44 protein-coding genes, 1 other RNA gene and 2 pseudogenes (2 of these 47 running past the window's edge) are annotated in these 57,671 nt (G+C 60.3%); 16 read left to right on the top strand and 31 right to left on the bottom strand.

Annotated features, from left to right (window positions below; all coding sequences use genetic code 11):
* Positions 1-2,889, top strand: the 3' portion of a protein-coding gene (locus EO141_RS03775; protein WP_196768837.1) for a hypothetical protein. It extends 1,158 nt beyond the left edge of the window; only the last 2,889 of its 4,047 coding nucleotides appear in the window; its start codon lies off the left edge, out of view; it ends in the stop codon at positions 2,887-2,889.
* 251 nt (positions 2,890-3,140) lie between these two features.
* On the opposite strand, the gene EO141_RS03780 is transcribed toward EO141_RS03775, so the two are convergent.
* From EO141_RS03780 to EO141_RS21825, 9 genes are all read right to left on the bottom strand, one after another.
* The gene (locus tag EO141_RS03780; RefSeq protein WP_081280518.1) at positions 3,141-3,860 is read right to left on the bottom strand and encodes a DUF4238 domain-containing protein; all 720 of its coding nucleotides are present in this window, start codon (positions 3,858-3,860) and stop codon (positions 3,141-3,143) included.
* Positions 3,861-4,290: 430 nt separating this feature from the next.
* A complete protein-coding gene (locus tag EO141_RS03785) occupies positions 4,291-6,246 on the bottom strand; it encodes a DUF3732 domain-containing protein (protein ID WP_065031345.1) in 1,956 nt (651 codons plus the stop codon).
* Positions 6,243-6,668: a three component ABC system middle component gene (locus tag EO141_RS03790; RefSeq protein WP_231110578.1), complete on the bottom strand. Its 426-nt coding sequence runs from the start codon at positions 6,666-6,668 to the stop codon at positions 6,243-6,245. The genes EO141_RS03785 and EO141_RS03790 overlap by 4 nt, the downstream gene beginning before the upstream one ends.
* A gap of 59 nt (positions 6,669-6,727) precedes the next feature.
* Complete coding sequence (locus EO141_RS03795) at positions 6,728-7,951, bottom strand: ABC-three component system protein (protein WP_065031347.1); 1,224 nt, start codon at positions 7,949-7,951, stop codon at positions 6,728-6,730.
* A 167-nt stretch (positions 7,952-8,118) separates the two neighbouring features.
* Positions 8,119-8,194: non-coding RNA, sX9 sRNA (locus EO141_RS03800), on the bottom strand.
* Positions 8,195-8,274: 80 nt separating this feature from the next.
* Positions 8,275-8,871: a restriction endonuclease gene (locus EO141_RS03805; RefSeq protein WP_081280519.1), complete on the bottom strand. Its 597-nt coding sequence runs from the start codon at positions 8,869-8,871 to the stop codon at positions 8,275-8,277.
* Between the two features lie 320 nt (positions 8,872-9,191).
* A complete protein-coding gene (locus tag EO141_RS03810; protein WP_065031349.1) occupies positions 9,192-9,599 on the bottom strand; it encodes a hypothetical protein in 408 nt (135 codons plus the stop codon).
* Between the two features lie 57 nt (positions 9,600-9,656).
* Positions 9,657-9,950 (bottom strand): H-NS family nucleoid-associated regulatory protein, encoded by a 294-nt coding sequence (locus EO141_RS21645; protein WP_231110579.1) that lies wholly within the window; start codon positions 9,948-9,950, stop codon positions 9,657-9,659.
* 27 nt (positions 9,951-9,977) lie between these two features.
* The gene (locus EO141_RS21825; RefSeq protein ID WP_256359909.1) at positions 9,978-10,103 is read right to left on the bottom strand and encodes a hypothetical protein; all 126 of its coding nucleotides are present in this window, start codon (positions 10,101-10,103) and stop codon (positions 9,978-9,980) included.
* Between the two features lie 585 nt (positions 10,104-10,688).
* On the opposite strand from EO141_RS21825, the pseudogene EO141_RS03820 reads away from it, so the two are divergent.
* Positions 10,689-11,243, top strand: a pseudogene (locus EO141_RS03820) (site-specific integrase); the annotation flags it as partial.
* Positions 11,244-11,257: 14 nt separating this feature from the next.
* Here the strand turns inward: EO141_RS03820 and EO141_RS03825 are convergent.
* Positions 11,258-11,605 carry a helix-turn-helix transcriptional regulator gene (locus EO141_RS03825; protein WP_065031351.1) on the bottom strand — a complete coding sequence of 116 codons (348 nt, stop codon included), beginning with the start codon at positions 11,603-11,605 and terminating at the stop codon, positions 11,258-11,260.
* 272 nt (positions 11,606-11,877) lie between these two features.
* On the opposite strand from EO141_RS03825, the gene EO141_RS03830 reads away from it, so the two are divergent.
* Positions 11,878-12,507, top strand: a complete 630-nt coding sequence (locus EO141_RS03830) for a hypothetical protein (protein WP_231110580.1) — start codon at positions 11,878-11,880, stop codon at positions 12,505-12,507.
* 156 nt (positions 12,508-12,663) lie between these two features.
* Here EO141_RS03830 and EO141_RS03835 read toward each other — a convergent pair whose 3' ends face one another.
* The gene (locus EO141_RS03835; protein WP_065031352.1) at positions 12,664-13,761 is read right to left on the bottom strand and encodes a hypothetical protein; all 1,098 of its coding nucleotides are present in this window, start codon (positions 13,759-13,761) and stop codon (positions 12,664-12,666) included.
* A gap of 884 nt (positions 13,762-14,645) precedes the next feature.
* Between EO141_RS03835 and EO141_RS03840 the strand changes: the two genes are divergently transcribed.
* The 4 genes from EO141_RS03840 (at position 14,646) to EO141_RS21650 (ending at position 19,965) form a co-directional block, all read left to right on the top strand.
* Positions 14,646-15,395 carry a hypothetical protein gene (locus EO141_RS03840; RefSeq protein WP_126944114.1) on the top strand — a complete coding sequence of 250 codons (750 nt, stop codon included), beginning with the start codon at positions 14,646-14,648 and terminating at the stop codon, positions 15,393-15,395.
* Positions 15,392-17,251, top strand: a complete 1,860-nt coding sequence (locus EO141_RS03845; protein WP_065031354.1) for a hypothetical protein — start codon at positions 15,392-15,394, stop codon at positions 17,249-17,251. The genes EO141_RS03840 and EO141_RS03845 overlap by 4 nt, the downstream gene beginning before the upstream one ends.
* Positions 17,252-17,476: 225 nt before the next feature.
* Positions 17,477-18,466, top strand: coding sequence for a hypothetical protein (locus EO141_RS03850; RefSeq protein WP_065031355.1), 990 nt, complete (start codon positions 17,477-17,479; stop codon positions 18,464-18,466).
* A 560-nt stretch (positions 18,467-19,026) separates the two neighbouring features.
* A complete protein-coding gene (locus tag EO141_RS21650) occupies positions 19,027-19,965 on the top strand; it encodes a hypothetical protein (protein ID WP_065031356.1) in 939 nt (312 codons plus the stop codon).
* Between the two features lie 226 nt (positions 19,966-20,191).
* On the opposite strand, the gene EO141_RS03860 is transcribed toward EO141_RS21650, so the two are convergent.
* On the bottom strand, positions 20,192-20,434 hold the full coding sequence (locus EO141_RS03860) for a hypothetical protein (protein ID WP_127168554.1): 243 nt from the start codon (positions 20,432-20,434) through the stop codon (positions 20,192-20,194).
* Positions 20,435-20,658: 224 nt separating this feature from the next.
* Between EO141_RS03860 and EO141_RS21320 the strand changes: the two genes are divergently transcribed.
* Entirely contained in the window at positions 20,659-20,799 is a 141-nt protein-coding gene (locus EO141_RS21320) for a hypothetical protein (protein WP_164739049.1), read from the top strand.
* Positions 20,800-21,373: 574 nt separating this feature from the next.
* Positions 21,374-21,679, top strand: coding sequence for a hypothetical protein (locus EO141_RS03865; protein ID WP_127168555.1), 306 nt, complete (start codon positions 21,374-21,376; stop codon positions 21,677-21,679).
* A gap of 1,512 nt (positions 21,680-23,191) precedes the next feature.
* Here the strand turns inward: EO141_RS03865 and EO141_RS03870 are convergent.
* From EO141_RS03870 to EO141_RS03910, 9 genes and pseudogenes are all read right to left on the bottom strand, one after another.
* Positions 23,192-25,177, bottom strand: coding sequence for a hypothetical protein (locus tag EO141_RS03870; protein ID WP_127168556.1), 1,986 nt, complete (start codon positions 25,175-25,177; stop codon positions 23,192-23,194).
* A gap of 3 nt (positions 25,178-25,180) precedes the next feature.
* Positions 25,181-27,556, bottom strand: coding sequence for a sensor histidine kinase (locus tag EO141_RS03875; RefSeq protein WP_127168557.1), 2,376 nt, complete (start codon positions 27,554-27,556; stop codon positions 25,181-25,183).
* Positions 27,557-27,591: 35 nt separating this feature from the next.
* Complete coding sequence (locus EO141_RS03880; RefSeq protein ID WP_127168558.1) at positions 27,592-28,392, bottom strand: phosphoadenosine phosphosulfate reductase family protein; 801 nt, start codon at positions 28,390-28,392, stop codon at positions 27,592-27,594.
* The gene (locus EO141_RS03885) at positions 28,389-31,871 is read right to left on the bottom strand and encodes a hypothetical protein (RefSeq protein ID WP_127168559.1); all 3,483 of its coding nucleotides are present in this window, start codon (positions 31,869-31,871) and stop codon (positions 28,389-28,391) included. The genes EO141_RS03880 and EO141_RS03885 overlap by 4 nt, the downstream gene beginning before the upstream one ends.
* Positions 31,868-32,797, bottom strand: coding sequence for a DUF4007 family protein (locus EO141_RS03890; RefSeq protein ID WP_127168560.1), 930 nt, complete (start codon positions 32,795-32,797; stop codon positions 31,868-31,870). Before EO141_RS03890 ends, EO141_RS03885 begins: the two co-directional genes overlap by 4 nt.
* 107 nt (positions 32,798-32,904) lie before the next feature.
* Positions 32,905-34,041 (bottom strand): aminotransferase class V-fold PLP-dependent enzyme, encoded by a 1,137-nt coding sequence (locus EO141_RS03895; RefSeq protein ID WP_127168561.1) that lies wholly within the window; start codon positions 34,039-34,041, stop codon positions 32,905-32,907.
* Positions 34,041-35,198 carry a hypothetical protein gene (locus tag EO141_RS03900; protein ID WP_127168562.1) on the bottom strand — a complete coding sequence of 386 codons (1,158 nt, stop codon included), beginning with the start codon at positions 35,196-35,198 and terminating at the stop codon, positions 34,041-34,043. Before EO141_RS03900 ends, EO141_RS03895 begins: the two co-directional genes overlap by 1 nt.
* A gap of 272 nt (positions 35,199-35,470) precedes the next feature.
* Positions 35,471-36,601: pseudogene (locus EO141_RS03905) on the bottom strand (IS3 family transposase).
* 249 nt (positions 36,602-36,850) lie between these two features.
* Entirely contained in the window at positions 36,851-37,627 is a 777-nt protein-coding gene (locus tag EO141_RS03910; RefSeq protein ID WP_164739050.1) for a hypothetical protein, read from the bottom strand.
* Between the two features lie 949 nt (positions 37,628-38,576).
* On the opposite strand from EO141_RS03910, the gene EO141_RS03915 reads away from it, so the two are divergent.
* A complete protein-coding gene (locus EO141_RS03915) occupies positions 38,577-39,539 on the top strand; it encodes an RDD family protein (protein WP_127168564.1) in 963 nt (320 codons plus the stop codon).
* Between the two features lie 325 nt (positions 39,540-39,864).
* Here the strand turns inward: EO141_RS03915 and EO141_RS03920 are convergent, their stop codons facing one another.
* The 5 genes from EO141_RS03920 to EO141_RS03940 all read right to left on the bottom strand — a co-directional run bounded on the left by EO141_RS03920 (position 39,865) and on the right by EO141_RS03940 (position 45,953).
* Positions 39,865-40,668: an SDR family oxidoreductase gene (locus EO141_RS03920; RefSeq protein WP_119131954.1), complete on the bottom strand. Its 804-nt coding sequence runs from the start codon at positions 40,666-40,668 to the stop codon at positions 39,865-39,867.
* Between the two features lie 43 nt (positions 40,669-40,711).
* Entirely contained in the window at positions 40,712-42,232 is a 1,521-nt protein-coding gene (locus EO141_RS03925; RefSeq protein ID WP_127168565.1) for a GMC family oxidoreductase, read from the bottom strand.
* Entirely contained in the window at positions 42,229-43,587 is a 1,359-nt protein-coding gene (locus EO141_RS03930) for an alpha/beta fold hydrolase (protein WP_127168566.1), read from the bottom strand. The genes EO141_RS03925 and EO141_RS03930 overlap by 4 nt, the downstream gene beginning before the upstream one ends.
* A 289-nt stretch (positions 43,588-43,876) precedes the next feature.
* A complete protein-coding gene (locus tag EO141_RS03935) occupies positions 43,877-44,521 on the bottom strand; it encodes a response regulator transcription factor (protein WP_104582609.1) in 645 nt (214 codons plus the stop codon).
* Positions 44,514-45,953, bottom strand: a complete 1,440-nt coding sequence (locus EO141_RS03940; RefSeq protein ID WP_104582610.1) for a PAS domain-containing sensor histidine kinase — start codon at positions 45,951-45,953, stop codon at positions 44,514-44,516. Before EO141_RS03940 ends, EO141_RS03935 begins: the two co-directional genes overlap by 8 nt.
* Positions 45,954-46,170: 217 nt before the next feature.
* On the opposite strand from EO141_RS03940, the gene EO141_RS03945 reads away from it, so the two are divergent.
* Positions 46,171-47,079, top strand: coding sequence for a bestrophin family ion channel (locus tag EO141_RS03945; protein WP_126945656.1), 909 nt, complete (start codon positions 46,171-46,173; stop codon positions 47,077-47,079).
* 14 nt (positions 47,080-47,093) lie between these two features.
* Positions 47,094-48,008: a universal stress protein gene (locus tag EO141_RS03950; protein ID WP_126945659.1), complete on the top strand. Its 915-nt coding sequence runs from the start codon at positions 47,094-47,096 to the stop codon at positions 48,006-48,008.
* A 43-nt stretch (positions 48,009-48,051) separates the two neighbouring features.
* Here EO141_RS03950 and EO141_RS03955 read toward each other — a convergent pair whose 3' ends face one another.
* Positions 48,052-48,927 (bottom strand): LysR family transcriptional regulator, encoded by an 876-nt coding sequence (locus tag EO141_RS03955; RefSeq protein ID WP_127168567.1) that lies wholly within the window; start codon positions 48,925-48,927, stop codon positions 48,052-48,054.
* Between the two features lie 143 nt (positions 48,928-49,070).
* On the opposite strand from EO141_RS03955, the gene EO141_RS03960 reads away from it, so the two are divergent.
* The gene (locus EO141_RS03960; protein ID WP_127168621.1) at positions 49,071-49,940 is read left to right on the top strand and encodes an NmrA/HSCARG family protein; all 870 of its coding nucleotides are present in this window, start codon (positions 49,071-49,073) and stop codon (positions 49,938-49,940) included.
* 424 nt (positions 49,941-50,364) lie between these two features.
* Positions 50,365-50,811, top strand: coding sequence for a GNAT family N-acetyltransferase (locus EO141_RS03965; protein WP_126945883.1), 447 nt, complete (start codon positions 50,365-50,367; stop codon positions 50,809-50,811).
* Between the two features lie 161 nt (positions 50,812-50,972).
* Here EO141_RS03965 and EO141_RS03970 read toward each other — a convergent pair whose 3' ends face one another.
* The gene (locus tag EO141_RS03970; protein ID WP_127168568.1) at positions 50,973-51,281 is read right to left on the bottom strand and encodes a hypothetical protein; all 309 of its coding nucleotides are present in this window, start codon (positions 51,279-51,281) and stop codon (positions 50,973-50,975) included.
* 418 nt (positions 51,282-51,699) lie between these two features.
* Between EO141_RS03970 and EO141_RS03975 the strand changes: the two genes are divergently transcribed.
* Positions 51,700-53,961, top strand: coding sequence for a methyl-accepting chemotaxis protein (locus EO141_RS03975; protein WP_127168569.1), 2,262 nt, complete (start codon positions 51,700-51,702; stop codon positions 53,959-53,961).
* Positions 53,962-54,084: 123 nt separating this feature from the next.
* Here the strand turns inward: EO141_RS03975 and EO141_RS03980 are convergent, their stop codons facing one another.
* The 3 genes from EO141_RS03980 to EO141_RS03990 all read right to left on the bottom strand — a co-directional run bounded on the left by EO141_RS03980 (position 54,085) and on the right by EO141_RS03990 (position 57,439).
* Positions 54,085-55,113, bottom strand: coding sequence for a Gfo/Idh/MocA family oxidoreductase (locus EO141_RS03980; protein WP_164739051.1), 1,029 nt, complete (start codon positions 55,111-55,113; stop codon positions 54,085-54,087).
* A gap of 110 nt (positions 55,114-55,223) precedes the next feature.
* A complete protein-coding gene (locus EO141_RS03985) occupies positions 55,224-56,918 on the bottom strand; it encodes an FAD-dependent monooxygenase (RefSeq protein WP_127168570.1) in 1,695 nt (564 codons plus the stop codon).
* Complete coding sequence (locus EO141_RS03990; protein WP_241236618.1) at positions 56,915-57,439, bottom strand: helix-turn-helix domain-containing protein; 525 nt, start codon at positions 57,437-57,439, stop codon at positions 56,915-56,917. Before EO141_RS03990 ends, EO141_RS03985 begins: the two co-directional genes overlap by 4 nt.
* A gap of 42 nt (positions 57,440-57,481) precedes the next feature.
* Here EO141_RS03990 and EO141_RS03995 point away from each other — a divergent pair, with 42 nt between their 5' ends.
* Positions 57,482-57,671: the 5' portion of a hypothetical protein gene (locus tag EO141_RS03995; RefSeq protein ID WP_127168571.1), read on the top strand. 164 nt of this gene lie beyond the right edge of the window; only the first 190 of its 354 coding nucleotides appear in the window; its start codon is at positions 57,482-57,484; its stop codon lies off the right edge, out of view.

Raw genomic sequence — 57,671 nt, forward strand, 5'->3', positions numbered from 1 at the left:
AAAGTCGGCGACAGCCTCAACGCATGGTCGGTCGAGTTGGATGCGGGCCAGTACCGGGACGGTCAACTCCGCGAAATTCATGACAACCGCATGGACCAGCTAACGGCCGCCCTGCAGACCAAAGCGTATGCGTTTCGCAGTGAGGTGCTCAAGAGGCTTAGCACGCCGCTTGAGATCGAGTTGTACTTTGCGCACATGCAAACCGGCCACGATGTCGGCGAGGAAAACCACATCTTCTTTCGCCGGTTGCTCGAGTTGGCGCAGCGCGATGCGGTGGAAGGCGTTGTCCTCAGAGCGCTATCGTCGATCGACACATGCGGCACTTCAGCTATTGTTTGGGCGCTGCTGGCGGCAAGAGGTCAGTTCGACCGCAGCCGACTCCACCCTCTTCAACGCGCGCTACGCGGGCTGGATCGTGCACTCGGCGACGGCTTGGATCGACTTACAGACCGCATGATCGCGGCCCGCCATTTGCGTCAGCCGGCCCGCACCATCGCCTTTGCTCATCCTAGCGTCCGACAAGGTTTTGAAGCCTTCGCCAAGGAGAACTGGGGACAGAGCGAGGCTGCGATCAAGGCTCTGATCGCAGCGCTCGCTCAGTTGCCGTCAGCGCATCGCGATTGGGGCTTGGAAACCGCCGCCCGAATTTTTGAAGTGACGCGCTCGTTTGCTCGCCGAGAGGACGTTGATCAGACCTTCGACATTGACTCCGGCAGCAAGGAAGCGATCGATGCTTGGCTGGACGAAAGCCTTATGGATCCGGCTTCCAAGTTCGCGCCCTTGCTGGAGTTGGCGTCGGAGGTGGGCAGCGATGAGTCCATACCGAGCCGCGTCGCGAGGTGGCTGTTGAAAGGCACGCAGCGGGGAGCTTCTTTCTTCGTTCGTGACTGGCAACCGACGATCTTTGACGATGCCTGGTACGACGCCGTCGCAGCGAGCCCGTTCGCGGCCAAAGTCGCAGAGCGATTTATTCGTGAGCAGCTTGGCTTCGACCGAGGGAATTACGGAGCGGGATTCGCAAAACGGCTCGATCGCTTCGCACCCAACTTGACCTCCGCCTATCACGACGCCGCGCGCCAGATGGTCGGCAACGGCTTCGAGCTCAACGCCGACGCCGTCGCGGCCGGCGCCGTGCGCGACCTAGATGGATTTGAGATCGTTTTGCAGGCCGCGCTGGACGACCTCGCGAGCATCCACCGCGAGTATCTTCAGAGCGGCCGGGAGGCGTGGCGTGCGATCGAGGATGGCGAACGGAATCATGCCGTCGAAGAGGCCACCCAATCTAGCCATGAAGGCGACGGTTACACATCCGGCGTCTTCATCGACGCCTATGTCCAGCAGCTTCGCGCAGAGGGTCGCTGGTTGGTCCTTGCCAACCATCGGCGCGTCGCTGATTTGGTTCCCGCTTGGTCGAAAGCGCTCGTGATGTCTTCCCACCTAGTGGATAGAGATGAGCTTTTGGCTATTGTCGCAGCAAGCAAGGATATGGATAACGAGCTAACTGTTTGGGCTGCGGTGCGGAAGCACTGGGTTGCAGAACTGGAGCCTGGGCTCATTGCGCATGTCGCATCTGTTCCCTCTTCGGTCGATTTGCGTAACGAGCTTGTGCTTACAGCGCTGGAAGTCGCGCCGAATGCGCTGATTACGGCGTTCCAAATGAATTGCACGCAACTTGATCGGCAAATCAAGCTGCTCACTTCCATGCAGAAATCTCGTCGGCGGCTGGGGGAAAGCAGTCACGCCAAGCTAAGCCCCGTCGTTGGCGCACTTCCAGATCAACTCAAGGAAGTATTCGATGCCTTTCCCACCAAGAAGCGGAAGGCCCGCGCGGTCAATGGTCTAGCGCTCATACTCCTGACAGGCTGCGTACCACAGCTCGATGCGGAGGCGCTTGATCTGGTTGTACCCGTCATCCTTGCAAGCAAAGGCGACGCATCGGATGCGATCGCTCAATGGCTGAAAATTGCCAGCTGCCAGAAGCATGCCGTGAGTGCGACCGAGGCTGCGATTGCAATTGGCAATATCACTCTCGTTCAAGCAGCGCTACGACATCAGCGCGCCGACGCGCGCCGTGCGGCGCTGCTTCATCTATCACAGGCATCCACCAATCCTTTGCCACCGGAAATCCTCGAAATGGCATCCGACCCCGGTAGCCGAGTACGCGGCGCATTAGCCGATCTACTCGCGAAACGGCCGCACCCGGATCACCTAAACACACTGCTCACTTTAATACATGACACTTGGTCGAGCGCCGCAGCATATTACGACGATCCCCCGAGCTTTGATATCGCGAGAGCCGCCGTTGTTGCCCTTGCCGATTACACCCCCCTATCCGATGCAATTGGCGATTCGCTTATCGATCTTGCGAATACTACGACAGACAGAGCGCTTAGCAAGTACGCCCTTATCGTCGCCGCGAATTGCGGCAGCTCTGAAATCCAACAGCAAATCTGGAGTCTCATCAACATTCCGGAAGCGCGCTGGATTCGGCTTGATGCCATTGATGCCCTGGCCGACGCTGATTCCTTAAGCTTGAGTGTCGTCGGATACCTAACTCCTGATTTTCTACTGCATTCGCCAGCTATCGTTGCGGCATCGGCGGCGCACCTCGTTGGGGCTCATGCTACGGCGAACGATGCTCTGAAAATCTTTGAACGGATCGCCAACTCGAATAAGCGACGCGCTCTGCTGCTCGTCGGGGCCAACGCAATGGCCGGGCGTGACCGCGTGACTGCTGACCGGATCCTTGATTTGCTGGAGCCCGGCCATCCTGGGCGTCAACTACTGGCGGCGACCGAACCTCTCTCTGGATCCATTCTGGATGATCTTTGCGAGGTTCGGCTGCGAGAGGCTGTCCGAACGCGACTTGGTGACCGCATTGCCTCTTGACGAGCTTCGGTACCAACTTCCCGAAGTGGTTTCGCTAGATATGCCGCTCCGTAATGCCATCCACTCTAGCTTCAGGGCAGATACCGCCGCCTACCCCTGATAAATCTCCCTAATCTCTACCCTGCTCCGCCCCAGAGTCACCTCCCCCTGAGCGGGGTGCGGATTCTTTTGAGTCTGCGCGCGATTTGCACTAGAGAATCAGGAAACGCCGTGCGTTGGCTCGAACTAGCTGCAAGGTCAGCTCGTAAAGATCAGGTGTCAACTGAATGGCCTTGAGCCGGTGGACAGCAGATTCCATGGAGAGCATGACTAGCAGATTTGGCCCTATCGGCATAAGAGCGTGCGTTCCTGGATCGTTGCCGATGGCCCAGCCGAAGTTGCCCGATGACAACTGCGCTGACTGCAATGGAAAGCAGGCTCGATCGCAGGTGATAGAGACGGGTTTTTGAGAAAAAATAGGTTGGAACTAGGCCTTGAAAGCGCTTGAGCAAGGTTGAATCAAAAGCTAATTTGGCCATGTCATGCGGTGTCTGCGACGCAAGCGCCGCTGCTTGAGCCGCATCCGACTGATCATGCTTAAGTTCATTCTGCAAAGCCTCGAGTGCAGCCGGCGTCCGGAAATAGGCTACTGCCGCGAGGCCCTTAATGGCAGTGTCGAGGCTTGCATCCGCACCTGCAGTAGCCAAATCGGCCGTGACTTGCGCAATGTTGGACCCACTAGCCGCAATCGCGTTCAAGGTCGCCGCATGCGGATCATAATTACTCTCGTAAGGCTGGAACATCTTCTCGATCGCGTTATCTGGGCGCGTGGCGTCGGCTTCGTAATAGAAGCGCTCGACACACACGTTTTCAGGCGATGATGAGAAATCCCTCTCCGACACTCGATCTTCGACGCGAACTTGGCCACGAGCGTCCGCCCAAGCCTTCAAGTAGGTGCGCGGTACATAGTGTTGCCGGACAGTACTGAGCATGGACGCGGCTCCTTAGAAGTCAGCTCATTGTGCGGCATCTTGCGAAAATCCCCAGCGCGGCTCATTTGGGTTTGAAGCGTCCCGGACGAAGGTCGAGCGTTGGCACCGGTCTTCGGTAGTACTTCACCGTCGGTGCAGAAGGTTTGCGAGCGCTCGTAGAAGAAAGCCGCCTGCGGAGCTCTTCATTGGCCGATCGGGCAGCGTTATTGACCGAAAGCAAACAGCCGCTACCCTCGATAAACCTCCCTAATCCTAGAAATCGGATAGCACCTCCCTGCTTAGCCCTGTGTGCCAAGGTCCGCTTTCGGCCAGGAGCGGACCTTAGTGAAGGACCGCTTTCTTCTGGATCCACCCAACGAACAGAGTGGAGGCCCACGTTACACCACCCCGCCAGCCCCCCATACCGGCCGTTGCATATCGGCTCGATGGATCAGTTCGCCGCTCCTGGCGGCCATTCCTCCGGAACCAGCGCGGGCGGCTTGGTCCACGGTTTCTCGACCAGCGCGTCTTGGAACCACTGATCGCGCAGGTTCGCATGCTCAGTGACGATCAGTTGGAAGCCTGGAACATCGTCCTGTGTGAACTTCAGCAACAACTCGAACAGCCGGCGCACCGCATCAAGGTCGGCGTCGGATTCCGTCTTCTGCACGGAACCGTCGGCATCCCTGTAGACCTGCTCGGAGGGGAAGTAGACCTGGGTTGGTTGGTCGATCAACAGGAAGCGCGGAATAGGACGGTTGTTCTGCGCCGCGAACAGGTGCAGGGCGAGCAGTGCTGACAGATGGTAGGCCAGATGGTTCTCGCCGCCGCCGGTCCTTCCCATCGGCACAGGACGCTCGGGTCGATCGAAGATTATTGTCAACTGCGGCAGGTTGAGCCGCGCAGGGTAAGGACCGAACTCGGCGTTGAACTTCTGGATGTATCGCGACACCTGTGCGGAGATGTTGTTGAGGATCGAGGTCAGGCGTTCGCTGCTGTCGTCGGCACCGATCTGCTCCTCAAGCTGCTTAACTTTGTTGATGAGACGGCGATTCTCTGCTTCCAGTTTGGCAAGATCCTCATTCGGGAGGAGCGTTTCCAGGAACAGGCTGATACGGCCGACCACGCGCGCGGCTGCGTTGTTGCGGGTGCCCATCTGGGCGATGACTTCGTTGGCCGAAATCGCCGCGGATAGCTCCGCTTCCTTCTGCTTGATATCGCCCGCGATCCCATCCGCTTTGCCGGTCAGTTCGGCGAGGTAGGCTTCGAGCTTGGGGCGCTGGCCGGTGGCGATGCGCAACTCTTTGTCGAGCGATTCCAATTCGTTGAGCAGGACGATGGCGACCGGGGATTCCAGCGCCAAGTTTTGCTCGCTGAACGGCCATTGCCATTCGCCACTGTCGGGGTTCTTCGGCAGTGCCTTGATTGAGGCCAGCCGGTCTATCTGTTCGGCGGCCTCGTTTTCGTAGCCACCCGCCCGCTTGGCGAACTGTCGTGCCGCGTCGATCCGGTTCTGAGTATCACGGCGATCCTGACGCAACTGGACTAACTCATCCTCCAGAAACGAAACCCGGCTGCCGTCGTCGTCTGGCACCCTCTCAGGCTTCCACGACAGCGCCGACCTCAGTGCGTCAATGATCCCGTCCGCATTCGGGTTCTCATCGGTGTTGCCAATGACCCCCACTGTCTTTGCTTCCGAGTAGAGGCCGATGGCTTGTTCATGCGATGTGTCGACGGCGTCGCGCGCTTGCTCTAGCTTCTTGTTGCTGACCCTCAGATCGCGCTGCGCTACGCGTAGCTTGGATTCCAGCTCGTAGCGATCGTGGGAGGAGACGCCAAGCAAGATTGGCAACGTGTCGCGGATCGCCTGCGGTTGGAACTGCTCGTTCTGGCGATAGAAAAGTTGATCCTTGTTGGCGACCAGTCCCTGCTTCTGGAACAGGTAGTAGAACGTGTGCTTGACGTTCGCGTCGTAACTATCTCGGCTGTGCTCAAGCGCGACTTCGGTGCGGTTCTCGGGAATTCCAAGCAAGCGCGACAGCAGTTCGACAATGCTGTCATCGTCAGTGTTGACCGCCAGATCCTTGAACTCGGGCACCTGCAATTGGGTACCCCTTCGCAACATTGCCGTGCTGCAACTGGCGCCACTGCCGGGCGGGGTCGGCTTGGCAATAAGCACTTGTTCTTTCTCGAACTGGTAGATCACCGCAAACCAAGACACTTTGTCCCGGATGATGCCTTCCGGGACGTTGAACGAGGAGCGTCCCATGCAGTATTCGATAATATCGGAGAGCGCAGACTTGCCGGTGGAGGAGCGACCGGTGATGACATTGAGTCCGTCTACCTTAAACCGGAGGTCTCGGCGCTGGCCGTCATGGCTGTAGATGTGGATGGATCTGATCTTCATGGACGAATCCCGAAAGTCGTATAAACGGTCGCCCGGTCGGCTATGCGTGCAAATTCCTTTCCGACGATCCGCGCCACTTTCTGGCAGGCGACGGTTTCGGCGGTGCCATCTACGCTCTTGCGGACCTTCCTGGGCACGGTCTGGATGCGACCGTCGTCCGTGACGGCGATGCAGCCTCTTTCCATTAGCAAACCGAACCCCTCGAAGGCATACGGCAACATCTGCGTGACCCGGTCCGCGAAGCCCACCATGATTTGCTGGTTCTTCTCCGCGGTCTTGAGCAGGTAGCTGCGTGGACTGCTGGCGATCACTTCGCGTGAATCCTTGTGCAGGCACAGGGGTAGTACAAGCAGCGACAGTGAGAAGGGCATGCCGCGGGCATCTTCTTCTTCGTAGCCATGCAGGGCGCGGAACAGGACCAAGCCACAGAATGCAGGGTTGAACAGGTTCCGAATCTCGAAGGGGCGCTGATCCCATCGCTTCACGATGCCACCCCCAGCACCTGGCCAAGGCGGTCGAGGAATCTGGGATGCCAGTAGACCTTGGGTTCGGGCGTGGCATCTGCCAGGATGTGGAAGCTGCCGCGAAGGACATAGGGCTCCGTCACCCGTGCGCGAATGCGTAGGGATTCGATCTTCCCAGTCTCAAATTCCGCCCAGTTGTAGAGCGCCGCGCCGGCTTCGCGCAGTGCTTCTTCCGCGCTGTCGTCCTTCAGCTTCTCGAAAGCGACATCCTTGTAGCGACCCCACTCATCGGTGAGGCGATCTTCGTACTCCTCGACCTCTCCCAACACAAGCAGGTTCTCGCGCGCCCAGGCCGATCGTTGTTCGAACGCCCGGTAATAATCCAGAATCGCGCTCCTGATCCGATTTGAGGAAATGCCGATCTCGCGCAGTTGGGCCACGAACAGGCGTGGGTCGGCATCAGTGTCGATCTCGTCTGCGGGCGCCTTTCCACGGAAGGTGATAGGTAAGTTGTCCGCCTTGTATTCCTCGGCGAAGTTCGAGAGCTTGTCCGAGACTTCGTAGCCGAAGATCCCTTCCGACTTGGCGCCAGTCAACTGCTTGATCATCGCATCGGTCCACCAACCCTCCAGCCGCTCGAAGACGAACTCTCGGTGCTCGCGCCGGATGCTTCGCATGTGCTTGTCCCTTATGAGCGCCGGGATGTCGCCGATGCGTGGGCTGCCATCGAGGATCAGGATGCGTTCGAGAAAATCCTGCTTTTCGGGATCTCTCAGTTCATTGAACGCCTTGGCGATCGGTGCGATGAGTTTTGATGTCGATTCGGCAAGCGCGGCATCGGCCAATTCGGTAAGCGTTGCCGCATCACGGGAGGCGACAGGCTGATCGGGGAGAAGATGGGCAAGGAACGAGCCGGTGGACACCGTGCCAGTGGTGAACAGGAAGAACCGCAGGTTCGACGCAGCGCGGCCATCTCTCTTGTACCGCACCAGCCAGATGTTGACGGACTTCCAGAAATCGGTTGATAGGTCGGTGAGCCTATCGCCGATCGCTTTGTGCTTCAACGAGGCCAAGGACTTGCCACCGTCGCCGTCTATGAAATCGAGGTCATCGTCCTTTTCGAGGAAGATGGAAGTATCTTCCGGCAATTGAAGCACTTGTAGCAGCGCGAGACGTGCCTGGTAGATATATCCCAGACCCTGCTCGCCGGCTGAAAACTTATCGGTGGGCGCATCGACCATGCAAAGTCCTTGTGCTGTTCTTGGAGGTCGGGGACGACGATAAGCTAGGGCCACATAGCGCATCTTCCGATGCGTTATGTCTTTACTCTCTTTTCCCCCGACTATGGCCGAAAATCCGCCCCCCCTGCCTGTCCATTCCTGGCAATAGTAACAAATCGTTTTAGAGCGGCTAACAAAACGTAGCGAGCAGCCGTCAGGTGGGCGCGGACGGCGCGCAGGAACGACAGTGTACGAGTGGTACATGAGGATTCTGAGCACCGGCCGCGCCCGCCTGGCGGCCGCGCAGTAGTTTTGTTAGCTGCTCTTAGCCGGGGGGATCAATTTTATATTTCGCTGCTGGGGCGGCGCATGGGCACCTCCACGACCTTGAGCCTGACTCGATTCTGGAGATTGTTGTGCTCTTCGAAGTAGCGTGCAGTCGAATGCTTCTTGACAGTACCATTGAGCCGTAGCTTGACCGACGAGAAGCACCGATTTGAATCAGGAACCACCAGATGGAAATGTAGTCGGCGACCTTGGTATTGTCTCGCAAGGTAAGCATCGGCCTTGTGCAGAATCCAACGAACTTCATTGGCGCTGATGCGCTTTCCGAATGTATATTTGCACTGGACGTAAATGGTCTCGTCATCGCGTTCAAGAACCAGATCCACGCCGCCGTCCACGAAGCCGAATTGAAGTCCTCGGTACGTCACCGCATAGCCTTGAGCCTCGAACTGCAAACCGACATGTCGTTCGTACACATAGCCCCAGTGAGAGGGTGAAAGCGAAGCGTAGGGGAAACAGTGAACTGACTTTCCGTCCTGGACCACGTGCAGCACTTTGTTCATGCTATCGAAAACTAGATGGCCGGATCTCAATGCTCGTCCGAGCCGCAGTCGTTCCTTCGTAGTGCTGCCTTCTCTTGTGGTTTCAGTCGTCATGATCTCTGCTGTTCGGCGTCGATGATCCTTCTCTCCGTTGACAACGATAGCCCAACTGGGCGTCTCCCGGCCTTGCCGGGCCGCGCTGTCGTGCTGCGCATAGATCCGAAGACGCCAACGCGACGTGGACCTAGCAGCACCGCCAAAACCAACTGGCCGGCTTGCCGGTGCAACAAAGCCCCCTTGCGGGGGCCTCGTTCGTCGGCGCTTGGGTGGGGATTCTCGTCCCCGCCCCCAACGCCGGGTGAGATGGCTTGGACGGCGCACCCATGGTAGCGAAAGCTCTTTGGGCCACCATCAGGGGCCATGTCGACCGGCTGTCAGACTTCTTCCAGGAACGTGTCGGATTTCTCAGCCAGCCACTGCTCCACGGCTTTTCCTTTGAGTTCCTGAGCCAAGTAGCTGGAGCAAAGCGAGGTGCCGTCCGAACGCAGGTTGGCCACCGTATGTGCGGCCAAGACTGCAGCCCCCAGAAGGTGTACCTGAGTGCGCCCGCTTTCCTCCCAACCCTTGGGGAGGGATTCAATGGCGGCCAAGGCCTCTTGCCCTGAAAGGTATTGGATGCAAGTGAGGTAGGACCACTGGAGGCCCACTTCCTCGCGCAAGCGCTTGCCGGCGGCCTTCTCGTCCAACCGGCCTTCAACACTGTCCAGCAACACTTGGGCGGCCGCGATGGCCTTGCCTTGGGGAGAGAGCCGGCTCTTCTTCTTGGGGAACGTTCCGCGCACGATCAGGCCTTCTTGGTTGCTTTCTTCGCAGGCTTCTTGACGGCCTTCCGGGCGGCTTTACTCACCGGCTCGCTTGCCTTCTTGACCACCATGGCGAGTGCCTTCTTCACTCTGCCATCGGCTGACGGGAACTTCACCGGGATAGACCTTAGCCCATGCCTTGCCCTCGGCGGACTTGGCCCATGCCTTAAAGGCCTTGGGGGCCAAGCCGCGGCCTGCCCAGGTTTCCCCGCTGGGAAGGAGGTACTTCGGAGCCACCTTGCCGAGCTTGCGGCACTTGCGGGACCGCGCGGCGTCCTTGGGTGCGCGCAACGGCTTGGCGTCGATCGTTTCCCCGATGAGCTTGGCCACCTGCTGCCGCTGGGCGGGGCTGAGGATCTACGCATACTTCTGGAGGACCACTAGGGCTTTCGGCACCTCGCCGTCGCGCTTCTCCACCAGTTCCTTCTGGGCTTCGAGCTGTTTGATCTCGGCATTGAGGGATTTCAGCGTGATCAGGGGCAAGGGAGGGCTTCGTTTGGGAATTCAACGGTTATAGCCCACCGCTGGGGCATGACCACCCGACACTGCCTAGGACTACCAGGAGAACCAAGTTTCCTTCAATTTTCCACTGGGTCACTTCGGGAACGGTTCTGGATCTTCTTTACATCTGGCTCAAGCTTCTTGTTCTGGTCCAGAAACTTGGGTCACCTCACAGCCGGGCGATGGCCGTGAGGTGATCCATCCCGGCCAGAGCGAACGTGCGCCGAGCCTGCCTCAGGTGGCAGTAGCCGATCAAACAGAGTGGCGATGAGGGGGGGCTGGCGCACATAACAGGCAATCGCTGAGGCGTAACGGTGCGCCATTGCGGTGCCTGGTGAATCGCCCAGAGCGCTGTAGACAGGCACCACCCTCACTGGATGTCCGCTATTGGCCAGAGGCGGACCTCTGCCCTACCCCCGATAACGCTCCCTAATCCTCTGCCCCGCCCTGCGCAGTGTCCGCTCTCGGCCGTACGCGGACATTCGTGCGGGTCAAGCGTGTCATGTTCATACTGGGATCACTCCTCGGCAGCGGTCCGACATATCGGCGCCGGTCTCAAGCAGAAAGCTGCTTTCCGCCTGTGACGACTCATTGGAGGGACTTCGAGATAAGGCACTGCTGCTGTTTGGTTTTGCCAGTGGCGGGCGCCGACGCAGTGAGATCGCGGCAGCTGACTGGCAGGACCTGCGCCGCATCGGCGAAGACGCTTTCATCTATCGGCTGGAGCACAGCAAAACCCAGCAGGCTGGTCCGAGCGCAACTGCCACACCCGACAAACCGGTGCTGGGCCGCGCAGGACTCGCCCTGGCTGAATGGCTGAGCGCGGCCGACATCACAGATGGGTCCCCTCTTCCGTCGCCTGTGGGTGAATGCGTCGGTCCTGCCCTGGCGCCGAAGGCGGTTGCAGCGATTGTGCAGCGGCGGGCATTGCAGGCGGGGTTGAACGGGGACTTTGCCGGCCACAGCCTGCGCTCGGGCTTTATCACCGAGGGCGGCCGCCAGGGCATCGCCCTGCCCGCCTTAATGGCGCTGACTGAGCATCGCTCCGTCGCGCAGGCGATCGGCTACTTTCAGGCCGGGGACGCGTCAAGCAACCCAGCGGCTCGACTGCTTGATCTCTAGCGCGGGCCAATGCGTCATCGGCCCTTGCGCGGCTCCCGCTTCGCAGGAGTTTTCTCAAGGCTTTTGAGCAGATCCTTCTTCTGGCGAACGGATAGGTCATTCCACTGCAGAAGCAGTTGGGCCAACAGCTCGTCTTCGGTGTAGAGAAACGCCGCGGGTATGCCAAGTACCTCAGCCAACTGTTTGGCTGTCTTGATCTGGGGTTCGTGCTTGCCGCGTTCGTACTGGTTGATACGTGGAGAGGCCACGGCGGGATCCAAGCCGGCAAGGATGCCGAGCTGCTTCTGAGATAGCCCGGCTCGTTCGCGCGCCTGTGCTAGCCGCAGCGCAAAAACCGGATGTTCTGCCGTCCGCCTGTTCACTTTTGCCCCCTCAAGGAGGGCTAAGGATGGCGGAAGTGACCGGCGCTTGGATACTAAGATATTCTTAGATGCCATGGCAACGGTCAGCACGCAGTCCGCGGTCCTGGATCGACTGCTCCTGGTCCTTCGTCGAACCGATGAACAACTCAAAAACGCAGTCTCGGGATCTAGTGCGTCCTGACGCCCCAACTATTAGCGACGTCCGTCATCTAGGCGGTCGTGGCGCCCTCTATCTTCTGGCTTTGGTACAAGCTCGCCACGCGCGAACACGCGTGGCGCCCACGGTGGAGGGCACTCACAGTGTTCTTTCGGTATTGGATGCGCTGGGGGTTGTCCGAGTCGAGCCGGAGGCCGGCCCGGATAGCCATACGATCGACGGTGACAAGATTGCCTGGTCCTACACTTGGCCACACGTCCTCTTCGAAGAACTGGAGGTGCGGCTCAAGGACTACCTGCAAAGTGAGGCTCAAGAGCCCCCTTATGCAGAGATGTGGTTAAGGGTCTGGCAGGAGCTGGTTCCGCAGGACGTGACAGCCTATCTTCGGCATCAATTGCGCATACATCAGTTTCCCGACTTTTTTCTTGTGGAGCTGGCCCGGCTACTCATGCTTTACGACTCGCTATACAGCCTGGGCCACTGGCGTTATGCATGCTGGGCAGCGGTGCGCAGCATGGCGTCGATATCCTTGCAATACCCTGGCAACGTCGAGATGTTGAAGTCCACGCTAAGCAGCGAATTGCCGCGGCGGCTCAGGCTCACTCAGGGCAGCTTGGAAGGAAAGCTTTGCTTTTCTCCGTCCTACTCTCTTCCGGACTGTGCGCTTACGTCGGTGTTCTCCACCGTCGCCACGCGACTGGGCGATCGGTACTGGATGTCGCCCCCAGCCCTCGAGCTGATCTAGCACCTACGGCTCTTTGCTTGCTCAACGTAGAAGCGATGCTCTTCATGGCGACGGGCCTCCTTGGGCCTGATTGTCGCAGAAATTTTAGTGCTGGCTGATCTAAATTACAGGGAGTAGGTCAACCTTCTAAGGCACGTACTGCGTGCCAATATAGGGCTAGGGGTTGGGGTTGAAGAACTCATCCAAGATGCCTGCGAGCCCGCGGAGAGCCCGGAATCTTGAGATATAGCGCAGCATCTCAACAGCGTCCTCATCAGAAGTGTTGAGGTTACCCAGGAAAATATCGTCAATCAGATCCTGCCGCTGCTGACGAATTGCTCTCGCAGTCTCCATCCACTCCTGATCCGCGTCGCCTTCAGAAAGTCGTTCTAGGATCTGGTCGCGAAGCACTTGATAGTTCTCTTGGAAGTCATCGAAAAATAGCTCCATGTCGCCGTCCCTTAGCACAATGGGCGATGTGTAGGAAGCCTCACATCTTTGCAGCATGTGGTGCGAGGTATACACCGACACAACAGGCAGCTCGGTGTGGCACCGATCCCGCCGCGTTCTGAAGCCCAGCACCTCAGGCGACACTGGGCCACTGGGCCGACGCAGCAGACGGACTTCAATCAGCGTCGCCAGCGCCTGGCCAACCAGGTGATGCGCATCCCATCGGGTCAGGATGCGGCGAACTGACCAGCGAAGCGCGTCCAGGTAGACGTCGGCCTCTTTGAGCGATAAGGCGTCCAACGCGAGCCGGAAGGAACATGCCAGCAAGGCAATGGCATCCACAGAAGCAAACTCGCCAATGTTGTAGGCGTTTTCCGCGATGGTGCGTAGGTCTCGATTGTCACTTGCTACATTCTTGAAACCGCTGCTTATAGCCACCACCCGCTGTGTAGGGGTCAGCCGAACCAATCCCAGCCTTCTCAATAGGTCAGCGTGGATCGCCCGAATCTGGTCTCCTGGCAGAACTTCGGGCCCTGTGAGTTGCCAGAACGGGGAGTTGTAAAGCGCCGCCGCTGCACTTTGGTGGTAGTCAGCGTGTACGGCCTCCACGAGCTTCAGGCCATTGATGCCCCGCAGCTTTCCCGGGTCGTTTCCGATGTGGAAGTAACGCTGAAACACTTTCCGGAGCGGACGTTGGGTGGACGTTCCACCATCAATCTTCTCCAGCCAGTGCTCATCAAGAGCATGCCAGGAGTCAACCTCCGGCGTGCACACCAGGACGATCCAGGCCCACAGGCGATGTCGCGTTAGCAGCGCGATGTCCATCGGGGCCGGACCAGGCCGCTTCGGGTGGTTCTTTGGAGTGTCAGTTCCCATGGGAAATGGCATGCCACCGGCACTCCGCAAACTGTGCAACAGTCTGGGGGAATACGCCACTCGTCGCCAAATCTAGCCATGAAAGTCTCTCTCATGCACGTAGGTTCCAAAGACGCACCCAGCCAACCCCTCGCGGATCTACTCGCAGAGCACGGTGAATTGGTGAGTGGCGGTGACCTCCAACGCTGCTTGGGTTTCAAGAGCGCCCGATCGTTTCAGCGTGCTCAAAAGGAGGGGCGACTGCCCGTCACCACCTTCTCGCTGCCCGGTCGACGAGGCGTGTTCGCGCGCACGCGCGACATCGCGGCTTGGCTTGGCTCCTTGGGGGCCGCCGGCTAGCGCTCATGGAGGGCGCGCCTTGCATCAGGGCCACGACAGAGTGGCCATCCACAAGAAGAGAGGTGCTGATCGCCTAGATTTGACGACCACAATGCAAAAAGCCCCTGCGAACAGGGGCTCGGGATGCAAACTTAGTTAGCGGCTAAGTGCGTCCAGGGGACCACGGTTCGCAGGCTCTGTCAATGCTTTCGCCCTCTTGGACGTAAAGGCACGGGCGGCATTTGCCTGGAGAACCTCATGCACATCTAAGGTCCACGCCCGCACTTAGCACGTGCCGGTCGACCCCATCGCCTTCCCGTCCTCCGCCACTAAGCACAGCGGCGCCGCCATTTCTGTGGAACTAGCGGCGGACCCTGGACCGACGGCCGTCGACGCACGCCATCGATTGTGGTGCACACGCCCTACCCCAACCGCAGTAAATCGCACTGCGGCGGTTACGGCTGTGCGCCTACCCATCAATCGAGGACGCGACGTACCACTTCCCTGGAGCACCCATGTCATTCATCTCACAAATGTCCCCGGGCAGCCCGGCTGCCTTGCCCCGAGCGATTGACCCGTCCGGATCGCTACACCAACCCGGGCCCCGCCCCTTCGAACCGCGAATCTACGGCAGACGCGAATTCGAAAAGCGCGACGTCTACGGTTTCCTTTCCATCAAGGAGGCGCGACCGGTGGAGGTCGACGGACTGCCGGCCATAGCGGTGGCACTGGCGCTCGAGTGCGATCCGCATATCGCGTGCTACACGGAGCGTCCCCGCACCCTACCCTTGGGCGACAAGAACACCGAGCTGCACTTTTGGGTGCGGCATGCCTCGGGTTTCGAGCAGTTCCTGCTGCTTGTGCCTGATGCCGACTGCGTACAAACCGTAGGTGGAATTCCGCGGCCGCGGGAAACTGAGCGTTGGCAGGCTATGGCACGTGATGCCGGCCTGCAGCTCCGCTTCGTGACCGAGCATGATGTACGTGTTGCCGGCGCGACGATTGCACAGCACAACCGACTACTGGCCTTTGCTCAGGTAGCGCAGTCACTGGGCAATCGTCTGGCATTGCGCGCACGAATCCTCGCCAACGTCGAGCAACAGTCGCGTGCGCGGATCGACCAGCTTGAGGCAGCGCTCGCACCGTTCGATTCGGCAGATGTCCAAGCGGTGACTTGCGAGCTGATCTGCCTCGGAGCCCTTGACTTTGATCGCGAGCAAGAACTCACCCGGCGTTCGGTTGTTGCGCGGAGGAATCGCACATGAAGCCGCGCTTCACCATCACCGAGGCCGACGCGCTTCTAGCCTTGCCGCGGCCGGACACAAAAGCGATGACGGACCGGACTGAGGAGGAAAAGCAAGCTATCGATAATCGCGTCGGCGCATTGGTGGCTCTGTTGGAGGGAGCGCCGATCTCGCAAGTCGCTACGGCGTATTCCATATACCCCAAGACACTGCGTCGAATGCTGGACCTTTGTGCCAAGCCCGCCATCAACGGCGGGATCAATGGCTTCGCGGTATGCATTCCAGGGGCGCGACTTGTAGATCCACAGCCCCGCCACACCGGCCTCCCGCCACAGGGCCGGGCACATGCGATGACGCAGCTGGTCCTGGCAATTCCAGAGCTCGGCGCTTTAGTCGCTAAGTTCAAGGGAGAAGTGCCCACACGAACGCGAACTAGTCCTGCATTCGATCGACTCTACGCACACATCAAGCGGATGCTGAAAGAAAAGGGGTTGGATGATTGCTACCCGCTCAACACGCGCGATGGTGGTCGTAGAGCGCTGTCGACGTTCATAAGGCGCTCGCGCGAGCACAACGCCGACCAAGCGATGGCTTTTTCGGCGCCCATGGCCTTGACGAAATGGAAGGAACTGGCAGACATCCGGCCGTTCGATGAGATGCAGTTCGATGGGCACTACATTGACCTCAAGGACCAGTGTGTCGCAATACCACTGCCCGATGGCACTTCGGTGCTTGCAAAAATCTCTGGGCTCCTGCTGCTTGTTGAGTTCGATGTGGGGTCGCGCGCCTGTGTTTCTTGGCAGGTGGTCATTGACGCTTCCTACGATCAGTTTGACCTGCTGCGAACATTGTCCGCTGGGCTCACGCCGTGGCATCCGCGTGACCTCAGTGATCGTCGTATGCGCTATCTGCCTAATGCGTGGATGCCTGCGGCAATGCCGGGCCTGTTGCCTCGTGCGCTCAAGCTGTCGCTTGACAACTTCTCTGGTCATTTGGCCAAGCATGCCCGCCGCACGATGCTGCACCACCAACTCGGCATCTATAGATTCGGTGTCGCTGGAATTCCGCAAACCCGCGCCGAGATTGAAGCGTTCTTCAAGCTCATCGAACAGAAAGTGCTCCGCTTCCTCGCCGGAGGATTCGAGCCAGAGACGAAAAATCGGGTTGAGCAGAAGGTTTCTACACGCATGGCGTCGAACTATCCGATCTTCGCCGACTTGCTGGAGGACTTTCTCGATGTCGCCATTAGTACCTATAACGTGTCCGCACATGCGGAACTGCATAATCGCAGCCCGCGCGAGGTCGCCGAACGCTACATCGAGCTTGGTGGCATGCCACTGCGCTCCTCGCGCACGGCCGACGACGCGCGCGATATGCGGCGAATCCGTGTCCAAGTGACCATTCGCGGGAGTAAGAGCGGCGATGTTCTACCGCACGTCAACTACGGATATGGCACCTATCGTAGTGACACGCTCAATCCCCGTACGGACTTGATCAGCGAAAAGTTCCACGGCTACATCGAAGACGATGACGCCCGATTCCTAACATTGCTCGATGAGCGTGGCCTGCCTTACATCACGCTGCAGACGCTACCTCCCTATGCACGCACGCCCCACACGCTCGCCGAACGCAAGCGTGCCGAAAAGCTGAAAAGGTCCCATTCGGGGCGCTGGGAGGGTATCGACGACTTAATCGAGGCCTATCACGCCGACGTCCGCGAATGCGCACGACATCTCAAGTGGGCGGCGGACGAAGTTGCCAGTGGCGCTTCGCCCCGTGCACCAGTTGACCGGCCGCTCGGCACCTCCAGCGGCGCGGCGCAAACGCTGGCGGGACTTCCGCCACGTGGCGGGCCGGTGAACCTCCGCCGGCGCTGAACCGTTGCCTCTTCATTTATGGCGGCGGATCGCCGCCTTGGAGTTCAATCATGAAAACCAACAGACCCCATTGCTTAGACGGCACGACGTCCTATCAGATTCAAAGCTTTGCTCGTGTTGGCAAAACAAGCGCAATCCAGCTGTCTAGCGATCCTGTCCATCAAGACCCGCGCGAGTCCGACGAAAGTACGACTAGTCGCTCAACCGCATCCCAGGAGGCGAGCCATGACGACTGATGCTCGCCATCCCATGCTGCGCTTCAAGCGCCCACTGATTATCACGCGCCCTGGCGAACGATTGGCCGGTGATGCCAGAAACAGTATCGAGATTGGCTCTGATGCGATCTGGATCGATGGCTTCGGTCGCATCGGCAAGACCTATGGTGTTCGCCAACTTATCCAGACCGATGCTTGGCGGCCGTTCCCAATGTATATGATCGAGTTCAGCTATACAAAGCCGGCCAAGCCAGGCGAAGGCTACTTTGCCAGTTCCTTACTGCTGCAGCAAGGGCAGACGGTCGCGGCAAGCGCGACAAGTAACGGCACGCTCATGCGTGCAGTTCGCATGTTCCAGGAGGAAGGCCACCGTCAGGGCGCGCAAGTGATCGGCGTGGCTTTCAACGAGGCAAACCGCTTCACTGCCGACGAGTACGAGCACGTCATGTCGATCGTGAATGAGTGTGAGAAGACCGGGCGAATCTTCTTTTTCTTTATCAATCAAACCGACTCGGGGCGCTTCGACCGTTCGGCGATTGACAGGCGTCCGCCCCGCCACATTTATGGACGCTTCTTCACCACCTCCCACCACTACACGGGTCTGCTGTGGGAGATCCCTAAGGCCGATCGAGAACATCAACTTGCCTCGGACGTGGCCCTTGCCTTTCGTGAGTATGACGAGGAGCTAGTTTGGCCCGAAGGATCTGGCATCTCTTATACGCAATATTTTGCACCCAAGGCATACGCGCTGGGCTGGCGGTTGGGTACTCAGGTCGATCTCATCCGCTTAGTGATCAATTCCCTGCGTGCCGAACACGGCCTGCCTGACGTCGTGGAATGGCCGATGCAGTCATTCGAACGATTCGTGTACTTTATCCTGGTCCGAGTAGCCTACGAGAATCCGGAGTTCAGTGAACTCACGGAAACAAATATTCGTGGAGGGCTGCTACGCGCGGGCTACCTGGAAATCGAGCCGGGCTATCGGGGCATGCCGGCATGATCATTCCTGCTGCTCAGCCGAGCCGCCCTATCACGCTACGAGGGACAGTATCGCGCGACTCCTTGACGCCGTTTGCTTCTTCGCTGACGACTCCGTTTGTGGGTATGGACCTTAGAGTCCTACCTGCAACATCTGCCTTCGGGTTACTTGCGCGGCTCGTGCGGCTCAATGCCCTTGACCCGATCGACCTCTTTCGGCTTTTTGGAATCCGCAGCCGCCGGGCGGATGACCTATCGGAGCTGATGACCTTCTCTGACGTTCGCCAAGCGGCTCTGGCTCGCGCCCTGCACCTACCCACAGTGCCGCCGACGTGGAATCTGACGGCATGGTTCCCCTTTCAGGCGCCCTCGAACATCCTCAAAACTGGTTGGGTACTCCGCTATTGCCCGCAGTGCATGCATTCAGGCTACCACACGCTACTACATCAATTACCCTGGATCCAACGTTGTCCTTGGCACGGCGTTGCACTACAGAACACGTGCATGCGCTGTGGCAGGAAGCCGACCGCGCTCGCCGATTGGTGCTTCGACGAGAATCTAGCGTGTGAATGTGGACACTCCTTGCTGTCGACCGAGGCAGCTCTCAAGCAATCGGCTGGTCCGCCCTCAGGGGCCGCTGACTTCCTCGCTATCTACCTGGACTGGGCCACCAGCGAAAGAGGACGCACCATTCTCGTCATGCCGGAACTGCCGGCCGACGCGGCGGCAGCACTGGCGGGCCTTGTTCAGTTGCCGAAGGCTTTGGAGTGGAGGTGTGGCAAGCCTCAGGTCGCTCTTCACAAGCGTTCTTGGCGAACCACCATCCATGGTCCCCGCTGTAATCAGGAAGCTCTTAGGCAGCTCGACACGTTGCGGCAGGACCGCCCTGGTTTCCTTACCGTCCCTGCTCAGATTCGACCGGCGGTCGCAAATGTAGCGGCAGATCTAGCACTCAAGCTGCCCGCGAGTACTCTCACCGACCGTGAAATGACGCTGTTCTTAACTGGAGTCGGTATCGAGGCGCCGGCGACCTTTCGACCCGCCCGGCGAGGGTTCTCCGGATCACTCTCCGCACTTCCCCCCTGGGAGGTTGCCGGGCAGCAGTTCCTCAATCTTGCCTGCCTTCACCCTGCGTCCTACCGTTCTGTCGTGAAGTTGATCGACATCGCGCTGGATGGCAGGTCACTCTTCGACTTCCACGGCCAGGCCAAGATGGAAGAGCTAAATCTCTTGATCAAGGTATGTGGGTGTCTTCTGACGCGCGGGTATGCCGAAGGCCTCAGAGCCACGCTGTCGCAACACATCCCCGACCTGTTTGGAATGCGGCGGGACTGCCCTCATCTGACACAGCCCTGGATGCTAGCGGTTGTCAATCGTACGAGGCTAGCTGAAGTACACGCCACGTGGTACCCGCTGGGAACTCCCTACATGGCAGCAAGTTTGCTCGAAGAAGCAGATGAGGCTAATCAGCGTCGCGAACGAGCTCACGGCCGAGGGCGGCCAAGGAGTCACCGTCAATAACGGGCATCAATGAGTGCGTTACCTGGATTACTAGGCATTCTTAAGTGCGGGGCCACAAACATGGCCCCTTTTGAATGCGTAGCGCGCAAGGATGGTTCATCGAGAGTGCACAGGCTCACGCACTGTTACATGCTCCAAAATGAGGAGTGCTAAGAAAAATCAAGGACATAGCGAGCGCACTTTAGAGTGCGGTGTACACGTGTCCTTTTTGCTTGGATCATGTCCTTCATTGTTTTTGTTGAGCGCGGCATTGTCTAACCAGCAGCCGCATCAACCCTCCCCAATGGCCGCACTCTGTCATCCTGGATTTCAACAGCCGCATACTGGGATCCACAGAAACCTCAATACCGTACCCTGAGAGCCCCGGTTTCAACGCTGCTTTAGTTTGAATTCCTTCCTGGTGCGTGCGAACAACAATGCCGCGCTCAACATTGGGCATTGCTCGCCAATAGGCCAGCAAGGTGGGCACCGCTCTCTTTGATGGTCCGCCGACGCACTCCGGGTGTCTATCGTTCCGGTAGCCCAAATGGACGGCTTCACCCTCTAGGATCTCTTCCAGGCCGCCACTTAAGCCGCGTGGCCTGCATTGCGTGCTTGATAACGGGTCAACAGGCTCGATCGAAGGGACGGCGTGCGTCCCACAATAGCGGTGAGCGTCCGGCCAAGAAAACCGCCCTTTTCGCGGCAGACGTCATGGCGATGGCCGCCACCTGCGATGCTTCGCTGATCGGCGGCAAGCGCGATCGCGCCTTGCTCTACTTCGCCTTTGCCAGTGTAGGGCGCCGGCATGGCGAGGTGGTCAACGCAACGATCGCCAATCTTCGGGACCTCTAGGATGGAGGCTTTACCTATCACTTAGACAAGGGCAAGACGATCCATTTAAGGTTCCGTGGCCGGCAGGAGCTTTGACAAGCCGATCCTGGGCGAAGCTGCCGCCGCGCTGCAGGACTGGCTGGCCTGGCCGGTATCGTTGACGGTACGATATTTCGACGAGTACGGCCACGTAAGCTCGGCGGGGCCTTGAGTGACAAGGTGGTGGCGGTGATTGTGAAGAAGCGCGCCTAGATTGTCAGTCTGGAGGGTGACCTTGGTGGCCATAGCCTGCGATCAGGCTTCGTGACTGATGGCGCCAGCCGAGGAATTGCCTTGCTGGGGCTCATGGCCGTGATGGATCACCGCTCAGTAGCCAGTGTCGTCGGCTACTTCCAATCGGGCGACACGTACCTGAACCTCGCCTCGAACCTACTAGACAGCCCTTTGCCGGCCGGAAGACTGGATGGCGCCCTGAAGATTCACGGGGAATAGCCCCGTATGAATTCGAATTCGGCTGATCCATCCTGTAATCGTCGCTTTCGCGACAAGCCAGCAGTCTGACGACTGCGGCTCCAATGACTAGGAGACATGAAAAATGTGTAAGGAACCCCTGCCCTACCTTCACTCGACTAAGGTCGTTGTTCGCCAAGGGCAGCAGCTCTGGCACCTGCACCAGGCCCTGCAGGAAAATTCCGAAGCGGAAGTGGTGACCGAAATGGCTCGCGCTTATCAGGAAGTGGGCCGTGTGGCTACGCTGTCGGAAGGCCTGGTCCTCGCTGGCGCAGTTGTGACTGCTTATCGCAGCACTGAGGATGGTGAGCGCGTTCCACAGGAAATGCGGGCTCGGCTGAGCAAGGAGCGCCGTAAGGCGCGTAAGCCGACTCAGGCGCCAGCCACGTAATGCCTCGCTCGACGATTAGATCGTCAGCCGAGGCGGCCCTCGACAAGGAGCTCATTCTTGTCGGGGGCACTTCACCCTCTGGCGATAGGGGGTTGCCCGATAAGGCAGCTTCATTAAATATACTAAAAGACATGCTGTCCCTAGGGTCTGCCAAGGAGGTCGACGCCACCGATGACGAGTTGCGGATATTCGGAAAGATTTGCTTGCTACTTTCTCAAAAGCGCAAGAAATGGCTAATGGCGACGCACTCGACGTTGCCGCATGGTCCGCCCGATAAGCAAGATGCAGCAGTAAAGAGATTTACTACCCGGGTCGCGATCCCTGCTGATTGCGCTCCCCCCAGTGAGGCTGACGTTGACTCGGCAGCCGAGTTGTTGGGGCGCAAGGAGCTCATTTGCAAGCTGAGGAGTTTCGTGCCTGACGACGAACTCGCGCAGTTTAGTGCCATCCTAGATTTTTATGACGCTTCTAGCGATAGTTCTGGCCGTCGGATCGACTGCTTGCCAGGGGTGGCCGACGTGCGCGGAGTTCTAGTTCTACGTGGAGTCCAAGAGTTTTGCTATAAGCTCGCGCATGACGCCCCGTTTTCGCTCCCATTAGAATGGGATGGCGCCCTGCCTGGCTTGCTCGCTGCAGCTCAGAACGAGAAGCTGCGTGCATGTGAAGCTGAGCTTCAGCATCACAAGATTCGTTGGCATAGAATTTCGGCTCAATGCAGCCGAGGTGACAGTCTTTTCTCACGCTTACTCGTAAATATATCGATGAATAGGTTCCTTCGGGACGAGGTTTCCATTTCTCGGCATGCTAGCGAGGCTTTGGAGATCCAGTTAGGTTTGGTGAGGGAGCTGGAGGAAGGCGGGCAAGCAAAATTAGTCGAGCATATTAAAATTTTTACTAATGGCGGACAGGTAGATTGCCATCGCCTGTCGCACGCGCTCTTGGCAGTATCCGCTGCGCGTTCAGGGCGGTCCATAAGCCCGGGCGTTGCAAAAATCATTGAGCGGCAAGTGGGGCTCATCCAAAGCAGCTGTTACTTAACGGAATTTAGTGGAGAATCTTCGAATTCACACATCTTGAGATCGGAAGCTAGAGTGCTAGCATGGCTAGTCCTGGCTTGGGCCTTTTTAAACAAGGCTAAGGTTTCGAATGAAGATCCGCTCATCAAATCTAAGAGGGTCTTCTTGATTTCTGAGCGCTCGCACCCTCATTCGCATGGTCAGGGGATGATTCTTCGCCGCCGATTGGTATCATCTCTAGTAGTAACTCGGCAACTCTACTGCATTTCAGCTGCGTCGTTGGTAGGTCAATATGTCTATTCGTCAGGGATTAGAGGGCTGGCCAATGACGCTGTGACGACCGCCCTTCGAAGAGCAAGTCTAGCTGGATGGCTTGCGATTTCGGAAGACCTAAAGAGATTTATTTGACACTGGATAACCAAGGAAAGTTAGCTTAGAGTTGATTCGATGATAAAGGCAGCCTGCCGGCGCGTAGCGTTGCCGGCAGGGAACTCCTTCATTTGAGTGCAACGAATCTAATTGCGAATATTGCCTGCTGATCCCCGGCTACCTCGGCAGCGCCTCCGGTAATCCCGGTATATGGGCACTTGATGCGCTTATCTACGTATGCAATACACTGTTGATGCTTTAGCTTCCTTTTTGTAAGCGATAACGGGTAGGCTTGCCGAGTTGCGCCCTTGGATCCGCTAAAATCGAAGTCTGCGTAGATTAGCTTTCGATCGAGTTGCTTTAGGCCGCTCAACCATGCCGCGGCAGTTGCCACGGATTTGTCAGGTGAAACTTTGTAGCTTGCGATCACTTGCCTGATCCTGGTTAGTGTGGGGTCAGACAGAACAAACGAGTAGCGGCTCTGATCCTCCGATCGATACACTGCCGCCGCGAGCGGCGAGGACGCATCTACTGCATCGATTGATTTCCACTTTCCAGAAGTACGCACAAGTAGCTCAACCCCATGAGGAACAGGTTCGCTTGGCGGGCGCTGAGTGCCCACTCTGCTCAGATCTGCTGTAATTGCATGCTGAACTTGCAGTGCATAGAGAGGCCTTAAGCGCCCCACACGCGTCCAGACTGCAGTCCCCCGCGCGAATCGGTTGATAATTGCCGCGTCCCAAGTCTCTAACTTCTTAATGTTCCATTCGATATGAAGCTTCATGCTGCTATCAGCTGGGTGACATAGGAGCGTCATCGGCAATCCACTCCTTGCCGTTGGGATCGGTTCTTTCGCCTTGGTCTTTGTGACGCGCCCTTGGCAAAGCAGGATCGTGCGGTCGGTTTTTAAGGTGTCAGGACGGGCAAGATCGCAGGCTGGCGTTGCAATGATTAGAGCACTCCTTGGTTCCCTTCCCTTTATGCAATCTTCGGTGCGGAAGAACACATCACCAAGATAAAAATAACCGTCTTTGGGCCCCCTTTTTAGTTTGGATTCTTGTTCTAGCCTCGATGGGGCATGAATCACGTTTCCCATGTACACGTCGCGCACTGATGGACGGAGTGCGAATCTTGATCGAGGAATATTTTCGCGTCTCCATGCGTCAACTTCAGCGGCAAAATTCCACAGCCTCGGATCAGACTCAATCAAATAAGATAGATATTCAAGGGAAAGCTCTGTAACGTAAACGCCAAGGGGCATCTTTTCAATGCCAGCTGTGTTGGACTGAAGGATCCTGTAGTCGGCAATGTCGAGATCGAGAAGGGACTGCTTTAGGGAATCAGCAGATGCATTTATAGCAGAAACTACATTGTCGATCGAAGCCCTCATTCGACCTAGGTGCAAATACGCAACTGCGTAGCTTGTAAGCAGATCCTCAAACATTTGATCTTGGCTGAATATGGCCTTATCAATAGACTCAAACTGAGAATGAAAAATCCCAGCAGCATACCTAAAGGCCTCGGCGGACGACGGTAAGGCGCCGGAAAGCGTAGACATAAGAAACACGAAGGGGTTGCCTTCATGTTTTTTGTGCAGCCGTGTGTAGGCTGATATCGCAGCCGCAGTGTCGACCCTTCCACCTGCAGTGTCTTGCATTTGAAGGTCTAGAAACAAAAGGTGAGGCGGGTGGCTATCATCAATGCTTTCGATTGCACCGTAGCGCTGGACTGTGAGGTTTGCTTTAACCAACTTGCTTTCAAGCTTGTCAACCTCTTGGCGCCTGCTTGCCTTTTGGTCATCGTATGTTTTAAAGACAGTCTCAGCGCCAGGAAAGTCCTTTTTACCTCGATAAAGAGCGCCAGTGCCATCCAGTGTGACCAAGCAAGCCGTGATGAATGCTTCATCATCTAACTCGTCCCAACCCTCTGCGTCGTCAACCCTAACGCGCGCTCTTAGCTCGCGCAGTAGTTGATCGAATTTCTCTCCAATGCCATTAATTACTTCTTGAGCTTGGTCGCGGGTCAATGGCGTACTGGGCACTTCATCATAGGCGTCGTCAACAATGATCGCGTGCGTAATGCCAGCATTGTGAAACGAGTCAATGAGATTCATTATTTAAGGTCCTTTCTTCAACTCAAGTTCAAATCCGTTAAACCTGTTCGGCCGCACGCTCCCCTCTCCAGACAGCGTCAAGGATCCGCCCTGCATTTCCGCGCTCTGCCTCGCTATATAGAGACCCAATCCCTTTCGCCGGACGTCGGAATCGGGCTTCGTTGAGAAAAATGGCTCGAAAACAATGCGTTCTCTTTCAACAGGAATGCCAGGACCGTTGTCAGAATAGTAAATTCTTGGTGGATCGGCTGAGATTACTATGCTAATGGCTGCATCATGACCGGGACGTTCTTCCCGCCACACATCCAGCCAATAAATTGAATTATTGATCAGATTTTCAAGAATTTGAACAATGTTTCCCTCTGCGGCAAATGCCTCCACTGGCCCGATAATGTCGATGTTACAATCAATTTTAATGCCGTGCCGCTCAAACTGCGATGCATGACCCTCTAAGACGTATGAGACGATGTGGCTAATGTCCTGGGTGCTTCGCCTTTGTCGTGCCGGAATTGAGAGCGGCTCTAATGCTTGGAGGCGCTTTTTGATGACACCCACTTGCTTGGAAAGCGTCTTCAATGCAGACGCGGTGCCGGAGTCAAGTGAGCCCGCTGGGACGGCTTTGATGGTCTTGAGCGTATCTTCGGTAGCTCTGGTTAGTTCATGAGCGACTACTTCCGTCATCAGCCCTATTCCTGCGAGCTGAGTAAGGCGCTCCTTCTGATCTTCGATTTCTTCAATGTGCTGTATAGCGCGGCGGTGAGCATCCTTGATTTCGAGGAATGCGTCCTGAACTTCTTTAAGATGCGCAGCTTCTCCGGTGTATAGTCTACCGATAGCTTTTAATGAAGTATCGGCACGCTTCTGTAGTGCTTTTACACCTGTGGTTTCATCTTGGCTATCATAACTACTTTTATCGCTGCTTTTCTTGGCTCGAGTCGCTTCGGTAAGGTATGCTCTCCACCACTTCTGAATTAGATTATTCAGTAGTGACACAAGCGCAATTTTGGCCGGATTCTCTATGAGCCCTTGACGGTTGGTCTGATCCAATAGCTTCGGGTTTGTCAAGCGGCCGATCCTCACTCGCCCGATGATTTGCTTGGTATTTAGCTTGTAGCCCGAGGAGGAGAGCGCAATTCTGTCTAGCCCTAGCCAATCATCACCCTCATCACCGTAGGGAATTACTCGATATCCATCTCTGAACAAGAGTATTCCTGCCCAAGAATTTACCAGCTTCTGCACCTCATGGCGGTCTAGCCCGGGTATGGCCTTGAGCCTTTGGCGGTTGTACCAATAAAAGTCAAATGAAAAATCGCCAATGCTCGAGAGTACTGAGAATGGATGGCCAGCATCCTTAAGGCGAGCCATTGGATACAGATCTGTTTTGTCAAATGTGAGGCTTTGCTTTGGACCGTCGTAAAGTAAAGACTCCATTTCAAGAGTCAGGGAGATAGATCCGTCTTCAGCTATCGCAAACTTTCCTGAGCACTTCGCGTGTGCATTCTTCAGTAAATCGGAGGATACTGATCTATCTTTAGCGATAGACTCTCCGTTGAAGAGAAACCGTACGGGGAAGCGCCGACCCTCCCAGGAGAACGGGTCCATGAGCCGAACGATCTGTCGCGCCATCATGGACTCGACGGCCTCAGCGCTCCATGTCGAGCGCAAGTCGGAAATGATTAAGCGGGTAAAAGAGGGTTCTTGGCCTTTATGCCCTCCTCTCTTCGGAACAATGGCAACCGAGCTGGCAGGGAGTTCGTCCGCCTCCTCGAATTGCCTCCAATCGATTTCTAGAATGTTGACCTTTTCGTCCGACGCTTTTGCTGACTCTACGCGCAATCGATGACCTAGCCTCATCACTGAAAGCCGTCCGACGCCCTTTTCACCAAGATAGGGTGTTGGTTGCCGTTTGTCTTTTAATGCATTCCTTACCGCTGACGCTCTGCTTGTCGTGCCGATTGTTAGATAGATAGTCCTGAGATCGTTGAGGGACATGCCATGCCCCCAATCATGGACAGTAATCGTATTGCAATCCCTATAGGCGCGTTCAGCGCTCTCCAAAAGATCGGTGAGCTTGGTTGGCTTTTCAATCGCATCTCGAAACACGCCGGCCTGAACGTCCGGGGCGGTTGCTAAGATGGAGCTAAGAAGTGCTGCCCGTACGGCTTCTCGTCTATCTTTTCGGCTTGCATCCCCCTCGGCAAGTTCCATAGCGGATCGGAAGTCGGAGTCCTTGATAACGATATTAAATTCGATTGATACGCCCCGCGCTGACTGGGCATCGATAGCGTTTTTTATCAGCTCGTAGAGCGCAACTGAATCAGAAGATATTAGCTCTGCGCCTAGCTGCAGTATCGTCCGCGCGCTAATGTGAAATGCCATGTGATGCTCTCCTTAGCTACTCAAAAGACTCGAGGTTAGACCGTGCAGATGACGCAGCCATCATCCTCAGTCACTTCTCGCTGCGCTCGGAAGATATCGGCCAGAGATTGATTGTCTTTAGAAGACAGCCTGGCCGGCCGTTTCAGAGCATCCTGCTTGATCTGCGCCACACGCTCCGGCCTGCGCAGCTCGGCCAGCGGCTCCCCCTGCGACCAAGTGAACAGGTTGCCCGTGGGCACGTACTCCCGCTCGTAGGCCTCGGCTTGCTCGAAAAGGTTCGGATAGGTCTCCAGCAGGTTCACCCACTCGATCTTCTGCTGATAGAAGCAGAAGAAGCAGCCAGAGCGTGTGCGGCCCCAATTGGTGTAGGGTGGCATGCCAACACCCGACTGATGCAGGATCCGTACGATGTCTGCATACACCAAGCCGTCTTCGATGAACGGATAGACCGGAATGATGTTTTGCTTGGTGCTGACGTAGCCCTGGCGATCTTCGTCAGCACGGATGCCGACATAGTTCAGCACTGGCTCTTCGCCAATGTAGGCTTCAAACGGTTTCAGCTTAAGCATCTTGGTGCACCAGCGGCGATGGTTAGACGGGATCATCCCGCCATACATCTCATACCAATGGTCAAAGCCCTTATCGGCATTGAGCCTGATTACTGGCCGTCCAAGGTAGTCGCCAATGCGATCGAGGTACTCGTACGTCTCGGGCAGCTCTTTGCCCGTGTCGTTGAAGATGTACTCCATGTTCGGGATGCGATCGCGCATGTACAGCGCAAGCGCTGCGCTGTCCTTGCCGCCCGAAAGGCTGAGGATGTGTCGGGGTTCGGTCATGCCACGCTCTCCGGCTGGGTTGCGGGTAAATCAGATGAGAATTCCAATAGCAGGCGAGCCAAGGCGTATGCCGGCACCGGCAGTCGAGACAGAGCCGCACGAAGATCAGCCATATCCTCTGACCCCAGCAGACCCTCAGCATCTGCGGGTACAGCGATAAATCTCTCCTTGCCCTTCTGATCCACGACATGGACCGCGACTGCGGCATGATCAGGCGACTTTGAAGCTCCGGTCAATTTGTTCAAAGCCACCACGCGCGTCAAAAGCGTGTACACCCGGCGAACCTCGCCTCGGAATCGGACGATGGTTTCATCGTGCCAAGTGTCAATGCTGCGGCCACCGAGCAGGCTGGCCAGAGAATCGATCCATTGGCGATCATCGCGCTGCCCGTCCATGGAGCGTTGCATGAAAGACTTGAGCGCATAGTCGACGACTTCGCCCATTGCCCCTTCGGACAGCGCGATGATGTGAGGACGCACATCTGCCACATCGCGCACGCCGACCTCATCTGCGAGCACCAATGTGATCTCCGAACGCAGGTCATTGAGGCGCTCAGATCCTGCCCGCAGCATGCCTTCTAAGCGAGCACGCAGGACCTCAACGGCCACCTTGCTCTTACCATCAATTGGCTCTCGGACCTTGATTGCCCCAAGCGCGAATGGAATTGTCACCGTGAGAAGCTCGATCGGGTCGGAAGCCTTGTTCAGCAGCGCCAAAACCGCACGATGTGAAGCGTCGAGCTTGGTGGAATTTAGTGTGTGCTCCGGAAGGGCCAGGTACCAGTCGTAAATCGCGCGAGTGATCTCGGCGACCGTGGCACCGACGGCGGCCGAACCAAAATGTCTCTGCAGCACGGTCTGGTACATAGTCAGAACGGAGGCCGTAGAAGACTGAGCGTGGATCATGTGCAGCTCAAATGCCTCAGGCTTCTTAACCAGCCTACCCAGGTGGCTGTCCTCAAGAACCGTGAGGTAGCTGCCGCGCTCACGCAGGATGATGGCGTCGCGGTTGACACTCAAGAAAGCGGCGATCAGTAACAAGGAGACGCTGTGTCGCATGCCAAACGGAGCGTCTGCAAGATGATCCATGACCTGTCGGATCGTCACCAGACCCTTGGTGTCGAGCATTTCGCCCAACGCATTCCAGGCCGGCATCCAATCGCTGCCCGGATTGGGGGCTTGGAAGCGCCATGCAGCGCCATCTGCGCGATGCAGCCCGGTATCTTTGAACAGGGACAGGTAGATCGCCATTTCAGGCGGAGTTTGCTGGATGCCTAAGTCGGCTTCACCGGCATTGGCAAACATCCGTTCCAGCAAGCGCTGCCGGGCTGCGGCTGCAGCGCTGGAAATCGCTGTGCGGTTAATAAGCTCATTACGGACTCGCGGAGCCTGGACGTAGAGATTATCGAGGATGGTGGAAAGCTGCTGGTTCAGCTGGCGCCCGCTGGTTATGTCAAGACGCTGCCCCAGGTGCCACCAAATAACGCCGTCCGTGCCCTGCCCCGGCACTCGCAGGTCTGCCAGGCGCAGCGAGATGTTGGCGGTCACCCTATGAATGGACTGCTTGACCTCGTTACGCGCATAAGTGTCGACGCGCAGGTCCGCACACTCATTCTCCAGCTGCGTCCACGCGGCAAGATCATCTGCAAGTTCAAGGTCGTCCTCGCTCACCTTTCTCAAGGCAAAAAGACGACCTGGTACTGATGAGGCGCTCATTGCCTCTAGTTGGCGACCAAGGAATGCCGCATCTTGGTCCGGATAACAAGGGATGATCAGGATCTCGGCATCACCGTTGATGGCCTGCTCAGCTCGCCCATGGATCTGTACGATCTCATCAAACAGGTGAATCTGGGCCGTCCGCAGCGTTCCGGTCTCAAAGTAATGTCGGTGTGCAACCATGGGTCGTGCGCCGGGAAGGTGCTGCAGCAACGAGCCCAGCCGTTGTGTAGGCTGTAGTCCCTTGCGGATGCGCGAATACTCGCTTGCAACATCCACACTGCTCTGCGGCCAAAGACACAGCTCCTGGGTCGCCGGTCGCACATAAAGTAGAGATTTCTGAATCAGCTTCTCAACTGCCTCGGCAATGGCAGGCGAGTCAACTCGGTCGTCCAAAGCGAATGACAAATTTGCGAAGGTCACAGGTAGTCCAGGCTGGGGCTCAAGCAGGTTCAGCAGACCCACGGCTTTCAGGCACATCAGCTCTTCGGTCTCGTAGACCGGTGCAGAGCGGAGCGTTTCCTGAAGAAGCGACCAGCGCTTCAAGCGCTCCTCATCGAGCGTGCGCAGAGTGCCCTGAGCAAGCAGCCAGTCGCAAAGATCGGTGATGCGGTACCACTCGCCCGGATCCAGATTGCGGCGGCGGATATAGTCTTGGAACGCAAAAGGCTCAGAGGCCAACAGGAACGAGAACGTGGAACGCTCGTTTTGTCCAAAGCGTCGGAACATTGAGACGGCGGAAAGCAATGCGGCGGGGTGAAGCGGATACAGGCTTTCGCCACCAATCCCCTCCCCCTTCAGCAATCCTGAGTCCATCAGCCCCATTTTGCTCGCCTGCATATAAAGTTCTTTGGACCGAGCTGACACGCCCGAGCGCTTGTAAGCAGCGCGATCGGGCTCCAGCGCTCGGGCAATGAGCTTGGCAGTGCTTTCAAAGGTCTGAACGAACGAAATGTCCTCGAACCGCTCAGCAACTTTCGCCCATTCCAGGCCTGCACGACGATCACGACGACCACTTGCGTAGTCATCGAAGCGCTGATGCAGGAAGCCGATGACTGCCACAGGGATATCGTCCACGCGACCGCCACACTGCTCGGCCAAGGCCTGGAAGAACGACGCATCGATCTTGGAGTCAGGTGCCGCGGCGTACTCCAGCCAGCGGCCCATTTCATCAACCAAGATCAGGAGGCCTTCGGAGGCAATAATGGCCGAAGCGATCAGTGCACGCACCTCACCCAGAAGCTCCAGCACTTCGCTAGCGCTACCCTTGCCAGTTTGCCGGGATTGGATAAAGTCACTCAGCCGGCTACGAAGCTGCTTCTGGCTTGAGCTTGTCCGGCGTCGAGCTAAAAGCTCGTCAAGTGCACGAGCGAGCGCGACGCTCGCATCCTCTTTGGCGCCAGTGATGACTAACACCTCATATCGTGGCAGCTTACGCAAGTCCGGGAGCAGGTCCTTGGCTTGCTCATCAAGAACCGCACCTGCAGCGCCTTTCTTGGTCAGTGGCTGGCTGAACAGGTTTGCCAGCAGTAGCCCGAAGGCAGACTTGCCACTTCCGTAACTGCCAGTAACGCGCCAGGCGCGCTGGGTTGATGCTGCAGAAAGACCCTTGGACAGGCGCGCAAGCGCCTGACGAACACCATCAGTGATCAGATAGCCTTCGAGCGCGCCGACGTCGTCCAGATCGCGGGAGATGTTGACGGCGCGCACATATCGGCTGCGCACGCCAAGCGCGTCCTTAATGGTCATCTTGCGATTGCTCATACATACCCCACTTCAGATTTGGCCTTACGTACGTCTGCTGTCAGCAGAGTGATTGCTTGGAGCTCCGCACCGTCGGAAAGGTGGAAGAGGTCCGGGCGAACTGCGCACGCCTCAGCTATCAGTTGCATAAGCGCACGCTCGTCCAAGCGCAGCGTTAGGCCAGGACTGCCAAATCCCGTCTGAAGCGAACGGAGAGAGATGGTCTTGTCGCTTGGAGCAGCCAACTCCCAGTAATCCAGCATCACGCGGATGAATGTCTCAAGCGAAAGGTGCTTCCAAGGGCCCCGCGAGAATTCAATCAACTCCTCCTTCTCGCCGGCAGGTACGATGCGTGCAAGCCCAAGCTCTTGAAGCGGGCTTCCCAGGCGTTCCTCAACACTCGCGCGCTCGGCGTTTGGGGACGCGGCGTAGGTACTCAGGAATATGTCCAGATGCTGGCGAACGGTGGTGGCAGACAGCTTCTTATCCAGTGATACCGCATGTCGCTCCAATCGCTGGAGCAGGTAGCGCTTAAGCACTTCTTTTTCGGGCAACTGAAAGAATGCGACATGCCATGCCGCGAGATCGGCCTTTGCCGCCAAGCGCCAGTGAAGCAGCCAAAGACTGCCGACGTCTTCCAGGTAGGGGTCTGCACCGTTTTTCTGGTCAAGCAGCCAGTTCGCGAACGGAGTAGCTGCCGGATCCGTCCTGGGGTGATCCACCATCAAACCAAACGCTTGCATCCAAAAGCGTACAGATTTGACCATGTTGCGACCGATGCCCAGGGCAACCATGACCTGCTCGTCGACTCGAACGGCTTCAGGGCGCCGGACCAGAAGGTCGTAAAACTTGGGTAGCCAGCCATAGCGGCATGGAAATGACTCATGGCCAGAGAAGCGATCTCCCGAAATCCGTTCAGCAAGATTCGCGGTTGCGGCGTCAAGCATTTGATTTTTAAGCCTTTTTATACGGCGTCCTGCCCCAATGGCTTGCCGCCTGTGGTGAGTATAGGTTGCTGCTCCTCGTGGTCAATCTTGACAGCGTCCCGAGGTGGCTAGTCGCGAAGCTTCCCCACTGCCCACGCTAGGCGCTCGATTACATAGTCCACGTCTTCTTCGGTGGTCATTCTGCCTAGACCCAGTCTCAGGCACTGGGATGCCTCTTCCTTCGATAGACCCAACGCCATCAGCACAGGCGACGGCTCTGGCGTACCGGAGGTGCACGCCGATCCTGTGGACATCGCGATTTCCGGGAGCATGAGTAGCAGGCTATCGGCGTCAACCTCCTCAATACGAAGGTTTAGATTCCCCGGATACCGATGTATCGCACTGCCATTGAGGTGGACGCCTGCCAGCCTGCCAGCCAGCCCCGTTAGCAGCTTGCCCGCAAGACCGGAGATCCTACGGCTTTCGGTCACGCCCTCTTCCACCATCAGCCGCGCAGCCGTGGCGAATCCAACGGCAAGCGGCACGGGCACTGTTCCAGCCCTCAACCCGTCCTGTTGTTTGCCTCCGGTGATTTGAGGGCGCAGAACCTGGCGGGCGCGCTCGTTCAGAAAAAGTGCCCCGATGCCTTTCGGTCCATAGATCTTATGGGCTGAGACACTTAGAAGGTCAATGTGATGGCGGTGAACGTCGATCGGGACACGGCCGTAAGCCTGAGCTGCATCGACATGGAACAGAACCCCACGATCCCGGCAGATCGCACCGGCATCAGCGAACGGCTGTACGACACCGATTTCACTGTTCACCGCCATCAGCGAGACGATCCGGGTTGAAGCTGTGATGCTTGCTGCCAGCGCCTCAAGGTCGATCAATCCGTCATCGCCTACAGGCAGGCATGTTACCGAGCAGCCGTTCTCCTGGAGGGATGACAGCGTGCTGAGCACACTGCTATGCTCGGTGACACAACTGATGAGGTGTGACTTTCCGCGCTTAGGAAGTGCGCCGCGCAGTGCAAGGTTATTGGACTCAGTGGCGCCCGATGTCAGGACGATTTCACGAGCTGTTGCGCCAATGACCTGACCGATATCCTCCAAGGCTTGGTCCACGGCTTGCTGTGCTGTGATCCCGAACCGGTGTTCAGAGGAGTGGGGATTGCCAAACGTGTTGGTAAAGTACGGGACCATCGTCTCCATAACCCGGGAATCGACGGGCGTGGTCGACTGATAGTCCATAAAAATGTCACGCATCACCGAGCTTCGCCGGTCGAGTTCGATTCAAAAGGCATCATCCACGCACCAGTTGTGGCCTCCCACCCCCTAATCTCCTCTAGAAGCTTGTCTGCATCTTTCTTGACAAGCGTGTCCAAGCCTCGTGGGAAGGTGGTTGTGTACGACGGCAAGTGCACATTTTCGTTGGTTGTTGTGCTCGCCGCCGCTCGAAGAACGCTTTGGTGTGCAAGAAATACTCCAAGCCGCCTGCTCAGCTCATGATTTTCGCTTCGGACCAAGCCAATTTTCTCGTATAGCAATTTTACGACCTGATCGTTGACAGACACGATCTCTTTTACAGTTCCCATGAGGGTGCCATGGTGAGCCAAGAGATAGCCCATCTGCTCAATGAGTCGGAACGGTATCGCAGCAGACCCATCAGCGGGGACGACAAATAGTGACTCTCCCTTTTGACCCTCTGGATCCGGCCTCATCTCATAGATACGGTCTGAGCAGCCACTCTTGATCAACATCTGATAGAGCTCACCTCGTACCGTCACGTTTTGAACCAGTAGCGCTTCAAGAGGAGCGTAAAGTTCATAGAGTTGTCGGCTCTTGAAGTCCATGAGCTTGGATGCAGCAGCAATGCCAGCCGTGGCTCGCGTCGCCTTGCCCTCGTTCTTTAAGCGCCGCTTTTGCAGGCGAGCGGTTGAAAAATTAGCCAGGGCCGCACCTAGTAACACGCCCAATACGCTTAAAATTGCAGGCGCGAGTTCTTTCAGTGGCGAAGGCTTGAGGTCCTTCACACGAATGGCGAGGTCTTCCTGTCGACGAAGCATCAGCTCCATCTTCGCTTCACTTGAAGCGGCAGCCCCAGTGGCGCTTGCTTCGACCACAGATGCAGGCAGAGATAGAGCCGGCTTTCCAACTGGGTCTGCTGGCGGCTTGCCGCTTACGGCAGGTTCTAGACTTGTCACTTCAGTCATTGCCGGCGTATTGCCAGAAGTTTGAACCCTACCCACCTGAGCCTGAGTGCTATCGCCTAGTGCTGCACTCGCCTGTGACTGCATGGTCAGGGCCACAGACAGCGCCAGTGAAAAGGCGGTCATCCAGACTTGTTGCCGCGCCATGCTCCCCCCCCTGGCTGATGAATAGGGAGAGTATCCTTCCAGAGGGGGAAGTTTTCCAGCTTCCATCGTGTAATTGTTGACCTACACCCTAACCCTCACTCTCCTCGCCAGCTGCCTGGCTTTGACCTACTTCTAACTAAAGAAGAAAGCTCGATCTGCAGAATCAACGATCAGGTGACGTGCCTGATGCCTCACCGTTTGGAAGCAAGCGGCTGTCGACCGTTACCACCAAGGATTGCCTTGCCCATTGCCTGAGCACTGAGCGACGTCCCCCGTTCTGAGTAGCGGCCGGGTTTAGAGTCCGGGGCTAATGTGACCCCCCCCCGATAGCAGGGCCATCAGTCGGTAGAGATTTCGCCCTCTTTCGGCGCCAGGGAATTCGCTTGGGACCCGTGTTCTCGGGCGAATTCCGCAGGGGTTTTCCATGCCAGTGCACTGTGGGGGCGCTCCTCGTCATAGAAGCGCCGCCACGCTTCGATTTTGCTCCGTGCATCGGCTAGGGACAAGAACCAATGCTCGTTCAGACACTCCTGTCGCAGCCGGCCGTTGAAGCTTTCCACCATCGCGTTGTCCGTCGGCGTGCCTCGTCGGGAAAAGTCTAGCTCTGCGCCGTTTTCATAGGCCCAGCGGTCCATCACCTTGCCGGCAAACTCACTGCCGTTATCCACTTTGATCGCTTCCGGCTTGCCTCGTTGAGCGACCAGCCGCGCCACTGCGCCGGCGACATCGTCAGCGCCCAAGGACTGATCCACGACGATATCCAGGCACTCATGCGTGAAGTGGTCCAGCACCGGCAGCAGCCGGAAGCGACGTCCATCGAACAGCGTGTCACTGACGAAGTCCATGCCCCACAGCGTGTTGGGCGCCGTGGCCACCTTGATCGGTTGCCGGCGACGACTACTGCGACGACGTCGCCGGCGACAATGCCGCAGCGACAGGCCTTCTTCCTTGTAGATGCGATGCACCCGCTTGTGGTTGTCCCGCCAGCCTTCGCTGCAGCATCACCAACACCCGTTCGCAGCCATAGTGGATGCGCGTCTGCGTGATCTCGCGCATCCGCAAGCGGATGGCGCTGCAGTCGCGCGCCTTGGCCTTGTACGAAAACGCCGAGCGCGACATCGCCACGATCCGCAATGCGCGTCGTTCGCTCACGCCGAAGCGCTCTCTCAAGCGGGCAACCCAGCTGCGCTTCTGGGGCGCCCTTAGAGTTTTTTTGTGACCTCCTCCTGGAGCATCGCCTTGTCCAGGCTCAGGTCGGCAACCAGCTGCTTGAGCTTGCGGTTTTCCTCTTCCAGCACGCGCAGGCGCTTCAGTTCGGAGGGGCCAAGCCCACCGTATTTCTTGCGCCACACATAGAACGTCGCCTCCGCGATCCCCATCTTGCGACACACCTCGCCAACCGCCATCCCCAGCTCGACCTGCTTGAGCGCGTACGCGATCTGCTCTTCGGTAAAACGGGACTTCTTCATCGCCTGATTCCTCGTGCTCCACGGGGCCCATGCGGGGCGAAGTGTCTACTTTGCGTTGCGCCTGTTTTCCGGGGGGGGGCAGGACGTCGGCGCTTCTACTGGCCCGTCCACTGGTGTGCAGTTGCGACTCCAGATGCAGAGTTGCCTGAAGGATCAACTCTGCTATCCGGCTGAGGTGCGAACACTCACGACACGATGACTCAGAATAAACAGGCACAAAAAAGCCCGGAAGATGGCCGGGATTTTTGTTTACGTAGTGATGATGTAACCGCGGGCGATGACGGCTTTCCTTAGCGGAATTCCCCACTTATGTCTCCAGCTGCCCCAGGCACCGATGATGCAGTTCAACGGCGTGGCATAAGGTTCGACCTTAATTTGAGGATGAGCGGATTCCAGCGTCGACCGCTGTCGCTTCACTGCCCAGTAAAGATCGGCTTTCGGCGTTGCCAGAAGCAGCGTCTTGCCTGGGCCCAGCAGATCAATAATGGCCGTTAGAGCTATGTCAGGGTGAACTTTGAGGCTAACGTCGCATTTGCTCCACTGCTGTATTCGACTGGCCCTATTGAAGTGCAGTGCATAGTGATCGCGTCCCACATGCTCAAGCTGATAGGCATACCACCGCTGCTTAGCGTGAGCATGATTGCTGGCATGCATTGGACGCGGCTTAGCGTGAGTGAGTTGTCGGAAAATAATTGCTGCTATGACGCCAAGAAGGCTGCTCGAAAGAACAGAGATTAGAAGAAGCAAATTCCGCCGCAATTGAGGGTGGTAGTAGGTCAGTTCGAGGTGATTGGCAGCGGAGATAGCACCAAACATGGCTAGCAGTCCGATGCACAGAAAAAAGCTGTAAAGAGCAACGACCATCATCTGTTGATCGGATGGCCACCTGGTGCATACCGGCCTGTCGAACGCAACCCGACACAGCCATTCGATCAGGGGGCTCGCAGCACGCCAGCGCCAATCGATCAGTGGGATGGCTACAAAAATAGCCAGGATCAGCCAATTTTGCTGAGAAGTGAGGCACATAGGAACCTAAGTAGAGTCCCAGCCCTAACAAAGCGCCGGGGTGATGGGGTGGGATGGATTAGGTTAGTGAAGCGCGTAATAGTTCGAGAACCTGCAGCACAATCGGAAGCTTGTGGGCTCCCTCAAGTCCGAGGGACCGCAGGAAGTCATTCCAGTCCACCTCGCCTTTTCTGGCAACCGGTCAGATCCTCTTGACTGCTGTGCGCGTGCTAGGCATCAGCGCGCAGCATGGCCTTGGTGTCGTTGCGGGTACCTAGGCAATGCGCCCCGCTTGGCGTACTCGCTGAACGTTGCCTTCAGTCAAGCATAGTAAGTGGCGCGGTGGATGCCCGGTGCCCGACACATCGTCTCTGACTGGCACTCGTGCGTGCGGTCCTCCAGGCATGCGTATTTCATGCGGATTTCTTACAAATTAAGCGGCGACCTTTTGTAGATGTCGCGCCACTCAATGGCCGGGCGCAGCTCGGGCTTAAGGCGACGCACCTCGCCAACGGCTCGCCCGGCTCCAGTCCCCTCCCAAGCCACCAGCAGAGGCGCCGGCTCCCAGTGCGATCTAGAGCGGGAATTGGTGGAAGTCGCGAACGTCGGTTTAGGGTACCTACTAGCGACCATCGAGATAAGAGGCCAATGGCGGCAGTACCAGCGGTAGCCGCCCTTCGATCCCTGCCCGCCAACGGCGGCCTTCAGCCTTCACGGGACATTGAAATCTGCAAACTGAACTTCCGCTTCGGGTCGGAAGCGGCCCTTCCCTACCCCCGATAAACATCCCTAATCGATAGCCACATTTCCCCAAGCTGCCCTCCTCAGCCAAGCCCGTTTTTGGCCAGAAACGGAGATTTTATCTGCTACCAAATTTCCGGAGATCACCAGCTAAAGCCGCCGACTCGTGGTCTCCTCGACTGCAGCATGGCATCATCCCGCCCGGGAGAACACCTTACGGGGGAACTACATGGAAGTTGATACTGCGCCTGGCGCGGCGGGTTTTTGGCGGCGGTCTGGTGCGTTCTTGGTCGACTGCCTGGTGCTCGGCGTGGCTGGTGCGTTGGCCGGCTGGGCGTTGATGGATGTGTTCGTGCGGATGGGCGGTTATGGGCGTTTGTTCGGATTCCTCGTTGCACTGACTTACTTCGGTGTCATGAACAGCGCGCTTTGCACAGGGCAGACCCTGGGTAAGCGCCTGCTCGGCGTGCGCGTGGCTGGCAGGGACGGTGCCCTGCTGCGGCTTCCGCAGTCGCTGCTGCGTTACTCGGTATTGGGTGTCCCGTTCTTCCTCAACGGCGCACCGTTCGACAGCGACGTATTGCTCTCGCCAATGCAGTATGTGTTGACGCTGCTGATCTTCGGCGGGACGCTCTCGATCCTTTATCTGTATCTGTTCAATCGCCGCGGCCGCCGGTCGTTGCACGACCTTGCAGTGGGAAGTTCGGTGGTGACCGCGCAGACGCCGGTCGCCGCCGTCAGGCCGATGCCGGTGTGGCGTGTGCACCTGGTCGTGGTCGGTGTGTTGCTGGTTGCAGCCGCAGCGGTACCGGCGTTTACCGGGCAACTTGCGCAGAGCGACGACTTCAAGGGCTTGCTGGCGGCCCAGGAAGCCGTCAGTGCCGAGCCGGGCGTGCAGTCCGTGCGCGTCGTTCACAATACGGCGTTCGGCACGCCGAATGTCGAATCTGTGGTTGTGCAGGTCAACCTGTCCGAACGGCGCATCGACGACAAAGCGTTGGCGGAGCACATTGCCAAGGTCGTCCTCGCCAACGACAAGAAGGCGGCCGCCATGTCGGCGATCCACGTCACGCTGGTCTACGGCTATGACCTGGGCATCGCATCGTCCTGGCGCTCGATGGGTTATCGGTTCGCTCCGAAAGCGTTGGCGGCGGCCAGTGACGGCGATGCCGCAGCGGGAATCGGAAAGTAGCGCATCCTGCCTTGCCGAAGGCAATGCCTGCGATACGGCGTGAGAAGGGGTATCGGGGGGCTTTGAGCAGCCGTGCTCCGCAGGTGGTGGCCAAGCGCCTGTAGATAATGCGTCGCCGCAAACGTGGTGCCTCGCTCCGCTGAAACGAGCTGGTTTCCCGGGCAACGCGGCTGCAGTATTCCTGCAGCCGGGTTTCCCGGGCAACGCGGCTGCAGTATTCCTGCAGCCGGTTACGCATGCGCTTACCTATCGGCACCTGTTACCGGGTGCAAAGAAAGGATGCGGCAGCTTATGTCGCTCACCGCATCTCGAAACGACGCCCGCCTTAACCCGCGATGGTAAAGACAGACCCCGAATCCACCCGGATCCCGGCGCCGTTGATGAAGCTGGCGCGCTCGGAGCACAGGAAGGCAACGGCCGAGGCCACTTCCTCCGCGCGGCCGCGTCGCTTCAGCACCATGCCGGGACGCTCTTCGTCCAGGAACGATTCGATCGCCTGCTCGAACGTGGTTCCGTTTTCGCTGGCGCGCTTTTGCATCATCTTGTCGGTCATCGGGGTGGCGATGAAGGCAGGCGACACCGTATTGACCAGCACGTTGTCCGGGCCGTAGGCCTTGGATAGGCCCTTGGCCAGGCTCAGGATGCCTGCCTTCGATGCGCAATAGGCCAGCTCGTCCACGTAGGGCTGCACGGCGTCTTCCGATGCGAACAGCACGATCCGGCCCCATTGCTTGCGGCGCATCGCGGGAATGGCCTGGCGACACATGCGCACCGCGCCCATCAGGTTGATGTCCAGCGTTTCGAGCCAGCCCGCATCGCTGACCTCCAGGAAATCGCCGGTTGCGCCGGTCACGCCCGCTGCGTTGATGTAGATGTCGGGGTCGCCCAATTGTTCGCGCACCTGTGTCCAGATGGCGGTGACGTCCTGTTCGCGGGTGACGTCGCCCTCGATGGCGATGATCTGCCCCAGGCCCGACAGCTCCGCCACGGCCTGGTCGAGCGTGCCGTCGGGCAGATCAGTGATTGCCACGCGCACTCCGGCTTCGAGCAGCTGCCGCGCGGTTTCCTTGCCCATTCCCGAGTCGCCGCCACTGATGAGGGCGATCCGATTGTTGATTCCGAGATCCATGCTGAACTCCTGGTGGTGGGGATTGGTGGTGGTACGCGCGTCACTAGCGGGCGAGAAAGCGCTCCGCCGTGCGCAGGCCAAGTGCCATCTGCGTCAGCGCGGGATTGGCTGCCAGTGCACTTGGAAAAATCGAGTTGTCGCAGATGTAGAGGTTGGCGATATCGAAAGCGCGGCCGTCCGGGTTCACTACCGCCTGCTCCGGATCGGTGCCCATCCGGCAGGTGCCCAGCGTGTGCGCGGAGCGGGCGGCGGCGAAGATGCGTTGGGCACCTGCCGCCTCCCAGATTGCGTGCAGCGATGCGCGGGCGTGCGCATCGAGTGCGCGTTCGTTGGGCCCGTAGCTGAAGTCGATACGCGCCTTGCGCTGGCCGAAGGCATCGCGCTCGTCGGACAGGCTCAGCCGGTTGCCGTCCTGCGGCAGGCATTCGCCATTGATGCCGATGCCGGCCAGGCGGTTGTAGCGCGCCATGGTCGATACGAGTTCCCTCCCCCACAGGCCCGCGCCACGCGCCAGCGTGTTGGCCAGGGTGATCGGCTGCACGCCCAGGCTCTGCACCAGATAGCCGCCGACGAAATCGGCATTGGCCGGGCGCAGCATGTCCTCGGTGATCAGCGACGATGGGTAGCCACGGTTCATGCGCATGTCGGCATCGAACTCCCCCCACACCTGGGTGGCGACATGCGCCATGAAATTGCGCCCCACCTGGCCGCTGGAGTTGGCCAGGCCCAGGTTGAGCAGCAGGCGCGGTGTCTCCACGCCGCCTGCGCACAGGAACAGGCTGGCGCACCGCTGGCGCAGTTCGCGCCCGTGCTGTTGGTAGACCACCGCGCTGACCATGCCACGGGCGTCGCGCTCGATAGCGATGACCCGGCATTCGGGTCGCAATTGCGCGCCGTGCGCGCGCGCCAGTGGCAGCCAGGTGGTATCGACACTCACCTTGGCGCCGTTGCTGCAACCCTGATGGCATGCGCCGCAGTTGTTGCAGGCCGCGCGCCTGCCGTGATGCGGCTGCTCGTGCGCCCTGGTCACCAATGCGGCAGGCGCATCGGTAGCGGTGATGCCCAGCGTGCGGCAACCGCGTTCCATCGCGCCGGCCGACGCATTGCGCTGCGCCGGCGGATAAGCGTAGGTACGCTCCGGATCCCAGGGATAGTGCGCCGGCCCGGACACACCGATGAACTCCTCGACGCGGCGGATGTAGGACAGCAGCTCTTCATGCGCGATCGGCCAGTCCATGCCGCGCTGCCCGGTCTGCGTTGCCAGGCTCAGGTCGCGCTTGTCCGGACGCGGGCAGAAGGCGCCCCAATGCAGGGTCGAACCACCCAGGCCCGACCCGGAATTGTTGGCGCCAAATGCGGTGGGCGTCTGCCCGCCGCTGAGGCGCTCTTCCATCCAGTAGATGCCGGTCGTCAGCTCATCGGGCAGATGGGACGCAGGGCTGAAGGCCGCACCCGCCTCCAGCACCACCACCGAAAGACCTCGTTGCGCGAGCCGTGCAGCCAATGGGCCGCCCCCTGCCCCGCTCCCCACCACCACGGCATCGACCGAAGCGTCGGGACTCATCGAAGACCCTTGGCAGGAAGCTGCCAGGCTTCCTGCCGGTCGGCTGCGGTCTGCTGATAGCCCGGGCTGTCAATACCAGCGCCGCCAACCGCGAAGCCGTCGTATCCCATTGCCGCCATCGTGGCGGGAAGGCTGACCCAGGTCCGCGCGGCTTCGGCGCGGATGTCCTCGAACCAGTGCGCCAGCTGCGCTGCATCCAGCCCGTGTGCCGAGGGATCACCGGCCGTCGCGCGCGATACCGCGTGCAGCCAGCGGTCCTGGGTCTCGGCAGGCAATCCAGCGAAGCCATTGCTCAGCGCGTCGAGCGCGTCGAGCCCCAGCGGCACCGCAAGCCGGTCCGGTGGCAACGCCGCATGGCGCCAACCATCGCCGGCGCCTTCGGCAAGCTGGACATCGATGCGCCGTGCAATCGCGCGCGCATCGCCGGCCCCATCCAGGACACGTGCGACCACTGCGCCGAGGAGCTTTAGCTGATGCTGGCTCAGCACGCCCTGCGCACCGGCGGGTGGGCCTGCATGCCGGCTGAGCAGCAGCTTGCGCATGCGCGGGGCGACCCTGTCTGCATTGAGCAACCTGATGAAGTCGTCGGGCAGGCACTTGTCCACGCAGCGATCCGTGTGCGCTGCGATCAGCTGCGCGAGGTGTTCCGGCTGTTCGTAGGGGATCAGGTGCGCGGCTTCGGCCAATACGGCGATACGCGCATCGTGATAGTGCGGCGCATTCAAGGCTGCCTGCGCGGCTTCGCCGAGGTCGCCATCGTCACTGCCGGCGATGATCAACGCAGGCACGTGCATGCAGCCGGCCTGCGCGCTGCAATCCTCACGACTGGCATGTGCGAGCCAGGCGATCCACGCGTTGGCGTTGGTTCGCAGCACATCCTCGACAGCGGCAGTCCTGACCGGCGCTGGCAACGTCGCCGCACAGTTGTCGTCGATGAACTGCTCCGCTTCCTGCCGCGAGGGGTGGCCCTTCTCGAACCAGGCCAGCATCGTGTTTCGGCGCGACTCGTCCATCGGCTCGGGCGCCGGCGGCGACGCCGCGACCAGGATCACGCCGGCCAGGCCGGCAAGCCCCGCCACGCCCTCGCGTGCCTGCGCTGCTGCCAGGCTGGCGATCTTTCCGCCCATGCTGTGTCCGATCACGAGCCAGCACGTCGGTTGCCGCCGAATCACCTCGTCGACGAACCAGGCAACCAGTGCGGCGGTGTCGAGATGCGGTAGCGGCGGCGCGTCCCCGAAACCGGGAATATCCAGTGCCACACAGTCGAAACGCGCCTCCAGTTGCTGGATGACCCCAGACCACTCGTTGCTGCTGGACCCGAGGGCATGCAGGAAGAACAGCGTCGGCTTCGCCATGTAACACCTCAATCCATCAGGCGCGCATGATGACCGGCGCTTCGTCCACGCCTCGTGCAGATGAGTCCGACACGGTGTGATGGTTCCAGGCCCTGCGGCTGGCGGTCAACACCACCCGTCGCATTCTGGTTGGCGTGCTTGCCGGGTGGTAGCCCTGCGTCACATCTGCTGCCCTGTTGCACGGGCCAATACGTTCCCGTGCCACCGCGACTGCATTGGCTTCAATCGCTAAGCGCCTGTATCTGCATCTGCATCGTTCGCGCGGCATTGCTCAAAGCGACAGGACGCCTCACACCAGGTCGCGATAATCCTGCAGGATCACCATCACCAACTGGCTGCGCGAGCGCACGTCGAGCTTGTTGAATAGCTGCTGGAACGTCGCCTTGATGGCGCTCTCCGAACTGCCCAGTTGGCGTGCGATCAACTTGTTGGACTGCCCACGCAACAAGCCACGCAGCACTTCGCGCTCACGGTCGGTGAAGCTGGGCCGGCTTTCCTGGGTGCCCTGGGCAACCAGCGACTGCAGGTAGCGCTGGTCGATCAGCACCCGGCCCATCGCCACCGCATGGATGCTGTCGATCAGTTCGTCGGTGGAGACATCCTTGCGGCAGATGCCGGACACGCCGAGCCGGATCAAGGCCAGTGCGTCGCGCTCGGGCAGGCCGGCGGTGACGACCAGCGTGGCCGGGCGGCGCGCCTGCTCGGCCTGGCGCCGCATGTAGTCCAGCGCGTTGTACTCGCCCATGTCGTAGTCGAGGATGACCACGTCCGGCGTCAGCGACGCGATCTGGACGATGGCCTGCGCCAGGGTGCCGGACTGCCCCACCACCTCGAAGCGGGCGTCGGCACCGAGCAGGCGCAGCAGGCCCTCGCGGAACAGCGTGTGGTCGTCCAGCAGGTAGAGGCGCACCGGTTCGCGCCGCGACTCATCCATCCAGCGCCTCCGCATACGGTGCATGCGCCAGCGGCAGATGCAGCTCGAAACAGGCGCCTTCGCCGCCGGGCGCATGGCGCAGCAGGCCGCCCTGGTTGGCCATCAGCGCACGCGAGATGTACAGGCCAAGCCCGGAGCCGTCGCTGTCGCTGCGAAATGGCTGGAACAGGCGGCCCGGCTCGGCGATGCCCGGCCCGGTGTCGCGCACGCTCAGCACCGCACGCTGCTGTTCCAGGCGTGCGCTGACGATCAACTGGCGGCGCTGCGGGGGCAGCGCCTGCACCGCGCGCAACGAATTGCGTGCCAGGTTGAGCAGCACCTGCAGCAGCGCATGGCGGTCGCCATGCACCGACGGGAACTCGGCCGGGATCTGGATCACCAGCTGGCCGTCGACGTCCTCCCAGTCCGAGCGGATGATCACGTCCAGTTCGCTGCACAGCGTCTGCAGCCGGGTTTCATGCGCCTCGTCGGGTAGCTGCCGACGCAGGTTGAAGGACGCCAGTTCCATCAATGCCGCCACCAGGCTGCGCAGCGCGGCCAGGTCCGGATCTGCGCCAATGGCCGGATGCCGCGCCAGGTTGGAGGTGACCACGCCCGCCGCCGAACACAGGTTGCGGATCTCGTGCGACACCGCGCCGGCCAGCAGGCGATTGTTCTTGAGCACATCGTCGAAGTGCGCCGATTCGCGCGCGCGCACTTCCTCGCTGGTGTCGACCAGGATCGCGGCCAGGTGCCGCTCTTCACTGTCCTCGTAGACCGAGAACCAGGTGGTGGCCGGGAAGCGGGTGCCATCGCTACGGCAGCCCCAGGTGCTGGCCGAGGTGCGCATGCCATCCAGGTTGGCGCTCATGCTCAAGGCGTCGTCCAGCAGCGGCAGGAACTCACGCACCGCACGGCCCTCCAGCCCACCCTCCTCGGCCATGTCCAGGATCTCGTGCGCGGCGCGGTTGGCCGCCACGATGCGGCCGTCGCCGGCCACCGTCAGCAAGGCGGCCGGGCTGCTCTCGGCAAGCAGCCGCAATTGCCGCTCCAGCCGCCGGCGCAACCGCTGTTCGGCGCGCAACTGCACGTAATGGGCCAGGATCACCCGGCGGGTGCGGCTGATCTCGGCCACGAGCAGGCCGCAGCCGGCATAGGCGATCGTCGCCATGAAGAAGCGCAGCGCCTGTTCGACCAGGGTTTCGTCGGTCACGAACAGGCCGCGCAGCACCGCACAGGCGATCGCGGCGATGACGATGTCGCGCCGCGACAGCACCGTGGCCGCCAGTACCACCGGCAGGATGTAGAGCAGCCCCAGCGATACGCCCAGGTGCGAGTACCACTCCGCCCACACCAGCGAGGCCAGCATCGCCAGCGACGCCCATAGTGTCGGGCCGCGATTGAGCTTGACCACCTGCCCGCGCCACTTGAATGGCAGTCTCAGCCTGTCCATTGCCACCCCATGCACCTGCGCTGCAATGCCGCTCCTCTCTCGCTGTGGTTGATGCCACAGCATCGTGGCCAGGCCTGCGGATTTCACCCTATCGAAAGATAGCCCGCCCGCATCGTTCGGACGGTGCGTGCACTGTCCAACGCTGGCGCAAGGATGGCAGACACGACCGTGGAGGCTGGGTGTAATGCCCCTACCCCACGTCGATGTTGCCCTTCCCATGATCACCCGCGATACGTTTCCGTTGCGACGCATCTGGCCCAAGACCTACAAGCGCCTGCTGGTACTGCTGGCGTTCGACTGCGCGGTGGCCGTGCTGTACACCTTCTTCGGCTGGCAGTGGCTGTCGATCGAAGCCCTGCCGCTGGCCCAGCTTGGCTCGGCGCTCACCATCTTCCTGGCGTTCCGCGCCAATGCGGCCTATGGCCGCTGGTGGGAAGCGCGCCAGCTCTGGGGCACGCTGGTGAACACCTCGCGCGCCATCGCACGCCAGGCCCTGACCGCGCTGGATGTGGATCCGGCCGACCCGCGCCAGGCCACGCTGCGCGACGACATCGTGGTGCACCAGGTCGCCTTCGTGCACGCCCTGCGCTGCCATTTGCGCCGACAGAACCCGTTTCCCGAGCTGGCCGGGCTGCTCGGCCAGGCACGCGCCGACGAGCTGCGCGGCTACGCCAACATCCCCAACGCGCTGACCCTGCGGCTGGGCCAGCAACTGCAGCAGGCGCGCGACTGGGGCATGCTCGACAGCCTGCGCTGGTCGTCGCTGGACGCCAACCTCACCACGCTGGCCAATATCCAGGGCGCCTGCGAACGCATCAAGAACACCCCGCTGCCACGGCAGTTCTCCTCGCTGCCGCGCACGCTGGTGAACATGTATTGCTGGCTGGTGCCGCTGGGCCTGATCGCCGGCATGGGCCTGGCCATGCCGATCGCCTCGGTGCTGATCAGCTTCACCCTGATCGCCATCGACAGCGCCAGCAGCGCCATCGAAGACCCGTTCGAGAACACCGTGCACGACACCCCGATGACCGCGCTGTCGCGCGGCATCGAACTGACCCTGCGCGAGATGCTGGGCCAGCGCGTGCCACTGCGCGAGGTGCGCGCCATCGACGGTTTCATCTACTGACCACGGAGCCCGCCATGCAGACCACCCCCACCCAGCTGATCTTCGCCACCAATTTTTCCGAGACCTGCCATGCCGCCATCCCGACCGTGGCGCAACTGGTGGACCGCCTGCGCGCGCGCCTGACCATCCTGCACGTGCACGCCAAGGGCAAGCGCGCACAAGCCCAGCAGTCGCTGGATTCCTTCTTTGCCGAGGCCTCCAACTACCCGGGCTGCGAACGCGCACTCGCCGGTGGCCCTGCCGCCGCCGGCATCGTCTCGTTCTGCCGCAGCCGCGAGGACGCGCTGCTGATCATGCCGCCGTCCGAACGCACCGGCCTGCCGCGCCCGCTGCACGTCTCGCTGCGCGCGCGCGTGCTGCAGCGCGTGGCCACGCCCATGTTGACCCTGCCGTATGCCGATGCGATCCCGCGCGACGGGGCGGTCGGCGGCCATGTAGCCTGCTGGATCACCGGCCGCGAAACCAGCCTGGAATCCCTGCGCGATGCCGCCGCACTGGCACGCCGCCGCGGCGCCGACCTGCACCTGCTGCACGTGGTGCCGGAGATCAGCGAAGGCCTGCTGGTGGACAGCCTGTTCCACGACAAGCCATTGGGCGAGGACGCGGCCGCCAGCTGGCTCGGCGACCTGGTCCAGCAACTGCCCGACGAGGACCTGCGCGTGCGCATCCACGTGGCCGTCGGCAACCCGCGGCGCGAGATCGCCGGCCTGCTCAAACGCGCCTGCGCCGATGTGCTGGTGGTCGAACACGACGCCGTCGTCCGCCGCGGCGTCTGGCGCTCCTCGCTGCAGTCCGCACTGGCGAAAACGCCGTGCGTGCTGATCTGCCTGCCGCCGCCGCATCTGCGTCGCCCCATCCTGGGCAGCAATGCCGACCAGGCAAGCACAGCGCCCGGCCGTAGCCTGGCAAGGCGGCTGCTGCGCATGTGAGGGCTGGGCGAGCGCCTGGCCAGCGCAAGCGAGGTCCAGCGCCCTACCCCTTCAACACAAGCGACGCATCCGGATACCTGTCGCACATGAAGTCCACGAAGGCGCGCACCTTCGGGGCAGCCAGGCGCCTGGACGTGTGCAACACCCACAGCGCCGGCTCCACGCCGGCGATGGTGCCCCATTGCAGCAGTTCGCCACGCGCGAGCTGGTTCCATGCGATCGACTGTGGAATGAGCGCCACGCCGCCGCCGGCCATCGCTGCGTCGCGGACCATCAGGAACGAGGAAAACCGCAGCCTTGGCACGGGTTCAAGGACCAGACGCCCGTCATCGAGCGTCCATGTGGTCGGCTGGAAGCTGGACATCACCACGGCGGGAACCGGCGTGACCGCGCCGCCGGTGGGCATGGCGATGCCGGGTGCGGCCACGACCACCAGCCGATCCCTGGCGAAGCAGCGCCCGACCAGGCTGCTGTCCGGGCTCGGATTAATCCGGATGGCCACATCGAACTGCTCCTCCACCAGATCGACCGTGCGGTCCTCTGCCACCACCTCGAGCGTGATCTCCGGATAGGCCGCACAGAACTCCGCGCCAATGCGTCCCATCGCCAGTTGCGAGAACAGCACCGGCGATGCCACCCGCAAGCGCCCGCGCGGGGTCGAGAGCCCTTCGCGTGCGGCTGCCATGGCCTCGGCCACCTCGCTCAACGGCACTTCGGTGCGGTCCATCAGCAGCTGCCCGGCCTCGGTGAGCCTGAGGCCACGTGCGCTGCGCTCGACCAGCCGTACGCCCAGCTGCTCCTCCAGCTCGGCGATGCGGCGCGACAAGGTCGCCTTGGATCTGCCACTGGCACGGCTGGCCTTTCCCAGGCCCTGGTTGGCTGCGACCAGTGCGAAATCGATCAACGCATTGAGATCCATGGTGTTCCATTTTTGAAACCGGGCATCTACATCCTGGCGTCTTCGTATTGGCGATGCAACGGCCTATCGTTTCGTCACCGCAACGCCAGTCGCTGCGGAGATGTCGCGCTGATGCACCCTTCCATCCACAGCAGGAGATTCACATGAGCATTCTCGTCACCGGTGCCACCGGCACCATCGGTTCCCTCGTGACCCAGGGCCTTGCCGACGCAGGCGCAGAGGTCAGGGCCTTGGTTCGCCAGCCTGGCAAGCGCGCCTTTCCGACAGGTGTCACCGAAGTGATCGCAGATCTCACCGACGTCGCGTCGATGCGTGCCGCGTTGTCGTCGGTGCGCACGCTGTTCCTGTTGAATGCAGTCACTCCCGACGAAGTGACGCAGGCGTTGATCGCCCTGAACCTGGCAAGGGACGCAGGGATCGAACGCATCGTGTACCTGTCGGTCATCCATGCCGACAAGTTCACCAACGTGCCGCACTTCACCGGCAAGCACACCGTCGAGCGCATGATCGAAAGCCTCGACATTCCGGCGACGATTCTGCGTCCTGCGTATTTCATGCAGAACGAAGCGGTGATCCAGCAGACGATCCAGCAGTACGGCATCTACCCGATGCCGATCGGCGCGGCCGGTGTGGCCATGATCGATGCGCGCGATATCGCAGACATCGCGGTGGTCGAATTGCTGCGACGCGACCGCGCACCCGCCGCGCTTGCGCGCATCACGCTCGACCTGGTCGGACCAAATGCAGTAACGGGAGCCTCCGCGGCGAAGGTCTGGAGCACGGCGCTTGGCCGCGAGATCGCCTACGCGGGCGATGACGTGGCCGCCTTCGAAGCGCAGCTGGCTGCCTACGGCCCATCCTGGCTGGCCTACGACATGCGCCTGATGATGGCCGGCATCCAGATCCACGGCATGCAGGCGGCCGACGGCACGGTGGAACAACTGCAGGCCATCCTGGGGCGACCGCTGCGCAGCTATGCAGACTTCGTGCGCGAGGCGACGGACCGGGCCTGAGCGCAGGCGACGCAACAAGCGCGGGGTGTCCCGGCTTGTTGCGCACCGCAGGAGGCCTGGTCTGCAGGTCATGCAGCCGTGGCCCGTCTCATCCAGACCGATGCCGCCGGGCACTCGAACTGCGCGTCGATGCGCGTGATCCGCCCGGTTGGCTCCACAGCGATCAGCAGCAGGCCGAAGCCGCTGCCGTGTCGAACGTATGCGTCGCTGCGATCAAGGCATTGGCGACAGAATGCAAGCAGGCGCGCCGCGCCCTCGCCCTGCTGCCGCGTGGCCAGGGTGACAGATGGACCTGAGGCTGTCGCTCCTTGGCGAGTGTTCAGACGGCACGGGAGGCCATGCCGCTACATCGCCTGCCCGTCTGGGGCAGACTACGCACATGGACACGATTCGGCCGTACCACTCCCAGGACTTCGATGTGTGCATGGCCCTGTTCGACGCGAATGTGCCGGCGTTCTTCAGTGTCGGGGAACGCGTCGACTTCGCTGGCTTCCTGATCCAGCACGCCGCGGCGTGGCACTACCAACTGCTGGAGCGTGGCAACGAGATTGCTGGCTGCGCCGGTTATGCGATCAATGCCGATGGCATCACGGCGAGCTTGTGCTGGGGCATGGTCCATCCGAGCCTGCACCGCCGCGGCGTGGGAACGCAGTTACTCCTGGCCCGGCTCGACGCATTGCGCCAGAGGCCGGACATCCGGCGCGTCGTACTGGATACGAGTCAACATACCCAGCAGTTCTACGCCCGCTTCGGCTTTGTCGTGCAGCAGGTGACGGTGGACGGCTATGCGCCCGGACTGGAGCGGTGGGACATGGCGCTGGATCTGCAGCCCCGCGCAACGCCTACAGGCCGCGCCCGGTTCGCACGCTAAAGCGGTGGTGCATCGCTTGCGGATGTGCGGGCAGCGTGCAGACGGGTAGCCTCGTTCGTGCGGACAAATAGCCGTTGCGAGATGCCGCTTCTTCAGGCTGGCCACCGATTGACCCCACAGATACGGCCTTCTGGGCATCTCGCACGGGCGCCCCCGCCCGGTTATCGCGCCGCGTCCTTGTTCACCTGGGCACGCGCAAGCGCAGCGGTTGATACCAGCAGATCCGGCAACTCCTGGCGAAAGGCCTCGGCCTGCCCGGCCTGCAAGAGTCCGTGGAAGCTCGCGTTGTCGAATACCGGCCTGCCCTGCAGGAAGAAGCCATCGCGGCCTTGCACGATGAAATTGAAACATGCCTGCCAGCGCGGGTCCGGGCTGGCCGACAAGTGCACCACGACCTCGCTGCCGGCCGATGCTGCGCCTGCCGGGGTGATCGTGATCGTTCGCGCGGTGATCTGGGTACTGCTGTTCATGGCGCGCATGATCAGGCTTGGGGCGTCGCGGCCGAGTGAGTCAGGGATGGCGCGCGACATGGCGTCCGGAGCACGGGGGGGCGACCGCGCTGCAAGACCCACCAACGGTGCCCTCCGAACAGCACGACCCCGACGCCGGCTACGAACGTTCGCCGTCTCCGATGCCTGGGTTGTACCCACGCGCCAGGACTGAGCGCGACGCTGCCGATGCAACAGCGTCAGCAGTGTCACGTGGATCGTCGCGGCGCCGCCAGTCGGTTTTTCCCTGACCTGCGTGAACGAAAATATCAGCTAAATGCGGGCTGGAGCGGAAGGTTTAAGTTTGCCTTTGTCGCGTCGTTATCACGTTGCCGAGGCATTCACGCGAACATCACGCGGTGCCGGCCGGTGCCACCCACTGGACATCAGGACGACCCGCATGACTGCTTATTTGCAACGCTATAACGTCGGTCGCCGTCTCGGCATCGCCTTCGGTGCCCTGATCCTGCTGTCGAGCCTGCTGGTGGCAACCGGCCTGGTCACCCTGGCCAACGCAAGGCAGCAATTCGATTTCATCGTGCTCGACCGCATGGCCAAGATCCAGATCGGTAACGGCATGCTGGATGCCAACTCATCGATCCTGATTGCGCTTGGCACCTATGCCATGGCCACCAGCGATGAACTCAACAACGAAGCGCTCACCACCATCAAGGCGCAGCGCCAGCGCTACAACGAGTTGCGGGCCAAGCTCGATACGCTGCCCAGCTCCGAGGAAGGTCGCAAGATTCGCACCGAGATGGACGAACGACGCGCGATCTCGGGCAAGATCAACGATCAGGTCATGGCGCTGGCCGCGCAAAACGACAATGCGCCCGCGCAGGCCTTGCTGAGCGAAAAAGCGCGCCCGGCGACGATGGCATGGCAGGACAAGATCCGCGAGCTGGTGACGCGACAGGAAAGCCAGAGCCAGCAAGCCTACGCAGACGCCGTGGCGTCGATGAATCGCGGCAAGCTGCTGATCATCTGCGGTGGCATTGCCGTGGTGGTGATCAGCAGCCTGCTCGCCTGGCTCATCACCCGCAGCCTGACCCAGCCGCTGGCACGCGCAACCCGGGCCGCAGAGGCAATTGCCAACGGCCAGTTGGACAACGACGTGGACAGTGACGCCAGGGATGAAGCCGGCCGGCTGCTGCGCGCCATGCGTGGCATGCAGACGCAGCTGCAATCCTTGCTCAGCGCGCAGAGCGACATGGCCAGGCGCCACGATGATGGCCAGACCAGTTTCCGCATCGATGCCACGGCGTTTCCTGGCGACTACGGCCGCATGGCCGGTGACACCAATACGCTGGTGGCTTCGCACCTGGCGGTGCAGGCGAACCTGGCACGCATCATGGGGCGCTATGCGATCGGCGACCTCAGCGAGAGCATGGAGCGCCTGCCTGGCGAAAAAGCCGTGCTGACGCAGACCATGGACGAGGTGAAGGCCAACCTGTCTGCGATGAACCAAGAGATCAAGCAGTTGGCGCAATCTGCGGCCAATGGCGACTTCAGCGCACGTGGCGATGCCGAGCGTTTTCAATACGACTTCCATGTGATGGTCGATAGCCTCAACCAGCTCATGGCCACTGCCGACGGCAACCTGCAATCGCTGTCGTCGCTGCTGCAATCCATCGCCGCAGGCGATCTCACCGCACGGATGACCGGTGACTTCAAGGGCGTGTTCGCGCAGATGCGTGACGACGCCAACGCCACTGCCGCGCAGCTGGCGGAGATTGTCGGCCGCATCCAGCACTCCGCCGTGTCGATCAATGCCGCCGCCAGCGAAATCGCCGCCGGCAATCAGGACCTGTCGCAGCGGACCGAGCAGCAGGCCGCAAACCTGGAAGAAACCGCCGCCTCGATGGAAGAGCTGACCTCCACCGTGCGCCAGAATGCCGAACACGCCCGCCAGGCCAATCAGCTGGCGATCGGTGCGGCGGGCGTGGCGTCGCAAGGCGGCGAGATCGTGAGCAAGGTCGTGGGGACCATGGCCGGTATCGAGGCCTCGTCCAGGAAGATTGCCGACATCATCTCCGTCATCGACGGCATCTCGTTCCAGACCAACATCCTGGCCCTGAATGCGGCGGTGGAAGCGGCACGTGCCGGCGAACAAGGCCGCGGCTTTGCCGTGGTGGCATCGGAAGTGCGGACGCTGGCCCAGCGCTCCACCGCGGCGGCGAAGGAGATCAAGAGCCTGATCGACGATTCGGTCGAGCGGGTCGCCGAAGGCTCGACGCTGGTGCATACGGCGGGCTCCACGATGGCCGAGATCGTGGCCAGTGTGCAGCGCGTGACCGACATCATGGGCGAGATCTCCGCGGCATCGCAGGAGCAGTCGGCCGGCATCGAACAGGTCAACACCACCGTGACGCAAATGGACGAAACCACGCAGCAGAACGCCGCGCTGGTGGAAGAAGCCACCGCCGCGGCACGCTCGATGGAAGAACAGGCCGTGCAGCTGACCCAGGCAGTGTCGGTGTTCAAGATCAGCGACGACGGCACACGCACCACGCGTCCGGCAACGCCGGTTGCGACACCGCCCCGCGTGATTGCTGGCCGCCCCGCCGTTGCTGTCAAAAACCCGCTACGCCAGGCACCTGCCGTCAACCGGCCGGTGGCCGCAGGCGCTATGCACGATGCAAACGACTGGCAGGAGTTCTGATCGCGCACGTTGCAAGCGGCCCGGCTCGTCCGGGCCGTTTGCGTTTGGGGGATCGAACCTGCGGCCAACGCGCCAGGCGATGCAGTCCAGACGTGAGGATGTGCCCAGGCAGAACGCTGCCCGTCATCCCAGCTGCGCGCGCGCCGCATCCAGGGTGGTCATGATCTGGATCACTTCGTCCAGTGGATGGAGCGGCGATTCCGTGCGCCCTTCCCCGATGTAACGCGCGGCGGCTGTCGCTTGCCACGACAGGCCTGCGTAGCCGGTGATTCCGGTGGGATCCTTCCACACCGCCGGCGTGCTGGCGTGGTCGTTGCCGACCAGGCTCAGCGAAGTCGGGTTATGGAACTCGCCGGCAAGATCGATGCGGCCTCGGCCGCCGGTGACATAGGCGCTGGAGCTGCTGCGGGCCACGATGGAACTGATCAGGGTGGATTGCGCGGTGCCGCCATGCGACAGCACCATGGTCGAAAAGGCATCCACGCCGGTGTCGGTCAGCGCGCCGGTCGTCGCGATCGCGGTCGGTGCGCCCAGAATCATCGAGGAGAACTGCACCGCGTACACGCCCAGGTCCAGCAGCGCGCCGCCGCCGAGCGCGGGATTGCGTTGTCGATGCGCGGAGTCGTCGGGGCCGCGCTGGCTCAGGTCGGCAAACACATGCCGAAGCTCGCCCAGCGCTCCATCGGCCAGCAGTTGTCGCAGCACCGCGGTGTGCGGCAGGTAGCGGCTCCACATGGCTTCCATCAGGAACAGACCGCGCTGCCGCGCCTCCTGCACCAGCACGCGCGCATCGTCGGCGCGCGTGGTGATGGGCTTTTCGATCAACACATGTTTGCCCGCGCGCAGCGCCAGCAAGCCATGTTGCAGATGTTCGCTGTGCGGGGTGGCGATATAGACGATATCGACATCGCGGTCCTCGACCAGCGCCGCGTAGCTGTCATAGGCGCGCTGCATCGCCCACGTTCTTGCAAAGGCCTCGGCACGCGCACGCGTACGCGAGGCCACCGCGAATGGCTGCTGCCCGGTATGGCTGCGCAGCGCGCTCACGAACGCGGAGGCGATCGCTCCAGGTCCCAGCACACCCCATCGCAACGACGGCTCGCCGCGCTCCGGCAGGAACAGCTCGGGCTCGGGAAACACGTTTGGCAGCATGCGCTTGGCTCCTGGGTCGCAGGTGCGCATCCTAACAAAGCGGGACCAGCGTTCCTGGTGGTGCCAGCTTGCGCGCCGGCATCGGCCGGTTTGGACGGGACGCTGCAGGCTCAGCCTGCAGCGTCCTGCACCGCCGGGACAAAGATGCGTTCGCAGTAGGCGCGCAGCAGTTCCGGCGCATCGGCACGGCCGCGGAAGGCGATGTGGCCATCCGGCCGCACCAGGATCAGCGCGCTGGTGTCTGCGATGCCGTAGGCGGCATGCGCGGCACCATCCAGGTCCGACAATGCGGTGGCATCGTCGGGCTGTGGTACGGCGGCGGCCAGGATGAGCCTGGGCCGCACCCACGGCCACGCGTCCAGCTCGGCAAGCGCCAGGCGCAGCCGTGGCATGGCATCGGGCTGCCGCCCGTCGAAGGCAAGCAGCGACCATCCCCAGCTCCATCCATCCGGGTTGTAGAGATGTGCGAACAGCGTTGTCGAGCTGCCATCGGCAGCGACGATTGCCGCATCGGGTGCGCGGTCGCCGCAGTGCGGGACGCGGCGCTGAAGCAGTTCGCGCAGGCCGCCGAGATGATCGTCGTTGAGCGGGCTTTGCGGATAGGCCACCGACAACTGCTGCAGATCGTCCGAGCCCTGAATCAGCGTGCCGATGGTGGGAATGAGCTTGGCGGCGATGCCCATGGCTGCATCGGTGACCGGGCCGCGGTAGACGCTGGTGTGGAAGCCACGCGCTTGTCGCGCGTCGAGCGCACGGTGTTCGCCGCCGCGCTCCCCATCGTAGGAGTCGAGCACCACCGGCGCGGCCTTGCCTTGCAAGGTCATCGCCAGCCGCCATGCCAGGCCGATCGCATCGTGCAGGCCTGCATTCATGCCCTGCCCGCCGATCGGCAAGGTGCGATGGCCGGCGTCGCCGACCAGCAGCACGCGCCCCTTGGCGTACTGCGCTGCAGTGCCATGCTGGAAGCGGCTGTGCGTCAGCCAGATCGGATCACTCAACGTCAGTGTCGGGTCCTCGGTCACCTCGCGCGCGATGGCCTGCATTTCCTCCAGCGTCGGGTCGCGTTCCGGGATGCCGGCGTCATCGGCCAGGAAAAACAGGCGGTGGTAGCCGCCCCATACCGGCAAGACACCACAAAAACCCTTGGGGTAATAGAAAAACCAGAGTTGATCGAAATCGGTGGAGCGCCGCCAGCGCAGCTTGGCATCCACCTGCAGGTTCATGCGGTTGGGCAACTTTTTGGGCTCGAAATCCAGCCCGAGCTGTTTACGCACGACACTGTCGCCGCCATCGGCGCCGATCAGGTAACGGCAGCGGAGTTGCTCGGTCGGGCCATCGACGTGATCGTCGCTGCATGTCGCCAGCGTGACGGTGACACCGTCGGCATCCTGTTCGAAGCCGACCATCCTGCGGCCGCGCTCGACGCTGCCACCTTTCGCCGCGAGCTGCTCGGCCAGGATGGTTTCGATGACGTCCTGGCCGCTGTAGAGCACCTGCGCGTACGGGCTGGGGACATCGGCAATGTCGACCGGGTCGACGGCCTGCCCATTGAGCAAGGTGCTGACCTTGGTGATCCGATACGACTTTTCCGCCAGCGCATCGCGGATGCCAATGCTGTGAAGCAACTCCTGCGGCCGCGCCCACAGATTGTTGGCGCGCGAATGCGGCCTGCCATGCACGCGTTGTTCGACGATACGGAAGTCGACGCCGTGATGGGCGAGCGCGCAGGCGGTGGTCAGGCCGATCGGGCCACCGCCGACGATGATGACGTCGGTGTCGACATCGCGGTGCACGGCAGTGTTCATGGCTTGCCCTTTCTTCGGGAAACGCGTGGTGCCTCGGCGGGCACGGTCGGCGCAGCGAGGTCCTGCGCCATCACCTGGTTCATTTCGCCAAGCACCGCGAGCGCGGTTGCCACGCGCCTGGCTCCGATGCGATCCAGCATCCGCTGGTCGAGCGGAGCGGCGGCGGCTTCGGCGGCGTCCAGTGCAGCGCGGCCTGTGCGCGTGAGCACCACCAGCTTTGCGCGCTGGTGATGAGGGTTGGGTTGGAGCGCGACGAATCCCTGCTCCAGCAATAGATCGACAACGCGCTGCACCGCCTGCCGCGTGATGCCCATGTTGCGCGCGATATGCGCCACCGGCAGCGGCATCGGCGAATAGCCCAGGGCGCCCAGCACCTGCCACCACGCGGTTGTCAGCCCGGCCGAACGCACCAGTGCATTACCGGTCTCGACCAGCCGGCCGTTGGTTTCGAAGATCTTGATGACCAGGTTGCGGACAGCCAGTAAATCGTTTTGGGTGCTCATCCGCAGCATGCTGCTCATTTGACAGCATGTTGTCAATTATCGAATCGAGTCCGCCGCCGGTTGCTGCGGCTGTTCTGCACACGTGGACGCTTCCTGCATCCCGAACCCGAGCGACATTGCAGGGTGCTGGTGTCGAGCACGCAGGCAGGCACGTGCGTCACCGTGTCGCCCTATGGCCTGCGACGCGACTCGGATGGGCAAACACTGCACTGGACAGCGCTGCTGAGCCTGGCTGGTCATGCATACAGAC

This window comes from Xanthomonas sp. BRIP62415, assembly GCF_003993515.1.
Lineage (GTDB): Bacteria > Pseudomonadota > Gammaproteobacteria > Xanthomonadales > Xanthomonadaceae > Xanthomonas > Xanthomonas euroxanthea.

Coding starts and splice junctions, on each gene's coding strand:
- EO141_RS03780 (WP_081280518.1), bottom strand. CDS start 3,860: ATGCTCAGTACTGTCCGGCAACACTATGTACCGCGCACCTACTTGAAG.
- EO141_RS03785 (WP_065031345.1), bottom strand. CDS start 6,246: ATGAAGATCAGATCCATCCACATCTACAGCCATGACGGCCAGCGCCGA.
- EO141_RS03795 (WP_065031347.1), bottom strand. CDS start 7,951: ATGGTCGATGCGCCCACCGATAAGTTTTCAGCCGGCGAGCAGGGTCTG.
- EO141_RS03805 (WP_081280519.1), bottom strand. CDS start 8,871: ATGACGACTGAAACCACAAGAGAAGGCAGCACTACGAAGGAACGACTG.
- EO141_RS03835 (WP_065031352.1), bottom strand. CDS start 13,761: ATGGACATCGCGCTGCTAACGCGACATCGCCTGTGGGCCTGGATCGTC.
- EO141_RS03840 (WP_126944114.1), top strand. CDS start 14,646: ATGTCATTCATCTCACAAATGTCCCCGGGCAGCCCGGCTGCCTTGCCC.
- EO141_RS03845 (WP_065031354.1), top strand. CDS start 15,392: ATGAAGCCGCGCTTCACCATCACCGAGGCCGACGCGCTTCTAGCCTTG.
- EO141_RS03850 (WP_065031355.1), top strand. CDS start 17,477: ATGACGACTGATGCTCGCCATCCCATGCTGCGCTTCAAGCGCCCACTG.
- EO141_RS21320 (WP_164739049.1), top strand. CDS start 20,659: ATGGCGATGGCCGCCACCTGCGATGCTTCGCTGATCGGCGGCAAGCGC.
- EO141_RS03865 (WP_127168555.1), top strand. CDS start 21,374: ATGTGTAAGGAACCCCTGCCCTACCTTCACTCGACTAAGGTCGTTGTT.
- EO141_RS03870 (WP_127168556.1), bottom strand. CDS start 25,177: ATGAATCTCATTGACTCGTTTCACAATGCTGGCATTACGCACGCGATC.
- EO141_RS03875 (WP_127168557.1), bottom strand. CDS start 27,556: ATGGCATTTCACATTAGCGCGCGGACGATACTGCAGCTAGGCGCAGAG.
- EO141_RS03880 (WP_127168558.1), bottom strand. CDS start 28,392: ATGACCGAACCCCGACACATCCTCAGCCTTTCGGGCGGCAAGGACAGC.
- EO141_RS03885 (WP_127168559.1), bottom strand. CDS start 31,871: ATGAGCAATCGCAAGATGACCATTAAGGACGCGCTTGGCGTGCGCAGC.
- EO141_RS03890 (WP_127168560.1), bottom strand. CDS start 32,797: ATGCTTGACGCCGCAACCGCGAATCTTGCTGAACGGATTTCGGGAGAT.
- EO141_RS03895 (WP_127168561.1), bottom strand. CDS start 34,041: ATGCGTGACATTTTTATGGACTATCAGTCGACCACGCCCGTCGATTCC.
- EO141_RS03900 (WP_127168562.1), bottom strand. CDS start 35,198: ATGGAAGCTGGAAAACTTCCCCCTCTGGAAGGATACTCTCCCTATTCA.
- EO141_RS03910 (WP_164739050.1), bottom strand. CDS start 37,627: ATGTGCCTCACTTCTCAGCAAAATTGGCTGATCCTGGCTATTTTTGTA.
- EO141_RS03915 (WP_127168564.1), top strand. CDS start 38,577: ATGGAAGTTGATACTGCGCCTGGCGCGGCGGGTTTTTGGCGGCGGTCT.
- EO141_RS03920 (WP_119131954.1), bottom strand. CDS start 40,668: ATGGATCTCGGAATCAACAATCGGATCGCCCTCATCAGTGGCGGCGAC.
- EO141_RS03925 (WP_127168565.1), bottom strand. CDS start 42,232: ATGAGTCCCGACGCTTCGGTCGATGCCGTGGTGGTGGGGAGCGGGGCA.
- EO141_RS03930 (WP_127168566.1), bottom strand. CDS start 43,587: ATGGCGAAGCCGACGCTGTTCTTCCTGCATGCCCTCGGGTCCAGCAGC.
- EO141_RS03935 (WP_104582609.1), bottom strand. CDS start 44,521: ATGGATGAGTCGCGGCGCGAACCGGTGCGCCTCTACCTGCTGGACGAC.
- EO141_RS03940 (WP_104582610.1), bottom strand. CDS start 45,953: ATGGACAGGCTGAGACTGCCATTCAAGTGGCGCGGGCAGGTGGTCAAG.
- EO141_RS03945 (WP_126945656.1), top strand. CDS start 46,171: ATGATCACCCGCGATACGTTTCCGTTGCGACGCATCTGGCCCAAGACC.
- EO141_RS03950 (WP_126945659.1), top strand. CDS start 47,094: ATGCAGACCACCCCCACCCAGCTGATCTTCGCCACCAATTTTTCCGAG.
- EO141_RS03955 (WP_127168567.1), bottom strand. CDS start 48,927: ATGGATCTCAATGCGTTGATCGATTTCGCACTGGTCGCAGCCAACCAG.
- EO141_RS03960 (WP_127168621.1), top strand. CDS start 49,071: ATGAGCATTCTCGTCACCGGTGCCACCGGCACCATCGGTTCCCTCGTG.
- EO141_RS03965 (WP_126945883.1), top strand. CDS start 50,365: ATGGCCCTGTTCGACGCGAATGTGCCGGCGTTCTTCAGTGTCGGGGAA.
- EO141_RS03970 (WP_127168568.1), bottom strand. CDS start 51,281: ATGAACAGCAGTACCCAGATCACCGCGCGAACGATCACGATCACCCCG.
- EO141_RS03975 (WP_127168569.1), top strand. CDS start 51,700: ATGACTGCTTATTTGCAACGCTATAACGTCGGTCGCCGTCTCGGCATC.
- EO141_RS03980 (WP_164739051.1), bottom strand. CDS start 55,113: ATGCTGCCAAACGTGTTTCCCGAGCCCGAGCTGTTCCTGCCGGAGCGC.
- EO141_RS03985 (WP_127168570.1), bottom strand. CDS start 56,918: ATGAACACTGCCGTGCACCGCGATGTCGACACCGACGTCATCATCGTC.
- EO141_RS03990 (WP_241236618.1), bottom strand. CDS start 57,439: ATGAGCAGCATGCTGCGGATGAGCACCCAAAACGATTTACTGGCTGTC.